The organism is Novosphingobium sp. HR1a (assembly GCF_015594425.1).
Taxonomy (GTDB): domain Bacteria; phylum Pseudomonadota; class Alphaproteobacteria; order Sphingomonadales; family Sphingomonadaceae; genus Novosphingobium; species Novosphingobium resinovorum_A.
The window spans coordinates 1-57,671 of the sequence record NZ_JABXWS010000023.1; the positions used below are offsets into that span (position 1 = coordinate 1).

The 57,671-nt window shown below is 67.5% G+C and carries 46 protein-coding genes (1 of these 46 running past the window's edge); 23 read left to right on the plus strand and 23 right to left on the minus strand.

Annotation, left to right across the window (positions count from 1 at the left end; all coding sequences use genetic code 11):
• Positions 1 to 754, minus strand: a 754-nt coding sequence (locus tag HWN72_RS03745) for an aldehyde dehydrogenase family protein (RefSeq protein ID WP_211149885.1), incomplete at its 3' end; no start/stop codon positions are given.
• A 965-nt stretch (positions 755 to 1,719) separates the two neighbouring features.
• Here HWN72_RS03745 and HWN72_RS03750 point away from each other — a divergent pair.
• Entirely contained in the window at positions 1,720 to 2,796 is a 1,077-nt protein-coding gene (locus HWN72_RS03750) for a LacI family DNA-binding transcriptional regulator (RefSeq protein WP_248005797.1), read from the plus strand.
• 4 nt (positions 2,797 to 2,800) lie between these two features.
• On the opposite strand, the gene HWN72_RS03755 is transcribed toward HWN72_RS03750, so the two are convergent.
• Positions 2,801 to 5,308 (minus strand): bifunctional diguanylate cyclase/phosphodiesterase, encoded by a 2,508-nt coding sequence (locus HWN72_RS03755; protein WP_211149886.1) that lies wholly within the window; start codon positions 5,306 to 5,308, stop codon positions 2,801 to 2,803.
• 167 nt (positions 5,309 to 5,475) lie between these two features.
• Here HWN72_RS03755 and HWN72_RS03760 point away from each other — a divergent pair, with 167 nt between their 5' ends.
• Complete coding sequence (locus HWN72_RS03760) at positions 5,476 to 6,840, plus strand: FAD/NAD(P)-binding protein (protein ID WP_008829001.1); 1,365 nt, start codon at positions 5,476 to 5,478, stop codon at positions 6,838 to 6,840.
• A 7-nt stretch (positions 6,841 to 6,847) separates the two neighbouring features.
• Here HWN72_RS03760 and HWN72_RS03765 read toward each other — a convergent pair whose 3' ends face one another.
• Together HWN72_RS03765 and HWN72_RS03770 are read right to left on the minus strand one after the other, a co-directional pair.
• The gene (locus HWN72_RS03765) at positions 6,848 to 7,513 is read right to left on the minus strand and encodes a peroxiredoxin-like family protein (protein WP_211149887.1); all 666 of its coding nucleotides are present in this window, start codon (positions 7,511 to 7,513) and stop codon (positions 6,848 to 6,850) included.
• Between the two features lie 104 nt (positions 7,514 to 7,617).
• Positions 7,618 to 8,457 (minus strand): LysR substrate-binding domain-containing protein, encoded by an 840-nt coding sequence (locus HWN72_RS03770; protein WP_037518375.1) that lies wholly within the window; start codon positions 8,455 to 8,457, stop codon positions 7,618 to 7,620.
• A gap of 291 nt (positions 8,458 to 8,748) precedes the next feature.
• Here HWN72_RS03770 and HWN72_RS03775 point away from each other — a divergent pair, with 291 nt between their 5' ends.
• From HWN72_RS03775 to HWN72_RS31780, 9 genes are all read left to right on the plus strand, one after another.
• The gene (locus tag HWN72_RS03775) at positions 8,749 to 9,531 is read left to right on the plus strand and encodes an ABC transporter permease (RefSeq protein WP_211149888.1); all 783 of its coding nucleotides are present in this window, start codon (positions 8,749 to 8,751) and stop codon (positions 9,529 to 9,531) included.
• A 38-nt stretch (positions 9,532 to 9,569) separates the two neighbouring features.
• Positions 9,570 to 10,364, plus strand: a complete 795-nt coding sequence (locus tag HWN72_RS03780; protein ID WP_008829005.1) for an ABC transporter ATP-binding protein — start codon at positions 9,570 to 9,572, stop codon at positions 10,362 to 10,364.
• Positions 10,361 to 10,993, plus strand: coding sequence for a cysteine dioxygenase (locus tag HWN72_RS03785; RefSeq protein ID WP_211149889.1), 633 nt, complete (start codon positions 10,361 to 10,363; stop codon positions 10,991 to 10,993). The genes HWN72_RS03780 and HWN72_RS03785 overlap by 4 nt, the downstream gene beginning before the upstream one ends.
• On the plus strand, positions 10,990 to 12,228 hold the full coding sequence (locus tag HWN72_RS03790) for a rhodanese-like domain-containing protein (protein ID WP_211149890.1): 1,239 nt from the start codon (positions 10,990 to 10,992) through the stop codon (positions 12,226 to 12,228). The genes HWN72_RS03785 and HWN72_RS03790 overlap by 4 nt, the downstream gene beginning before the upstream one ends.
• A gap of 23 nt (positions 12,229 to 12,251) precedes the next feature.
• A complete protein-coding gene (locus tag HWN72_RS03795; protein WP_211149891.1) occupies positions 12,252 to 13,340 on the plus strand; it encodes an LLM class flavin-dependent oxidoreductase in 1,089 nt (362 codons plus the stop codon).
• A 254-nt stretch (positions 13,341 to 13,594) separates the two neighbouring features.
• A complete protein-coding gene (locus tag HWN72_RS03800) occupies positions 13,595 to 14,929 on the plus strand; it encodes an LLM class flavin-dependent oxidoreductase (RefSeq protein WP_008829009.1) in 1,335 nt (444 codons plus the stop codon).
• Positions 14,930 to 14,953: 24 nt separating this feature from the next.
• The gene (locus HWN72_RS03805) at positions 14,954 to 15,814 is read left to right on the plus strand and encodes a TauD/TfdA family dioxygenase (protein WP_008829010.1); all 861 of its coding nucleotides are present in this window, start codon (positions 14,954 to 14,956) and stop codon (positions 15,812 to 15,814) included.
• A 3-nt stretch (positions 15,815 to 15,817) separates the two neighbouring features.
• Complete coding sequence (locus HWN72_RS03810) at positions 15,818 to 16,756, plus strand: ABC transporter substrate-binding protein (RefSeq protein WP_211149892.1); 939 nt, start codon at positions 15,818 to 15,820, stop codon at positions 16,754 to 16,756.
• A gap of 179 nt (positions 16,757 to 16,935) precedes the next feature.
• Entirely contained in the window at positions 16,936 to 19,485 is a 2,550-nt protein-coding gene (locus HWN72_RS31780) for a TonB-dependent siderophore receptor (protein ID WP_211149893.1), read from the plus strand.
• Between the two features lie 3 nt (positions 19,486 to 19,488).
• On the opposite strand, the gene HWN72_RS03820 is transcribed toward HWN72_RS31780, so the two are convergent.
• The gene (locus HWN72_RS03820) at positions 19,489 to 20,376 is read right to left on the minus strand and encodes a nucleotidyltransferase family protein (RefSeq protein WP_211149894.1); all 888 of its coding nucleotides are present in this window, start codon (positions 20,374 to 20,376) and stop codon (positions 19,489 to 19,491) included.
• A gap of 174 nt (positions 20,377 to 20,550) precedes the next feature.
• On the opposite strand from HWN72_RS03820, the gene HWN72_RS03825 reads away from it, so the two are divergent.
• The 3 genes from HWN72_RS03825 (at position 20,551) to HWN72_RS03835 (ending at position 24,903) form a co-directional block, all read left to right on the plus strand.
• Positions 20,551 to 22,509 carry an OPT family oligopeptide transporter gene (locus HWN72_RS03825; RefSeq protein WP_211149939.1) on the plus strand — a complete coding sequence of 653 codons (1,959 nt, stop codon included), beginning with the start codon at positions 20,551 to 20,553 and terminating at the stop codon, positions 22,507 to 22,509.
• Between the two features lie 178 nt (positions 22,510 to 22,687).
• A complete protein-coding gene (locus HWN72_RS03830) occupies positions 22,688 to 24,733 on the plus strand; it encodes a carbon starvation CstA family protein (protein WP_211149895.1) in 2,046 nt (681 codons plus the stop codon).
• 2 nt (positions 24,734 to 24,735) lie between these two features.
• Positions 24,736 to 24,903 (plus strand): YbdD/YjiX family protein, encoded by a 168-nt coding sequence (locus tag HWN72_RS03835; RefSeq protein ID WP_211149896.1) that lies wholly within the window; start codon positions 24,736 to 24,738, stop codon positions 24,901 to 24,903.
• 49 nt (positions 24,904 to 24,952) lie between these two features.
• On the opposite strand, the gene HWN72_RS03840 is transcribed toward HWN72_RS03835, so the two are convergent.
• Genes HWN72_RS03840 through HWN72_RS03860 form a run of 5 tightly spaced genes read right to left on the minus strand, consistent with a single transcriptional unit; the run spans position 24,953 to position 29,540 of the window.
• A complete protein-coding gene (locus tag HWN72_RS03840) occupies positions 24,953 to 25,738 on the minus strand; it encodes an SDR family oxidoreductase (RefSeq protein ID WP_211149897.1) in 786 nt (261 codons plus the stop codon).
• A gap of 11 nt (positions 25,739 to 25,749) precedes the next feature.
• A complete protein-coding gene (locus HWN72_RS03845) occupies positions 25,750 to 26,505 on the minus strand; it encodes an SDR family NAD(P)-dependent oxidoreductase (RefSeq protein ID WP_248005798.1) in 756 nt (251 codons plus the stop codon).
• Positions 26,502 to 27,302 (minus strand): NAD(P)-dependent oxidoreductase, encoded by an 801-nt coding sequence (locus HWN72_RS03850; RefSeq protein ID WP_211149898.1) that lies wholly within the window; start codon positions 27,300 to 27,302, stop codon positions 26,502 to 26,504. The genes HWN72_RS03845 and HWN72_RS03850 overlap by 4 nt, the downstream gene beginning before the upstream one ends.
• A complete protein-coding gene (locus HWN72_RS03855) occupies positions 27,295 to 28,077 on the minus strand; it encodes a carboxymuconolactone decarboxylase family protein (protein WP_211149899.1) in 783 nt (260 codons plus the stop codon). The genes HWN72_RS03850 and HWN72_RS03855 overlap by 8 nt, the downstream gene beginning before the upstream one ends.
• Positions 28,074 to 29,540 (minus strand): aldehyde dehydrogenase, encoded by a 1,467-nt coding sequence (locus tag HWN72_RS03860; protein WP_211149900.1) that lies wholly within the window; start codon positions 29,538 to 29,540, stop codon positions 28,074 to 28,076. Before HWN72_RS03860 ends, HWN72_RS03855 begins: the two co-directional genes overlap by 4 nt.
• 152 nt (positions 29,541 to 29,692) lie before the next feature.
• Between HWN72_RS03860 and HWN72_RS03865 the strand changes: the two genes are divergently transcribed.
• Entirely contained in the window at positions 29,693 to 30,397 is a 705-nt protein-coding gene (locus HWN72_RS03865; protein WP_211149901.1) for an Rrf2 family transcriptional regulator, read from the plus strand.
• On the opposite strand, the gene HWN72_RS03870 is transcribed toward HWN72_RS03865, so the two are convergent.
• The gene (locus HWN72_RS03870) at positions 30,381 to 31,829 is read right to left on the minus strand and encodes an alginate export family protein (RefSeq protein ID WP_211149902.1); all 1,449 of its coding nucleotides are present in this window, start codon (positions 31,827 to 31,829) and stop codon (positions 30,381 to 30,383) included. The genes HWN72_RS03865 and HWN72_RS03870 overlap by 17 nt on opposite strands.
• Before the next feature lie 40 nt (positions 31,830 to 31,869).
• Entirely contained in the window at positions 31,870 to 33,189 is a 1,320-nt protein-coding gene (locus tag HWN72_RS03875) for a dicarboxylate/amino acid:cation symporter (RefSeq protein ID WP_211149903.1), read from the minus strand.
• Between the two features lie 210 nt (positions 33,190 to 33,399).
• Between HWN72_RS03875 and HWN72_RS03880 the strand changes: the two genes are divergently transcribed.
• From HWN72_RS03880 to HWN72_RS03900, 5 genes are all read left to right on the plus strand, one after another.
• Positions 33,400 to 35,142, plus strand: a complete 1,743-nt coding sequence (locus HWN72_RS03880; RefSeq protein WP_036522379.1) for an ATP-binding protein — start codon at positions 33,400 to 33,402, stop codon at positions 35,140 to 35,142.
• Positions 35,139 to 36,458 carry a sigma-54 dependent transcriptional regulator gene (locus HWN72_RS03885; protein ID WP_069707384.1) on the plus strand — a complete coding sequence of 440 codons (1,320 nt, stop codon included), beginning with the start codon at positions 35,139 to 35,141 and terminating at the stop codon, positions 36,456 to 36,458. The genes HWN72_RS03880 and HWN72_RS03885 overlap by 4 nt, the downstream gene beginning before the upstream one ends.
• Positions 36,459 to 36,606: 148 nt before the next feature.
• On the plus strand, positions 36,607 to 37,839 hold the full coding sequence (locus HWN72_RS03890; protein WP_248005799.1) for a glycosyl transferase: 1,233 nt from the start codon (positions 36,607 to 36,609) through the stop codon (positions 37,837 to 37,839).
• Entirely contained in the window at positions 37,832 to 38,998 is a 1,167-nt protein-coding gene (locus tag HWN72_RS03895) for a glycosyltransferase family 4 protein (protein ID WP_211149905.1), read from the plus strand. The genes HWN72_RS03890 and HWN72_RS03895 overlap by 8 nt, the downstream gene beginning before the upstream one ends.
• 192 nt (positions 38,999 to 39,190) lie before the next feature.
• Positions 39,191 to 41,569 carry a hypothetical protein gene (locus HWN72_RS03900; RefSeq protein ID WP_248005800.1) on the plus strand — a complete coding sequence of 793 codons (2,379 nt, stop codon included), beginning with the start codon at positions 39,191 to 39,193 and terminating at the stop codon, positions 41,567 to 41,569.
• Between the two features lie 3 nt (positions 41,570 to 41,572).
• Here the strand turns inward: HWN72_RS03900 and HWN72_RS03905 are convergent, their stop codons facing one another.
• Genes HWN72_RS03905 through HWN72_RS03930 form a run of 6 tightly spaced genes read right to left on the minus strand, consistent with a single transcriptional unit; the run spans position 41,573 to position 46,624 of the window.
• A complete protein-coding gene (locus HWN72_RS03905; RefSeq protein ID WP_289357560.1) occupies positions 41,573 to 42,688 on the minus strand; it encodes an alpha-hydroxy acid oxidase in 1,116 nt (371 codons plus the stop codon).
• A complete protein-coding gene (locus HWN72_RS03910; protein WP_211149908.1) occupies positions 42,685 to 43,365 on the minus strand; it encodes a Fe2+-dependent dioxygenase in 681 nt (226 codons plus the stop codon). Before HWN72_RS03910 ends, HWN72_RS03905 begins: the two co-directional genes overlap by 4 nt.
• A gap of 45 nt (positions 43,366 to 43,410) precedes the next feature.
• Positions 43,411 to 44,397, minus strand: a complete 987-nt coding sequence (locus tag HWN72_RS03915) for an FAD:protein FMN transferase (RefSeq protein WP_211149909.1) — start codon at positions 44,395 to 44,397, stop codon at positions 43,411 to 43,413.
• Between the two features lie 22 nt (positions 44,398 to 44,419).
• The gene (locus HWN72_RS03920) at positions 44,420 to 45,340 is read right to left on the minus strand and encodes a DUF4198 domain-containing protein (RefSeq protein WP_211149910.1); all 921 of its coding nucleotides are present in this window, start codon (positions 45,338 to 45,340) and stop codon (positions 44,420 to 44,422) included.
• 37 nt (positions 45,341 to 45,377) lie between these two features.
• Entirely contained in the window at positions 45,378 to 45,869 is a 492-nt protein-coding gene (locus tag HWN72_RS03925) for a DUF2271 domain-containing protein (RefSeq protein ID WP_211149911.1), read from the minus strand.
• A gap of 14 nt (positions 45,870 to 45,883) precedes the next feature.
• The gene (locus HWN72_RS03930) at positions 45,884 to 46,624 is read right to left on the minus strand and encodes a PepSY-associated TM helix domain-containing protein (RefSeq protein WP_248005801.1); all 741 of its coding nucleotides are present in this window, start codon (positions 46,622 to 46,624) and stop codon (positions 45,884 to 45,886) included.
• Between the two features lie 163 nt (positions 46,625 to 46,787).
• Here HWN72_RS03930 and HWN72_RS03935 point away from each other — a divergent pair, with 163 nt between their 5' ends.
• Entirely contained in the window at positions 46,788 to 47,570 is a 783-nt protein-coding gene (locus HWN72_RS03935; RefSeq protein WP_211149912.1) for an energy transducer TonB, read from the plus strand.
• A 6-nt stretch (positions 47,571 to 47,576) separates the two neighbouring features.
• On the opposite strand, the gene HWN72_RS03940 is transcribed toward HWN72_RS03935, so the two are convergent.
• The 3 genes from HWN72_RS03940 to HWN72_RS03950 all read right to left on the minus strand — a co-directional run bounded on the left by HWN72_RS03940 (position 47,577) and on the right by HWN72_RS03950 (position 52,944).
• The gene (locus HWN72_RS03940; RefSeq protein WP_036522387.1) at positions 47,577 to 47,960 is read right to left on the minus strand and encodes a response regulator; all 384 of its coding nucleotides are present in this window, start codon (positions 47,958 to 47,960) and stop codon (positions 47,577 to 47,579) included.
• A gap of 85 nt (positions 47,961 to 48,045) precedes the next feature.
• Positions 48,046 to 51,690, minus strand: coding sequence for a PAS domain S-box protein (locus HWN72_RS03945; protein WP_211149913.1), 3,645 nt, complete (start codon positions 51,688 to 51,690; stop codon positions 48,046 to 48,048).
• A 99-nt stretch (positions 51,691 to 51,789) separates the two neighbouring features.
• Positions 51,790 to 52,944, minus strand: a complete 1,155-nt coding sequence (locus HWN72_RS03950; protein ID WP_248005802.1) for a diguanylate cyclase — start codon at positions 52,942 to 52,944, stop codon at positions 51,790 to 51,792.
• 270 nt (positions 52,945 to 53,214) lie between these two features.
• Here HWN72_RS03950 and HWN72_RS03955 point away from each other — a divergent pair, with 270 nt between their 5' ends.
• Positions 53,215 to 54,588, plus strand: a complete 1,374-nt coding sequence (locus tag HWN72_RS03955) for a RimK family alpha-L-glutamate ligase (protein WP_211149914.1) — start codon at positions 53,215 to 53,217, stop codon at positions 54,586 to 54,588.
• On the plus strand, positions 54,585 to 55,373 hold the full coding sequence (locus tag HWN72_RS03960) for a sulfite exporter TauE/SafE family protein (protein WP_036522392.1): 789 nt from the start codon (positions 54,585 to 54,587) through the stop codon (positions 55,371 to 55,373). Before HWN72_RS03955 ends, HWN72_RS03960 begins: the two co-directional genes overlap by 4 nt.
• Before the next feature lie 3 nt (positions 55,374 to 55,376).
• Here HWN72_RS03960 and HWN72_RS03965 read toward each other — a convergent pair whose 3' ends face one another.
• Complete coding sequence (locus HWN72_RS03965) at positions 55,377 to 56,438, minus strand: acyltransferase (RefSeq protein WP_211149915.1); 1,062 nt, start codon at positions 56,436 to 56,438, stop codon at positions 55,377 to 55,379.
• 175 nt (positions 56,439 to 56,613) lie between these two features.
• Positions 56,614 to 57,671: the 3' portion of an acyl-CoA dehydrogenase gene (locus tag HWN72_RS03970; protein ID WP_211149916.1), read on the minus strand. The gene runs 697 nt beyond the window's last position; only the last 1,058 of its 1,755 coding nucleotides appear in the window; its start codon lies beyond the right edge, outside the window — the gene reads right to left on this strand; its stop codon occupies positions 56,614 to 56,616.

Consider the following 57,671-nt stretch of genomic DNA (forward strand, 5'->3'; position numbering starts at 1 on the left):
CGGCGGCGGTGCGCATCAGCGCCATGCCGCCGGGGCGCGATCCGGTGAAGCCGACCGCCTTGACGCGGTGGTCGGCGACCAGCGCGGTGCCTGCCTCACGCGTGGCGGGGAGGTAGGAGAACACGCCCTCGGGCAGATGGCACAGCGCCGCCGCGCGCTGGATCGCGCGGGCGACCAGTTCGCCGGTGCCGGGATGGGCCGAGTGGCCCTTGACGATGACCGGGCAGCCTGCCGCGAAAGCCGAGGCGGTGTCTCCGCCCGCGACCGAGAAGGCGAGGGGGAAGTTGCTGGCGCCGAACACCACGACCGGGCCAAGCGCGACCTTGCGCACGCGCAGGTCCGGGCGCGGCAGCGGCGCGCGCTCGGGCAGGGCGGGATCGATGGTGAGTCCCGCCCAGCTGCCTTCACGCAGGACTTGCGCGAAAAGGCGCAGCTGGCCGGCGGTGCGGCCCCGCTCGCCCTCGATACGGGCGCGGGGAAGGCCCGTCTCGGCCATGGCGCGTTCGATCAGGATGTCGCCGATCGCCACGATCTCGTCTGCGATGGTTTCGAGGAACACCGCGCGGGTTTCCGGCTCGGCTTCGGCAAAGGGAATCGCGGCGGCGTCCGCCAGCGCGCAGGCACGCTCCACTTCGGCGAGGCCCGCGGCGGCGAAGTGCGGCTCCAGCGCCGCGCCGGTCGCGGGGTTGATGGCGGCATAACTTGCTTGCGTCTGCGCTTCTTCGCGGCCGATGAGGATGGCGCCGGTGATCATGTCGGTGTCCTTAGCTGAGCGTGGGAAATGGTGATGGCCGTCAAAGCGCAAGCCGGGCGCGGCGCCTAATGCGCATGGCGGATCGGATTTCGCCCGGATCGCAATGATCGCCTGTCGTAGTTCCAACATTCGTCGTCCCGCTGGCAGGTCTTGAGGCTATGGCGCGCGGCAAGGCGTTCTCGCGAGAGGTGGGCTGTTCACGGCCAGCGGTCCCGGCCTTCGCCGGGATGACGGGCGCAGCCCTTCGAGCTTGACATTTATAACCACATGGGTTATATGGCCCAGCATCCGGAGCGGTGCAGATCACGTCGCTCCGGTGTATCGGGTCGGCGTCGTGGGCCGGGATGCGGTTTCAGCCGTGGCCATGCAACCCACGCGTCCGTTCGAAGACCCGGACTGTCTCTGCGCTACCGGAAACGCCGTCCATACGTTCCTGCGACATACGGCAGGGCATGGGAGGGCCATCCCGGATAGCCTTCGGCCGATAACGACGCGAACCCTAACGACGGCCACATGGGACTTTCCGATGGAATACAGGTCGAGCCGGGCTGCACCGTGAGTTACCCGGCCGCTCGCCAGAGCTTCACGGAAAACAAAACCCCGCGTCCCTGCTTGGACGCTCCCGACGCCGACCCGATGTTACCTTCGGATGCGTTGATTTCCCCGGCGTAATGGCCCGCACTCGCCAGCGGGTATTTCCGCGTGCGCTAACTGCACGCACAACCTCGTCATCCCAGCGAAAGCTGGGACCGCTGGCCTGTTACGGCCAACTAGCGTCCGGACGCCCTGTCGAGGGTTGGGCCTTACTCGGCCAGCGGTCCCAGCCTTCGCTGGGATGACGGCCTGGCGACAGAGATGCCCGTCACAGGATGGTCCGTGCGCGCCCGGCGCCATCAATCGATCACATTGCAAGCGGCCCGCCGGCGCGTTAGCAGCGAGGGTGCAGGCAGGGAGTAGAGGCGCGCATGGCAGACGATATCGGCGGATCGCCCATGCGCCCGCGCTCCTCGCGCCGTTCGCGCGCAGGGAACACCATTGCCGACGTGGCGCGCGAGGCGGGCGTCTCGCTGATGACGGTGTCGCGCGTGATGAACGGCAAGGCCAACGTGCGCGAGGAAACGCGCGAGCGGGTCGAGGCTGCGATCAAGGCGCTGAACTATTCGCCGAGTGCCGCCGCCCGCAACCTCGCGGCGGCGAGCGAGATCCGCATCGGCCTGCTCTACAGCAATCCCAGCGCCGGCTATCTCAACGAATTCCTTGTCGGTAGCCTCGACCAGGCGAGCCGGGCCAACGTTCAGCTTGTGGTGCAGCTTTGCGACAACCCGGAAGAGCGCGCCGAAATCGTGCGGCGCCTGATCGACGGCGGGGTGGACGGGCTGATCCTGCCGCCGCCGCTCTGCGACGCCGACGACATGCACCAGTTGCTGCAGGAGGCCGGGCTTCCCGCCGTCGCGGTGGCTTCGGGGCGGCCTGCGGTGTTCCTCTCGTCCGTCAACATCGACGACCGCGCGGCGGCGGCGGCGATGACGCGGCACCTGCTTTCGCAGGGGCACGAACGGATCGGGTTCGTCTCCGGCAATCCCGACCAGACCGCATCGGCGCTGCGCCTTTACGGCTACCTCGATGCGCTGGGGGAGGCAGGGCTGGTGTCGGACCCGGCGCTGGTGGTCGAGGGGCAGTTCACCTACCGGTCGGGCCTCGACGCGGCGCAGAAGCTGCTGGCACTGGCCGGGCGGCCGACCGCGATCTTCGCCAGCAACGACGACATGGCGGCGGCAGCGGTCTCGGTGGCGCATCGCATGGGGCTGGACGTGCCGCGCGACCTCACCGTCGTCGGCTTCGACGATGCCCCGCAGGCGACTACGACCTGGCCGGAACTGACGACGATCCGCCAACCGATCGCCGACATGTCGCGCGCGGCGGTGCTGCAACTGGTCGAGGACATCCGTACCGTCCGCGAGGGACGCCGTCCGGCGCCGCGCCATTCACGGATGACCTTCGAACTGATCCGCCGCGAATCCGACGCCGCGCCTTCGCCCTGAAGCGTCAGGCCGCGCAGGCCGATGCACCGGCCGATGCGAAAGTCTCGATCGGGGCCGGGCGGGCGAAGAGGTAGCCCTGGCCGAGCCTGCAGCCCATCTCCGCCAGCTTGCGGCGTTGTTCTTCGGTCTCGACGCCCTCGGCCACGACCTGCTTGCCGAGGCCCTGCCCAAGCCCGATGATGGCGCGGATGATCGCCTCGCTCTGGCCGTCGTCGTCGAACAGGCCGAGGGTGAACGAGCGGTCGATCTTGAGCACGTCGAAGGGCAGGTGCTTGAGATGGATCAGCGAGGCATAGCCGGTGCCGAAGTCGTCGAGCGCCACCGTCACGCCTGCCTCGTGCAGCAGGTCGAGCGCCTTGGCGGTCTCGTCCACCGCGCGGCCGAGCACGAAGTCCTCGGTCACCTCGATGCACAGGCGTTCGGGCGCGATGCCATAGTCGCGTATCCGCGCCAGCAGGCGGGCGGCGGCGTGGGGGCTGTCGAGCTGTGCGGCGATCAGGTTGACCGAGAGCTTGGGGATCCGCTCCGGGTGGTCCCGCAAGGCGGCGAGGCCCATGTCCAGCACGTGCTGCTGCACCGCAAGGCCCAGTTTGCGCTCGTTCAGCATGTCGCCGAAGACGGCCGGTGTCATCAGCCCGTGGACCGGGTGCTGCCAGCGCAGGAGCGCTTCGTAGGATCCGATCGCGCCGGTATCGATATCGACGATGGGCTGGTAATGGAGCGAGAATTCGGCGCGTTCGATGCCCTGGCGCGCTTCCAGTCCGAACAGCTGCCGGCTGTCGAGCTGCTCGCGCAAGTGCGGGGCGTAGTCGAGCAGGCGTCGGCGGCCTTCCTGCTTGGCCTGATAGAGCGCGAGGTCGGCGTTCTTGGCGAGCACATCGGGTTCGGCGGCATCCTGCGGGAAGCAGGCAAGGCCGATGCTGAGCGACAAGGCCCAGCTGCGGCCGCCGTGCGTCAGCGTCGCACCCTGCAGTTCGTCCAGCGCGCGGCGGATGCGCAGTTCCGCCACGGGGTCCCACGGCAGCAGGATCGCGAACTCGTCACCGCCTATGCGCGAGACGTGCGCGGACGGACCACCTGCGGCCACGAGGCCCCGTCCGACCTTGCCGAGCAGCAGGTCGCCGCCGTCATGGCCGAGGCGGTCGTTGATGTGCTTGAGATGATCGACGTCGATCAGCAGCAGCATGAAGGGGGAGCGTGCGGCATCCTCGCACATCGTGCGCAGCGCGGACTGGAAGGCGGCGCGGTTGCCGAGGCCGGTCAGGTAGTCGGTCTGGGCGGCGCGGCGGAAGGTCTCGCTCTCGACCTGGGCGACCTTGCGGGCCTGCTCGGCGGTGTCGCGCTCCTTGCCGAGCAGGCGGAAGCGGTCGGCGATGGCGAGCGACAGGGCGATCGATTCGAACGCGAGCGCGGCGAAAGTGGCCATATCGACCACGTCGTCCTGCACCGTGATCCCGAAATTGCGGCTGACGCGCAGCGCGAAGACCGAGAGCACCGGGGTCCACCCGGCAAGGTAGAACCACACGACACGGCTGCGTGCCCGCAGGGCGATACCTATGCCGACGCCGACGCTGGCGGCGCTGAGGACGAAGACCACGTTGAGCCAGCGGTCCAGCACGACCGGCGCAGCGACGGGGACGAAGGCGGCGAGAACGCCGACCACCATGTTGAGGCAGGCGCAGATCTTCCCCCACCGCACCAGCCAGCGCGGCAGCACGCCTTCCTCGATGACGGCCAGGAAGAACATGTTCCCCGCCGCGATCAGTCCGGCGACGAGCAGATAGTCGGTCGTCACCGCGAACGGGCCGACATATTCGGGGAAGGCGAAGGCCAGCACGTTGGTCCAGGTCAGGCCATAGGCGAGGACCAGCAGCGACCACACGAGATACCAGCGCTGGAAGACCAGTCGCTGGCCGGTGTAGATCAGCAGGTTGTAAGCGAACGCGGAGAAGATGGCGCCCGCGAACACACCCATCAGCGCCAGCCAGATGCCTTCGAGCCGCAGCAGGCTCTGCGGGCTCATCGCCGAAAGTTTGCGCATCAGCGAAAGGTCGTCGAGGTTGCGGTAGCCGATGTAGACATCGCGGACGCGGGCGCCCGGCGGATCGACGGCGAAGCGTAACATGCCCCCCAGCGCCCAGTGGTCGCCGACGGCGCCGGGCGCGATCGTGGCGGTGCGGGTGCGGCCTTGGGTATCGACGACCAGCATGGTCATGCGCTCGAACCGGCTTTGGTCGGTCATCAGGAGCCAACCCGAAGGCAGGCCGGACAGCATGCGCGGATCGCGCAGCTTCAGCCATGCCCAGCCCTTGGCGTAGGCGGGATGGTCAGGCACGCGGGTGCAGTCGAAGTTCAGCCGCGCGACCGAGGCGGCAGTGGCCGGATAGTCCGCCGGCGCGGTGGCATAGCAGACGTCGGAGCGCATCCGGACGATCTCCGCCCGCGCGGAAGACGACCAGAACAGCGCCGCCAGAAGCAGCCAAACGAAGACGAGATGCGACCTAACCGGCATGCCCCAACCTTGATCAGGGCCATACGTATAAACCGAAGGTCACTAGAAATGGTTAACGGCAGCGACCGACCGAAGCGATTCGGCGCAATCTATGAGGACAAAAAATACCCCGCGGCGGGCATTTCCTGTTAGCCAGCCTCATCAGCTTGCCGGGAACCTATCTTTTCATGATCAGTCACAATGCCGCCCGCGACCTGCCCATCGCGATCGTGGGAGGAGGGTTCAGCGGGACGCTGCTGGCGATCAACCTGCTGCGCTACGGCGTCAAGGTCGCCCTGATCGAGCGTAATTCCGCCCAGCTTGCCAAGGGCGTGGCGTTCGGTACGCGGCGGCCGGAGCATCTGCTCAACGTGCGCGCCTCCAACATGAGCGCGTTCCCCGACGATGCGAAGCACTTCGCCCGCTGGATGGATTTCGCCGACGCCGACGAGGCGAACCGCTTCGTGCCGCGCCTGACTTACGGGACCTACTTGCGCGAACTGCTGGTCGAGGCGCTGGCGAAGGCCGGTCCCGACGCGCAGGTCATCGACGGCGAGGCATGCTCGGTCGATTTCGGCGATGGCGCGGCACATGTGCGGCTGGCCGACGGCGACGTCGTCGATTGCCGCGCGGTGGTGCTGGCCCTGGGCAACTTCCCGCCCGCGCCTCATGGCGTGCTGGAGGGGCTGCCGGGGCACCTCTACAGTCCCGATCCCTGGGATCGCTCGGCGATCGAGGGCCTCGCCGCGCTCGACCACGTCCTCGTGGTGGGCAGCGGGTTGACGGCGGCCGACGTGGTGCTGTCGCTGGAAAGCTCGGGGTTCGGCGGCAAGGTCACGGTGCTTTCGCGCCGGGGGCTCAAGCCGCTCGCCCACGCCGAGAGCGGGCCGGTGGTGGTTCCCATTTCCGACCCCGATCTGCGCGGCGCGGACCTCGTCCGCGCCGTGCGGCGCCGGGCGGAGGAGATCGGCTGGCGCGGCGCGGTGGATGCTCTGCGACCCCACACCCAGAACATCTGGCGCCGCCATTCGACCGCCGCGCAGGCCCGCTTCCTGCGGCATCTGCGGCCATATTGGGACATTCACCGCCACCGCCTCGCCCCCTCGGTCGCGCAGCGGCTGGAAGCGATGGAGAGCGCCGGGCGGCTGCAGTACGTGGCGGGCAAGCTGTGCGGAGCCGACGAAGCCGGCGGGCAGGCGGTGGTGCACTATCGCCCGCGTGGTCAGGACGGCATCGAGGCGATCGCGGTGGACCGCGTGTTCAACTGCGCCGGGCCGGACGGCGACTTGCGCCGGGTGGAGGCGCCGGTCCTGACGCATCTGCTCGAGGCGGGACATATTCGCGGCGACGCCCACGGCCTTGGGGTGGACGTCGACCATCTCGGCCGGGTGCGCGATGCCGCTGGCAATGCGCAGGACCGCCTGCTCGCGGTCGGGCCGATCACCAAGGGGGAGGCCTGGGAGATCGTCGCCGTGCCCGATATCCGGCGTCAGGTGTGGGGCCTTGCCCGCTTCCTCGCCGACGAGCACTGGGTCGGCGGCGAGGGACTTTGAAGCAAGGTCAGGCGCCGGTGGTGACGGTCTGGCGAGCGGGCAGGGCGGCGAGGATCGTCTCGCTCTCGGTGCGGCTCAGCCAGTCGGGGCTGGCCTCGAAGAACAGCACCGTCGCGTCGGGCGCGAGGGCAAGGATGGCGGGCTGGTCGATCTCGTAGCTGCCTGTTCCCAGTGTCGCGCCGATCCAGGGCTGGCCGTGTGGGACGGCGGGTTGCTCGTCAGGCAGGAAGGTAATGCCAAGTTGGCGGCCGAGCGCATAACCGGGGTCCGAAGCCACGGTGAAGCCCAGGCCATGGCGCGCGATCAGGTCCCGGTCGACCGGGATCTGCGCGCTGACCGCGATCAGGCGAATGCCGCGGGCGCGCAGTTCGGGCAGCAGCGTCTCGTTGTACCACGGCAGCGCGATGTTGCAGGCGGGGCACCCACCGAAGCGGAAGAACACGAGCACCGCAGGGCCATCCGCAAGGATCGTGTCGCGCGTCAGTTCGCGCCCGTCCTGATCGATCAGCGTAAAGGGTTCGACGGTGTCGCCAGCCTTCGGTTGCGCGGACGGATCGTGCCGCTCGACGAGCACCCGGCGCTGCGCTGCATTGCGTTCCAGCTGCTCGGCGCTCCAGGTGCGCTCGCGTTCGGCCTGCAGCGCGGCGAAGCGGTCGTTCAGGGTTTCGGTCATCGGTAAGCCTCATCGTTGATCGCATCCAAAGCTATGGAAAGCCCGGCACCGCGACCAACGAGAAGCCTTGAGAGCCGCTTGAGATTATCGAATAAGCAGCGCCATCAGTTGGGAAGCCCGGCGACCACCTCGCGCGCCAGTGTGGCAAGCTGGTGGGTGGGCCCGTCGAGCCCCGGCGCGGTATGCAGCACACAGGAGACATGCGGCAGCGAGGGCAGGCCGACGTCTCCCAGCGGCGCGTCGCGCAGGAACATCCCGGTGCGGCAGGTAAGGCCGAGCCCCGCATCCACCGCCGCGCGCAAGGTGGTGAGATTGGGCGTCTCCACGGTGATGCGGAACGGGCGCCCGGCATCCTCCAGCGCGCGGATCGCCGCTTCCCGGAAGCGGCAGGGCGTCTCCAGCACGGCTAGGGGGATCGTCTCGTGCGCGGCCAGTTCCTCCTTGCCGAACCACGACATGGGCGCGGTGGTCACCGCATGGCCGTCATTCGGCGCGGCAAATCCCAGCACGATGTCGAGTTGCCGCCGCTCCAGCAGGTCGAGGAGTTCCGCCGTGCCCGCAACCCGCGAGTAAAGTTCGGCCTCCGGGTGCAAATCCGCGAACTGGGCGAGGAGGCCGGTCAGGAGCAGTTCCGCGAAATCCTGTACCATGCCGATCCGCGCCGGCCCGGCGAAATGCCCGGCGGTGACCGCCGCGACCGCTTCGTCATGCAGGGCGAGCACCTTGCGTGCATAGTCGAGCATCAGGTCGCCGTGCGCCGTCAGCGCAAGGCGGCGTCCCTCACGGTGAAACAGCGACTGTTGCAGCAGCTCTTCGAGTCGCTTGATCTGGAGGCTGAGCGCCGACTGGCTTACGAAAACCCGCTCCGAAGCATGAAGCATCGAGCCGGTATCGACGATCGCAACGAAGCTGCGCAGAAGGTTTGTCGGGAGATTCACGGGCATCGGCGGGCTTTCAAGATTCGTGTGATGGCCAGGATTCGTATGATGGCCTGCATGCATCCATGCGTTATGACTTATTCTCAATCAAAATAGTAGAGATTTAGGTGAGGCAAGCAATTCTGTCCCCATGCCCTTTTTCTGCTTTCGGCCCGGTTTTCCGCACGTCCGGGCGTCGGATGAGCGTTTCGAGGCGCCATTATGAGCGTTGCTGATAGGTCGGCACAACATTCTCCATTGAATTGGTAGACATTCAGGTGCCAGTTTCGGGTCATGACCACACGAGGCACTTCGTCCATGTCCCCATTCACCCGATTGGCCCGCTCGCTGGGTTCTGCCCGCTGGCTCTCGCCGCTGTTGCTGCTGGCGGTGCTCGAGGCCGGTTCCCGGTCCGGCCTTATTCCCGAGCGGACCCTCGCGGCGCCTTCGCAGGTGCTGGCGACGCTCTGGGCGATGACGGTGTCGGGCGAACTGACCGACAATCTCGCCGTTTCCTTCCTGCGGATCATCGCGGGCCTGGCGATCGGCGTGACCACCGGGATTCTGCTGGCGCTCGTCGCCGGGCTGTCGCGGCAGGGCGAGGTCGCGGTCGATCCGCTCATGCAGATCAAGCGTACGATCCCGACGCTGGCGCTGACGCCGCTGTTCATCGTCTGGTTCGGTATCGGCGAGACGCCCAAGATTGCGCTGATCGCCTTCGCCTCGATCTTCCCGGTCTACCTCAACCTTTACGGCGGTATCCGCGGGATCGACGTGCGCCTGCTCGAAGGCGCGCGCAGCCTGGGCCTCAGCCGCGCGGCGCAGGTCTGGCATGTAATCCTGCCCGGCGCGCTGCCTGCGCTGCTGGTGGGCCTGCGTTATTCGCTCTCGGTCTCGGTGCTGGTGCTGGTCGTGGCGGAGCAGATCAACGCCACTGCGGGCCTCGGCTACCTCATCAACAACGCGCGTGACTTCATGCGCACGGACATCATCCTGGTGTGCCTGATGGTCTACGCCGTGCTGGGCCTTGCCGCCGACGGACTGGTCCGCGCGGTCGAGAGCCGCGCGCTCGTCTGGCGCCCCTCCATCGTTTCCCAATGAACCTGCTGCGTGAACCCGCTCCCCGAAAGGACCCTGCCGTGGATGCTCGCCTGAATCACTTTACCTCGCCCGCCGCGCCCGCCGTGACGTCCGAACCCGTCGTCAGTCTGCGCGATTTCACCCGCCGCTTTGGCGACAACACCATCATTTCGGGCCTGAACCTGCAGATCGCGGCGGGCGAGTTCGTCATCCTCCTCGGTCGTTCCGGCTCGGGCAAGACCACCCTGCTGCGCACGCTGGCCGGCCTCGATCCGGTAGAAGGGCAGGACGTGACCATCCCCGGTTCGCGCGCCGTGGTGTTCCAGGACGCCCGCCTGCTGCCGTGGAAGAAAGTCTGGCGCAACGTCGCCCTCGGCCTCAAGCGCGGCAATGCGCGCCAACTGGCGGAAGAGGCGCTGCAGGAAGTCGGCCTCGGCCACCGTCTGGAAGCCTGGCCGCTGACGCTTTCGGGCGGCGAAGCGCAGCGCGTGGCCCTTGCCCGTGCACTGGTGCGTGAGCCGCAATTGCTGCTGCTCGACGAACCCTTCGCCGCACTCGACGCCCTGACCCGCCTCAGGATGCACGAACTGGTGCTGTCGCTGTGGCGTCGTCATCGCCCGGCGGTGCTGATGGTGACGCATGACGTCGACGAAGCCATCGCGCTCGCTGACCGCATTGTCCTGCTCGACGGCGGGAAAATCGTTGCGCAGGAGCGGATCACTGCTTCGCGCGGCCCCGAGCGTGCGACCGTGGCGGCGCCGTTGCGCAAGCGCCTGCTCGATGCACTGGGCGGTCTGGTCGAGGAACGGCCTGCCGGGGAGATCGTCGCGCTGCATGCCGGAGCGCGCCCGTGAATGCGTTCGCCCCGATAGCGACCGCCACGGACCTGTCGCCGCTGCGCCGGTTCGTCACCGACTTCGCCGGCTTGCTTGACGATACGGACGATCTCGACCGGATTCTGCGCGATGGCGGGGGCCTGCTGGCGGATCTGGTCGCGCAAGACGACTGGCTGCCGGAGGAATACGCCCGGCCGCACCCCGAACGCTACCAGCAATACCTGCTCCACTGCGACAGCGCCGAGCGGTTTAGTGTGGTGTCCTTCGTCTGGGGGCCTGGGCAGGCGACGCCGATCCACGACCACCGTGTCTGGGGCCTCGTAGGCGTACTGAGCGGCACCGAGAGGGTGCAGAGCTTCCATCACCGCGATCATGACGGCGCCCTGGTGCAGTACGGGGCGACCCGCACGCTCCACCCCGGCGAGATCGAGGCGATCGACCCGCGCGAGGGGGATATCCACCGCGTCGAGAACGGGCAGTCCGATCGAACCTCCATTTCGATCCATGTCTACGGCGCCAACATCGGTGCCGTCGAACGCGCCACTTACCGCGCCAGCGGCGAGGAGCGGCCGTTCATCTCCGGCTACGCCAACACCACGTTGCCTAATCTTTGGGCCAACCTCTGGGATATTTCGAGGAAAGCATGACCGTCACCCCCTATCAGGTCCGCAGCGCGCTTCTGGCCCGCAGCGAAATCGCGCTGATCGACGTGCGCGACGAGCATCCCTTCGCCGCTGGCCACCCGCTGTTCGCCGCGCAGATCCCGCTGGCGCGCATCGCTGCCGAGGCCGAGTGGCGCCTGCCGCGCAAGGATGTGCAGGTCGTCGTCTACGATGACGGCGAAGGGCTTGCCCCCTTCGCGGTCGAGGAACTGCGCGGGCTGGGGTTCACCCGCGTCGATCTGCTGGACGGCGGCCTGCAGGGCTGGCGCGACGCGGGCTACGAGCTGTTCGAGGACGTCAATTCCTACTCCAAGGCCTTCGGCGAACTCGTCGAGCACCGGCGCGGCACGCCCTCGCTTCCGGCCGAGGACGTGCAGGCGCTGATCGACGAGAAGGCCGACATCGCCATCCTCGACGCGCGCCGCTTCGACGAATACGCGACGATGAGCATCCCCGGCGGCCGCAGCGTGCCGGGCGCCGAACTGGTGCTGCGCGCGCCGGTCGCCGCGCCCGACCCGGACACCACGATCATCGTCAACTGCGCGGGCCGCACCCGCAGCCTGATCGGCGCGCAGTCGCTCATCAATGCGGGGCTGCCCAATCGCGTCTTCGCGCTGCGCAACGGCACCATCGGCTGGACCCTCGCAGGGCAGCAGCTGGAGCACGGGCGGCAGGAGAGCGTCGAACTCGGCGGCGATGTCGACGAAGCCCGAGCCCGCGCCCGCGAAGTTGCCTACCGCGCCGGGGTGCGCCGCATCGACGCCGCGCAGCTTGCCGGCATCGAGGCCGAGACGCACCGCACCCTCTACCGCTTCGACGTGCGCCAGCCGGACGTCTACGCCGCCGGGCACCTTCCGGGCTTCCGCAATGCCCCCGGCGGCCAGCTGGTGCAGGAGACCGACCACTTCGCCCCCGTGCGCGGCGCGCGCATCGTCCTTGCCGACGACCTCGGCCCGCGTGCGGACATGACCGCGTCGTGGCTAGCGCAGCTGGGCTGGGAAGTGCTGGTGCTGGAAGCCGACTTCACCGCCCTTGAAACTGGCCCGCTCGAAACTGGCCCCGACGGCGCCCCCCCGCCGCGCGGACCCGAGGGCCGCTACAAGCGCCCTTACGAGGGCACCGACAATCCCAAGGCCGCCATGCAGGCCTACCTCGACTGGGAATACGGCCTTGTCGCGCAGCTTCAGCGCGACGGCACCCACGGCTTCTTCGTCATCTGAAATCATAACCGGAGTTTACCGCAATGACTGTCAAGTTCATCGGCTACATCGGCTTCAACGACACCTCGGAAATCCACAACGCCACCCGCTCGCGCGTGCTCGACCGGGAATATGTGGACGCCGCCGCGATCGAGCAGGAGCGGGGCGGCTTCGATCGCGTGCTGATCCCGTTCGGCTCGGCCTCGCCCGAAAGCCAGATCGTCGCGGCCCATGCGGCGGCGATCACCAGCAAGCTGGGCTTCCTTGTCGCGCACCGCCCGGGCTTCACGCAGCCGACGCTCGCGGCGCGCCAGCTGGCGACGCTCGATCAGCTTTCCGGCGGGCGCGTAGCGGTGCACATCATCACCGGCGGCGCCGACGAGGAAATGGCGCGCGACGGCGATGTCGGCACCACCAAGGCGGAACGCTACGCCCGCACCGACGAATACCTCGATATCCTGCAGCGCGAATGGAATTCGGCGCAGCCGTTCGACCATTCGGGCCGCTTCTATCAGGCGCGCGGCGCCTTCGCGGCGATCAAGCCGGACAACCTGCCGGTGTTCTTCGGCGGCTCCTCGCCCGAGGCGATCGAAGTCGCGGGCCGTCATGCCGATGTCTACGCGCTCTGGGGCGAGACGCTGGAACAGGTGGGCGAGGCGGTGCGCACCGTGCGCCACGCTGCCGCGCAGCATAACCGCTCGCCCGGTTTCTCGCTCTCGCTGCGCCCGGTGATCGCCGATACCGAGGAAGCCGCCTGGAAGAAGGCCGACGCCATCGTCGAGCAGGTCCGCGCCAACCGCGAGGCGGCGGGTCTGCCGACGTCTGGCCACCGTCCGCCCAATGCGGGTTCGCTGCGCCTGCTGGAAACCGCTGCTTCGGGGCGCCGCGACTCGCGCCTGTGGACCGGCGTTGCCGCGCTGACCGGCGCTGCGGGCAATTCCACCGGCCTCGTCGGCACGCCCGAGCAGGTCGCCGAGGCACTGCTGGAATACTACGACATCGGCATCGACCACTTCCTGATCCGCGGCTTCGAGCCGCTGGCAGACGCGATCGACTATGGCCGCGAACTGATCCCGCTGGTGCGCGAGAAGGTGGCAGAGCGCGATCAGCGCAAGGTCGCGCTGGCGGGGTGAACCGGCTGGCGTGAGTGTGGGCGATGGGGCTTCGACAAGCTCAGCCTGAGCGGGTTTGGAGGTAGCTATCGGCCCGCACAGCTCGCTTGGCGGCGGCGGTTTGCCCCCACCCCGCTCACCCTGAGCTTGTCGAAGGGTTCGACGCGACCCCGCCCCCGAACCCATTGGCACAACTCACTTTCACATCAGCCAATCGCGTTGGTCCGTCCCGCTCCCGCCGCATAGCCTGACCTCACGACATAGGAGGAATTGACATGGCAGACAGACAGCTCAAGCTCGGCTTCATCCTGCACGGCGTCGGCCCCGGTTGGGACGACTGGCGCCACCCCGATGCGCAAGTGGACGCCAGCACCAGCCTGCCGTTCTACGTGCGGCAGGCGCAGGCGGCGGAGCGCGGCAAGTTCGACTACCTGTTCGTGGCGGACAGCGTCTCGATCAACGCGCGCTCCTCGCCGCACTACCTCAACCGCTTCGAGCCGCTGACGATCCTCTCCGCCGTCGCGGCGGTGACTGACAGGATCGGCCTCGTCGCCACCTCCACCGTCAGCTACAACGAGCCGTTCAACCTCGCCCGCCAGTTCGCCTCGCTCGATCATCTGAGCGGCGGGCGTGCGGGGTGGAACGTGGTCACATCGTGGCTGGCCGGCAGCGCCGACAATTACGGCAAGGCCGAGCACCTCGGCCATGCCGAGCGCTACCGCCTTGCCGACGAATACCTCGACGTCGTCAAGGGCCTGTGGGACAGCTGGGAAGACGACGCGCTGGTGCGCGACAAGGCCAGCGGCCAGTTCCTCGACGCCGACAAGCTGCACGAACTGGGCCACAAGGGCGAGTTCCTGTCGGTGAAGGGACCGCTCAACATCTCACGCTCGCCGCAGGGGCAGCCGGTGATCTTCCAGGCGGGCTCGTCCGAGGACGGCCGCACGTTCGCCGCGCGCCATGCCGAGGCGATCTTCACCCATCAGGAGGATCTGGCCGAAGGTCAGGCGTTCTACGCGGACCTGAAGGCGCGGGCGCGCGGTTTCGGGCGCGATCCGGAGAAGCTGTTCATCCTGCCCGGCGCGCGGCCGGTGGTCGGCTCGACCGAGGAGGAGGCCGAGCGCCTGCACGGCGAACTGGCGGGCCTTGTCAGTCTGGAAAACGCGCTGCGGGCGCTTGGCCGCTCGTTCAACGACCACAACTTCAGCCAGTACGATCCCGATGGCGCCTTCCCGGCGCATGTCGCCGAGGAGGGTTTCAAGAGCAACCAGAGCGCCTCTGAGAAGGTGCTTGCCGCCGCCGCGCAGGGCCTGACGCTCGGCCAGATCGCGCTTCGGGTGGCGACGCCCAAGGGCGGCTTCGTGGGCACGCCCGAACAACTCGCCGACCGCTTCCAGCTGTGGCTGGAGAAGCGGGGTTCGGACGGCTTTAACTTGTTTGAATCGCTGCCGGGCCAGTTGGAGGTCTTCGTCGATCAGGTCGTGCCGATCCTGCAGCAGCGCGGGATCTACAAGCAGGATTACGCCGGCAAGACCTTCCGCGAAAACCTGGGCCTCGACGTGCCCGTCAACCGCAATACCGCCGCGCGCCTGACCCGCTCGGCGGCCTGAAACGAGAAGAGAGGAGACACGACAATGGCTACTTCCGCTTCCACGTTCGATACCGCCAACGCGGGCCTCGTCATCCGTCCCGTGCAGCCGACGATCGGCGCCGAGATCGAGGGCGTCGACTTGTCCAAACCCCTGACCGACGAACTACGCGCGGCGATCCGCGCTGCGGTGCTCAAATGGAAGGTCGTGTTCTTCCGCGACCAGTCCATCGATGACGCGCAGCAGGCGGCCTTCGCGGCGAACTTCGGCCCCCTCTACACGCACCCGACTACGCAGCACGACGCGGCGAACAAGGAAGTCCACGCGATCGCCGCCAAGCATGACCGCGAGTATGAGAAGAAGCTGGGCTACAAGGTCAAGCCGGGCGAGGCCTATCACTCCGACACCAGCTGGCGGCTGGTCCCGACCTGGGGCGCGGTGCTGCGCGACGTGAACCTGCCCGAAGTGGGCGGCGACACGATCTGGGTGGACGCCGCGCTTGCCTACGAAACGCTGCCCGAGGAGCTGAAGCAGCGCCTCGAAAGCAAGCACGTGACGCACAACTTCGTGCCCGCGCTGGAACTCTCTGGCCACGAATACCCCATTGTAGCGCACAAGATCGTGCGTACTCACCGCGAGACGGGGCAGAAGATCCTGTGGGTCAACTTCTCGCAGCAGCCGCAGATCCTGGGCATCGAACTGTCCGAGAGCCGCGAATTGCTGGAAGAAGTGCTGCGCCAGTACAAGCGGCCCGACGTGCAGGCGCGTTTCTCGTGGCGGCCGGGCACGGTGGCGTTCTGGGACAACCGTGCCAGCGTGCACTTCGCGGTGCGCAACTACGGCGATTTCCCGCGCGAACTGCACCGTATCCTGATCGCCGACGAACCCTTGTGGACGGATCTCTGATTGATGCTCGACAGACGTAACCTGCTTGCAGGACTGACCACCAGCCTCGCTCTGGCCGCATGCGGCCGGGGCGGGGCTTCCGACACTGGACTGCTGCGCGTGGGCAGCCAGAAGGGCGGCACCAAGGCGCTGATGCTGGCCTCCGGCGCGCTCGACGGGGCGCCGTACAAGGTCGAGTGGTCGGAGTTTCCCGCCGCGCAGAACCTGCTCGAAGCGCTGGGCAGCGGGGCGGTGGACGTGGGGCTGGTGGGCGATGCGCCGTTCCAGTTCGCCTATCAGGCGGGCAGTCCGATCAAGGCGATCGGCGCGCAGACCACGCAGGAACGCACCGAGGGCGCGCTGGCGCTGATCGTGCCCAAGGCGTCCGCCATCCACGGCCCCAAGGACCTCAAGGGCAAGCGCATCGCCACCGGGCGCGGCAGCGTCGGGCACTATCTGGTGCTGCGGGCGATGGCGGCGGCGGGCCTTGGCGCGAAGGACGTGACGATCACCTTCCTCTCCCCAAGCGATGCGCGCGCCGCACTGCAGACCGGCGCTGTGGACGGCTGGTCGACGTGGCAGCCCTACGTCGCGGCGGCTCTCGCGGAGGGCAACCGCATCGCCATCGACGGACGCGGATTCTCGCAAGGGTACGGCTTCGACATCGCCCCCGAAAGCGCGATCAAGGCCAAGCGCGCGCTGCTCGACGACTTCCTCAAGCGCGAGGGCAAGGCGCTGCAGTGGGCCAGCACTCACGTCGACGAATTCGCCAAGGTCCTCGCCGCCGAGACGGGCCTGCCCCTGCCGATCGCGAAGGAATTCGCGGGGCGCGGCGCCCGTCTGCCGGTTCCGATCGATCAGGGCGTGATCGACAAGCAGCAGGTGGTGCTCGATACCTTCCGTCAGTTCGGAGAGGTCAAGGGCGACCGCCCGCTGGCGGCTGCTTTCGCGCCGGCGGGGTAAGCATTGGCTTATCTGCAGTGAACCCGCCTCGGCTCCAGCTGCGGCGGGTTCACTGCATTCGGCCTGATCGACGCTGTATCAAGAAAAACTTGAGAACGGATAAGAGATCGCAATTTCTACTAAATCAGTAGACATGTCATGAAGCTCCGGACAGACCACAAGTTCAGGGGCCATTCCAGGTGAAAATTTTCAAGTCCGCCGCGCTTGCCGCCAGCGTATCGTTCGTTCCATTCGGCGTGGCGCATGCTGACGAGGCGCCCTCCGTGGCGATCCCGGTGGCGACTGCGGATGCCGCCGCGGAAGCTGCCGACGCCGCCGAGGGCAGTGCCATCATCGTTACCGGCGCGCGCGGGCACAGTCAGCGCTCGGTCGCCGACAGCCCGGTTCCCGTCGATGTCATCGGCCCGGCGGAGTTGAAGTCCACCGGCCGCACCGGCCTCAAGGAAATCCTCGGCAATATCATCCCCTCGCTGACGATGCCGGCGCTCGGTGGTGGCGGCACGTCCGCGAGCGTCCGTCCGATCGCGATCCGGGGGCTCTCGGGCGACTATGTGCTCGTCCTCGTCAACGGCAAGCGGCGTCACACGACTTCGCTGATCAACAACCTTTCGCGCGTTTCGGGCGGCTCCACGCCGGTGGACATCGACCTCATCCCGACCAGCGCCGTCGGCCGTATCGAGGTCCTGCGTGACGGCGCTGCGGCGCAGTACGGCTCGGACGCGATTTCCGGCGTCATCAACATCATTCTAGACAATACGAAGCAGGGCGGCGACATCTCGCTCACCGGCGGGCAGCAGTACGAGGGCGGCGGCGATCTCTACCAGGTCGCGGGTTCCTACGGCGCAGGTATCGGCGACGGCGGCTTCGTGCGGATCGCGGCGGAGGCCAAGTACCACGACCGTGCCAAGTCCGTCGCCGAGGCAATCCCATACGTCTACCCGCTCGTGAACGGCCAGCCCGACCCGCGCGAGGCCGATGCCGATCACGTCATCGCTGGCGGTTACGGGCGTTCGAACCGGGACAAGATCGTCAACACCAGCTACAACGCCGAACTGCCGCTGGGTGATGACACGACGCTCTATTCGTTCTCGACGCTGAGCTATCGCAACATCAAGGACGCGCGCGGCGCATACGTGGCGTCGCCGACGGGCTACGGCGGGCAGGCGAATGCGCAGGGCTCGTCAGTGCTGCCGGACCTCTATCCAGCGGGCTTCCAGGCCTATCGGCGCATCTGGGAGTGGGACTGGCAGGCGGCTCTTGGCCTGCGCACGCAGCTGGCGGGCTGGGCGGTCGACCTGTCCACCAGCTACGGCCGTGATGCGGTGAAGCTGGGGGCGGAGAACACGCTTAACCCCTCGCTCGGGCCGGACAGCAAGGCCGACTTCTTCATGGGCCGCCAGAAGCAGGACCTGTGGGTCAACAACATCGACGTCAGCCGCGAGTTCGAGGTCGGTTTCGCCAAGCCGCTCAACGTCGCCTTCGGTGTCGAGCACCGCTGGGAGCGCTTCCAGAACGTCGCGGGCGAGCCCGACAGCTACCGCGACGGCGGCTACGTGATCCCCGACGATGGCTCCGCGTTCGGAGACCTCTATGCGGGCCGCTCGCCGTCGCCGGGCCTCGTCTCGTTTACCGGAACCTCGCCCGCTGACGCGACGAGCCTTTCGCGCAACAATCTCGCCGCCTATCTCGATCTTGCGACCGACGTGACGCCGGGCTGGTTCGTGGGTCTCGCCGGGCGGTTCGAGCACTATTCGGACAGCGCCGGGAACACCTTCAGCGCCAAGGCCAGCACCCGCATCGAACTGGCGCCGGGGCTGGCGGTGCGCGGCGGCGTCAACACCGGCTTCCGCGCGCCGTCGCTGGCGCAGACCGGGTTCTCGACCACGCAGAACACCGTCACCGTCATCGGCGACGAGCGTGTCTCGACCACCTCCAAGTTCCTTCCGGTCAACTCCGTCGCGGCACAGGCGCTGGGTGCCAAGCCGCTCAAGCCTGAGAAGTCACTGAACTTCACCGCAGGCCTGACTTACGAGAACGGCCCGCTGCGCCTGACGGTGGACGCCTACCAGATCCGCATCGACGACCGCATCGTGAAGACCGAGTTCCTCGGCACGGCCTCCAACGGCGGCTCGGCGGTGAAGGCGATCTTGGAGGCGAACGGCGTGGACGATGTCGACAGCGCGCAGTTCTTTACTAATGCGATCGATACGCGTACGCGCGGCATCGACGTGGTGGGCGAGTATACGCTGGACACGGCCTCGCTCGGCACGTTTCGCCTGAGTGCCGCCTACAGCTACAACCGCACGAAGATCCTGCACGTGATCGACAATCCGGCTGAGCTGAGCAGCCTCAACGTCACGCTGTTCGGGCGGCAGGCACAGCGCGACCTTGTCGTGGCACTGCCGCGCAGTAAAGTGGTGCTGACGAGCAACTGGTCGTCCGGCCCGGTCAAGGCGCTGCTGCGCGCGACGCGCTTCGGGCAGTACACCGAGTCCAGCAACGTCGCCGCATCGGACCGGACGTTCGGGGCGAAGTGGGTGACCGATGCGGAGGTGGGCTACCAGTTCACCGAGGCGCTCGACCTGGCGGTAGGCGCGAACAACCTGTTCAACGTGCGCCCCGACAAGAACGGCGCGATCGCCTGGGATGGTTCGGGGCAATACGGCGGCTTTGCGCCCTTTGGCCTCAACGGTGGGTTCTGGTATGCGCGGATCGGCCTGAAATTCTGACTATCAACCCAACGCACGATGCAGCCGGTCCGGACCCGAAGAGGTGCGGGCCGGCTCGCCGCGCAGGGTGAGCAGGGCCTCGGCTGCGGCGTGGGTGTGATCGTCATCCACGTCGAGCGCCTGCGAGCCGTCGAGCATCACCACCGGCTTCAGGCGCTGCCCGATGCGGCGCGAAACGCGCTCGGTCGCATCGCTCAGGCTGCTGGCGCGCAGGCGCAGCATGATCAGGTTGACGAAGCCGAACGCCCGCAGCACGCCGAGCGCATTGCCCGCGAAACGCCCGCCGCCGCGGAACACTTCCACCGCGCGCAACGCCTCGGGATCGGCGGCGGCGTAGAGGTTGCAGCTGGCATAGGCGCCGTCCGCGAACTCGAGGAACGGGTGCGCATGCTGCGGATGGGCGGCGAGAACCGCGTCACGCGACGCCATGGCGAAGGCGGCGTCGGAAGAATCGAGCGCGGCGATCATCGCATCGATGGAAGCAGGCGTCAGAAGAGCATGGTCGGCCGTCGTCACCAGCAGCGGACCGTCCCAGCCCTGCGCCGCCGCCAGCACGCTGTCGACGAGGTTCTCCCGCGCCTCGACCAGCTTGGCGATGCCCCGGCCGGGTAGCTGGGAGAGAACGTCGAACAGTCCCTCGAACGCCTCTCGCTCGACGGATATGGCTAGGCTTTCGACCGCCGGGTGGATGGCGGCAGTCTGCAGTACGTGCGCGACCAGAGGGCGACCATCCAGCGGCACGAGGCACTTGTGGCTCATCCCGAAGCGACGGGCCAGAGCGTCCGTCTCGCGCGGGTGTCGACCGGCGAGCACGATCATGCGCACCGGCGGTCCGGCGTATTTCTGCCCTGCCACATGAGCGGCGGACGCGGCGTGCGTCAGAGTATCCATGGCCGGCCCTTATCCGCGAGCGATGTGACGTCTCGGTGAACTTCGCCGTTGAAAGCCCGTGAATTTGCCGCGGGATTTCGCCGGCATGATTTGCACTGTCTTCCATTTGACCACCGTGCCAAGAAGCGTGGCTTGAAAATGCAGGCAGACAGGGACGCGATGGCGAACGACACGATGGAGGTGCAACAGACGGCGGCGAGGGCTTCGGCAAAGGAGCTGACGCTGCGCGGCATCCTGCTGGGCGGGGCGATCACGCTGCTGTTCACGGCCGCGAACGTCTACCTCGGCCTGAAGGTCGGGCTGACCTTCGCCACCTCGATCCCGGCGGCGGTCATTTCCATGGCAATCCTGCGCGGGTTCAAGGACTCGACGATCTGGGAGAACAACATCGTCCAGACCGTGGCGAGCGCGGCGGGCACGCTGGCAGCGATCATCTTCGTGCTGCCCGGCCTCGTCATGATCGGCTGGTGGCAGGGCTTCCCGTACTGGACGACGGCCGCGATCACCGGCACGGGCGGTATCCTCGGCGTGCTGTTCTCGGTTCCGTTGCGCCGTGCGCTTGTGGTCGATACCCCGCTGCCTTATCCCGAAGGTCATGCCGCCGCCGAAGTGCTGCGCGTGGGTTCGGGCTCTCGTGAAGGTGCGGAGGAAAGCGCGAAGGGCCTTTCCGTGCTGGTCTGGAACGCGCTCGCGTCCGTGGGTTTTGCGGTGCTGACGCAAACCCGGCTGATCGTCGGGGAGGCCGCCGTGTGGTTTCGCACCGGCTCTGGCGCGACGGGGATTTCCGGCGGCCTGTCGTTCGCGTTGCTTGGCGTGGGGCACCTTGTCGGTCTGTCGGTCGGCATGGCGATGTTCCTGGGCCTCGTCATCGGCTGGTGGGTGCTGCTGCCGATCCTGACGGCGCAGAGCCCAATGGCGGGCGATGTAGGCGCCTGGGCGGGAGCGATCTTCTCGCGCGATGTGCGCTTCTTCGGTGCGGGCGTGATCGGCGTGGCGGCGGTGTGGACGCTGCTGCGGATCGCCGGGCCGGTGATCGGCGGCGTGCGCTCGGCCATGGCCGCAAGCCGTGCGCGCCATGCCGGCGAGGCGCTGGCGATCGAGGAGCAGGATCTGCCCATTACCGCCGTGGCGCTCGGCGCGCTGGCGATGATGGTGCCGATCGCGGTGCTGCTGTGGAGCGTCATCGCCGGTGGTCCGCTGGCCGGGAGCGAACTGGTGCTGATCGCGGGCGCGGTCGTCTTCGTCGTCGTCTTCGGCCTGCTGATCGCGGCGGTCTGCGGCTACATGGCGGGCCTGATCGGTGCGTCGAACTCGCCGGTGTCGGGTATCGGTATTCTCTCCGTCGTTGCTGCATCGCTGATGCTGGTCGGCTTGTTCGGGCGCGATTCCGGCGCAGAGACGTCGTCGGCGCTGGTCGCCTATGCGCTGATCGTGACCGGCATCGTCTTCGGCGTCGCGACCATCTCCAACGACAACCTGCAGGACCTCAAGACCGGCCAGCTCGTCGGCGCGACGCCGTGGAAGCAGCAGGTCGCGCTGGTGATCGGCGTGGTGTTCGGATCGCTGGTGATCCCGCCGGTGCTCGATCTGCTCAACACCGCGTTCGGGTTCGCCGGGATGCCGGGCGCGGGGGCGAACGCTTTGCCCGCACCGCAGGCGGCGCTGATCTCGGCGCTGGCCAAGGGCGTGCTGGGCGGCAACCTCAACTGGACGATGATCGGCTGGGGCGCCGCTGCGGGCGTGGCGTTCATCGTGCTCGACGAAGTGCTCGGCAAGGCCGGACGCCTGCGCTTGCCGCCGCTTGCGGTGGGCATCGGCATCTACCTGCCGATGAGCGCCATCCTGCCCGTCGTGATCGGCTCGGTCATCGGCAAGGTCTACGACGGCTGGGCGGAGAAGCGCGCCGATCCCGAATTCGCGCTGCGCATGGGTGTGCTGACCGCCACGGGCATGATCGTGGGCGAGAGCCTGTGGGGCGTCGCCTTCGCTGGCATCGTCGCCGCATCGGGCAGCGATGCGCCGCTGGCGCTTGTCGGCGACGGCTTCGAGGTTCCCGCTTTGGTTGGCGGCACCGCGCTGTTCTTCGCGCTGGTGGCGTTCCTCTACGGCCGCACGCGCAAGCTGGTGGGGTGATCGTCGTCCCGGGCTTGACCCGGGACCGCTGGGTGTCTTTAGCTATGCGCTATGGCGCAGGGGGCTTCGACAAGCTCAGCCTGAGCGGGATCGAGAGCAGGGCTTCAAATCCCGCTCAGGCTGAGCTTGTCGAAGCCCCATCGGTTCAAACCGCCAGCGGTCGAACGGAGAGGCAGACTTGAAGCACATCCCCTGGATCATCCTCGCGATTGTCGGCGCGATCTGCCTTGCGGTGCTGGCCGTGTCGCGCGGGGAGGCGGTCAATGCGCTGTGGATCGTGGTCGCGGCGGTGAGCTGTTTCCTCGTCGCCTATCGCTACTATGCGCTGTATATTGCGCAGCATGTGATGCGGCTGGACCCCGCCCGCGCGACCCCGGCGCTCACCCGCGCCGACGGGCTGGACTACGTCGCCACCGACCGGCGCGTGCTGTTCGGACACCACTTCGCGGCGATCGCGGGGGCGGGGCCGCTGGTGGGGCCGGTGCTTGCGGCGCAGATGGGCTATCTGCCGGGCACCTTGTGGATCATCTTCGGCGTCGTGCTGGCAGGCGCCGTGCAGGACTTCATGGTCCTGTTCATCTCGATGCGGCGGGACGGCAAGTCGCTGGGCGAACTCGTGCGCATGGAGATGGGCGCGGTTGCGGGGACCATCGCGCTGGCAGGCGCCTTCCTCATCATGGTCATCATCCTGGCGGTGCTCGCGCTGATCGTCGTGCGCGCGCTGGCCGAGAGCCCCTGGGGCATGTTCACCGTCGCCGCGACGATCCCTCTGGCGCTGGCGATGGGCATCTACACCCGCTGGATCAGGCCGGGGCGCATCGGCGAAGTCTCCGTGCTGGGCTTCGTCGGCCTGATCGCGGCGATCGTGTTCGGCCAGAACGTGGCGGCCTCTGAGATCTGGGGGCCGCTGTTCACCTTCACCCCGCAGACCTTGTGCTGGATTCTGATCGGCTACGGCGCGCTTGCTTCGCTGCTGCCGGTGTGGCTGCTGTTGGCGCCGCGCGACTACCTCTCCACTTTCCTCAAGATCGGGGCGATAACCGCGCTGGCCGTGGGCATCGTCGTCATGGCGCCGCCGCTGCGCATGCCCGCGCTGACGCAGTTCGTCGGTGGCGGCGGTCCGGCGTGGTCGGGCGCGCTGTTCCCGTTCTTGTTCATCACCATCGCCTGCGGAGCGGTGTCCGGCTTCCACGCGCTGATCGCCAGCGGCACCACGCCCAAGTTGATTGGCAGCGAGACCGACGCGCCCTTCATCGGCTACGGCGCGATGCTGATGGAGGCTTTCGTGGCGATCATGGCCCTCGTCGGCGCCTCGATCCTCGATCCGGGCATCTACTTCGCGATGAACAGCCCCGCCGCCGTGCTGGGCACCGACCCCGCCAGCGCCGCCCATGCGGTGACCGCGATGGGCTTCCCGGTGAGCGCCGACCTTCTGGTCCAGACCGCGCGCGACGTGGGCGAGCACACCATCGTATCACGCACCGGCGGCGCGCCGACGCTGGCGGTGGCGATGGCGGAGATCTTCAGCCATGTCGCGGGCGGCACGGCGATGAAGGCGTTCTGGTATCACTTCGCGATCCTGTTCGAGGCGCTGTTCATCCTCACCGCCGTCGACGCGGGCACACGCGCCGGGCGCTTCATGCTGCAGGACCTGATCGGCCTTGCGGTGCCCTCGTTCCGCGCGGGAACTTCGTGGCTTCCGGGCGTGGTGGCGACGGCGCTGTGCGTGCTGAGCTGGGGCTTCTTCCTCTATCAGGGTGTCACTGACCCGCTGGGCGGGGTGAACACGCTGTGGCCGGTGTTCGGCATCTCCAACCAGATGCTCGCCGCCGTGGCGCTGATGCTGGCGACGACCGTGCTGTTCCGCATGAAGCAGCAGCGCTATGCCTGGGTGACGGTGATCCCGACCGTGTGGCTGTTGATCTGCACGCTCAGCGCCGGTTCGCTCAAGTTGCTGTCGAGTGATCCGACCGTGGGCTTCCTCGCCCATGCCGCGAAGTTCGGCGCAGCGATCGAGGCGGGGGCCGTGCTGGCCCCGGCCAAGTCGATGGAGCAGATGCAGGCGATCGTCTTCAACGACCGCGTCGATGCGGTGCTCTGCGCAGTGTTCCTGGCGGTGGTCGTTTCGCTGCTGTTCTTCACCGTACGGACGTGCATGGCGGCCCTGCGTGAGGATCGGCCGACGGTGAACGAGAGCCCCGTGCAGATGGTCCCAGCGGAATGAGAATGCTGCGAAACATGCTACGCCTGATGGTGGGGCAGCCGCCTTACGAGGTCTACCTCGCTCACATGGCACAACGCCATCCGGATGCCGTGCCGATGACGCGCGTGGAGTTCTTCCGCAACCGTGAGCAGGCACGCTTCGGCGGGGCGGGCGGAGGCAAGTGCTGCTGAGGCTATAATGTTCGTCGTCCCGGACTTGCTCCGGGACGACGAAAGCCTGCTAAGGCCGCATCACCCAGCCGCCGTCGACGTGGATTGTCTGCCCGGTGATCCACCGCCCGGCCTCCGAGCACAGCAGCAGCGCGGTGCCCACTAGTTCGTCCGGCTCCCCGCGCGAACGCAGCGCGCAGGTCATGTCGAGGAACTGGATGAACGGGGAATCGTCCGGCACCAGCAGCTTGCCCGCGTCCGACTTGACGTTGCCCGGCGCGATGGCGTTGCAGGTGATGCTGTCCTTGCCCAGTTGCTTGGCCAGCGTCGTCGTCAGCCCCACCAGCGCCAGCTTGGAAATGCCGTAGAGCCCGATCGCCGGGAACGCCCCGCCGCTGGTCTGGTTGACGATCCGCCCGCCGCCGCGCGCCCGCATCGAGGGGATCACCGCCCGCGCGCAGAGCAACGCGCCGTTGAGGTTCACCGCGAAGGCGCGGTTCCACGCCTCCAGGCTGACCGTCTCGCAATTGTCGTAGCTGATATCGACCATCAGCGCGGCATTGTTGACGAGGATGTCGATCCCGCCGAACGCCGCGCTCGCCGCCGCGCCCATCGCCAGTGTGGAGGCTTCGTCCGCCACGTCCACGCGCACGCCGATCGCCCGGCCGCCCGCCGCGACGATCTCCTGCGCGACGGCTTCGGCACCTTCGCCGTTAAGGTCGGCCACGACCACTGCCGCACCCGCTTCGGCCAGCCCGAGCGCATAGGCGCGTCCGATGGAATTGCCGCGTCCGCCCGCGCCGGTGACCACCGCCACTTTGCTGTCCAGGCGGAACTGATCGAGGGAAAATGTCATCGTATGGTCCTTCAGCCTGCAGTGATGCCCGCGTCGATGGAGAGGCACGCGCCATGGAAACCGCGCCCGGCGTCCGAAGCGAGGAGGACGATCATGTCCGCCACGTCCTCCACTTCGACGAGCCCGCGCATCCCCGAGAAGCGCTTGAGCAGTTCGAAGTCGCAGCCTTCCGGCGGCACGTAGTTCGCCGCGATGCCCGTCATCATGCCGCCGGGGGCGACGGCGTTGATGCGGATCGGCTGCTTCTGGAACTCCATCGCCAGCGCCTTGGTCATGCCGACGAGACCCCACTTGCTGGCGCAATAAGCCGCGGCATAGGCCTCGCCGATGTAGGAGGCGCAGGAGGCGACGTTGACGATCGCACCCTGCGTTTCCAGCAAGTGCGGGATCGCCGCCTGCGAGAGGAAAAACGGCGCGTTGAGGTTGACGTCGATGGTGCGTTCGTACCGCTCGCGCGGCATTTCGGGCGTGTTGGCGAGGTAGATCAGCCCGGCGACGTTGCACAGCGCATCGAGACGTCCGAAGGCCGCGACCGCGTTCGCGATGGCGGCGTGGCAGGCGGCGGGGTCGGAAAGATCGGCAACCTCGCTGCGCGCCTCGGCCCCGCACGATGCGGCCGTTTCGGCGAGGCCCACAGCATCGACGTCGACCAGCCACAGTTTCGCGCCTTCCGCGCTCAGTTTCAGCGCCGCCGCGCGGCCGAGGCCGGACGCGGCGCCGGTCACCAGCGCGACTTTGCCGGTGAGATTGAGGTTCTCGAAAATCATGGTGTCTCTCCGGTGACGCCCGCAGCGTCGAGGAACGGCATCGCCGCCAGCGCGAGCGGGTTGCCCGGATGCGCGATGGCGCCGAGCAGGCTTACGTCCTTGAACAGCAGGTTCCCCCCGTGCGCGAAGGCGGGCGGGGCGGGCAGGCGGGCGTAGACCTCGAAGCCGAAGCTGCGCCCGCTCGACGCCTGGATGAGGTCGGCGAGCGCCGCGCGGTCCACGCCCAGCCCCTCGGCGATGGCGAGCGCGCTATGGGCGAGGCCCATGTTGGCAGCGAGCAGGGCGTTGTTGACGATCTTGGCCCGCTGCCCGGCGCCGGCCGGGCCGAGCAGCACGATCTTCGCGCCGAACGTCCGCAACAAGGGGAGCGCCCTGGCGAAAGCCTCTTCGCTGCCGCCGCACATCACGGTGAGGGTGCCCGCCTCGGCCGCCGGGCTGCCGCCGCTGACGGGGGCGTCGAGCAGCAAGATACCGCGCTTTGTCGCCTGCGCAGCGAGCGCCTCGCAAGTCTGCGGCAGGATCGTCGAGTGGATCGTCAGCACGCTGCCGGGGCGCATGGCGGGCAGCAGCAGGTCGCAGACTTGCACCACGTCCGCGTCGTTGACCACGCAGACGCCGACATGATCGCAGGCCGCGCCGAGGTCCTCCACCGATGCCGCAGCCTTCGCGCCCTTCGCGGCGAACGGGGCGAGCGCCTCGGGTCGCCGGGCCCAGACGGTCAGCGCATTGCTCGTCATCATCCGCATGGCGATCGGCGCGCCTTGCGAGCCGAGGCCGATGAAACCCACTTCAGCCATTCCAGGGAAGTCCTTTCTCCACTTTGGCGATCATCTCGATCACGACGGCGTTGATGCGCGAGGCCTTGGGCCAGCCCGCATGGGTGCCGTACTGGAGGACGAATTCCAGCATTTCCTCCGGCTGGCAGTTCCCGCTCGCCATTGCGGCGTGGATGTGGCTGCGGATCGGGATGTCGGCGCCGGATTCGCAGACGCCGACAAGCGTGATCCATCGCCGCGAGGCTTCGTCGAGGCCGCGCCGCCGCCACATCTCGCCGAAGACGAAGTTGTTGATGCCGACCAGATAGGGCGAGTTCGGCGGGCCGGGCGGGAAGGTCATGACCTTCGCGAATTCGGCATGGCCCTGGTCGTTGCGCTCCTGCGCGTCCCAGGGTTCGGCGCGGATCGGCGGCACTTCGGCGGGCGGCAGACCCAGCGCTTCGGCCACGCGGGTGACGGCCCGGTCGAGCCTGCCGCCGTTGCCCCAGCCCGAATAGACCGCGAGGTGGAGCGCCGCCTCGCGCAGTTCGGCGAGGGTCAGCGCGCCGGTGGCGAGCGCACCGCGCACGAAATCCTCGACCTGCCCGTCGGCCAGCCCGCAAGTCGCGGCCGAGGTCATGGCGACGAGGAAGCGGGCGCGGCGGGGCAGGCCGGGCCGGGTCCAGACCTCGGCGAAGAAGAAGTCGCGCCAAGATTCCTCCAGCAGCGTGGTCGGGGCGGGGGCTTCGCGTCCGGTGACTTCGGCCTGGGCGGCGAGGCCGGCGGTGCTGCGCGCGGCGGGATCGAGCAGGGTCACTGGAGGTTGATCCACACGTTGCGCACCTGCTGGAATTCGCGCAGGCCCTCGATCCCGCCGAGGCGGCCGTGGCCGGAATGCTTCATGCCGCCGAACGGCACGCAGGGCGTCATCGCCTCGCCCGAGCCGTTGACCTGCACCTGTCCGGCCATCATCTGCCCGGCGACACGGTGCGCGCGGGCGAGGTCGGTGGTGTGGACATAGGCGCCGAGGCCGTAGTCGGTGTCGTTGGCCAGCGCGATCGCCTCCTCCTCGCTGTCGAACGGCGTGACGACGATGACCGGGCCGAACACTTCTGTGCGGGCGATCTCGCTGCCGTGTGCCACGTCGGCAAGCACGGTGACCGGGTAGAATGCGCCGCCCGCGTGATCACCGCCCATGCGCGCACCGCCGCAGACCACGCGTGCGCCCTCGGCGGTGCCGCGCGTGACCATGCCATGAATACGGTCCAGCGCGGCCTCGGAGATCACCGGGCCCATAATCGTGTCCATGGTGAAGGGATCTCCGACTTTCACATGGGCCGCCATGGCCTTGAGCATCTCGACGTAGGGTTCGTAGATCGAGCGCTCGACCAGCAGGCGGGTGCCGTTGACGCAGCCCTGTCCATTGGCGCTGACGGCGCCGGAAAGTCCGCGCTTGGCGGCGGCTTGCAGGTTCGTGTCGGCGAAGACCAGCACCGCCGACTTGCCGCCCAGTTCCAGCCCGACCGGCTTGAGCGATTGCGCGGCGCTTGCGAGGATTGTCTTCGCTGTCGCGCCGCTGCCGATGAACTCGATCTTGTCGATGCCGGGGTGCTCGACCATCGCCGCGCCGACGTCCGCGCCGCCGGTCACGAGGTTGACGACGCCCGGCGGAAAGCCCGCCAGCCGGATCAGTTCAACCAGCTTCATGATCGACCACGGCGCGGTTTCGGGCGCCTTCAGCACAATGCAGTTCCCGGCGGCCAGCGCCGGGGCCATCACCATCGTCGCCGCGAACAGAGGGCCGTTCCAGGGGACGATCACGCCGATGGTGCCGTAAGGTTCATAGGCTACGTAGTCATGCGCCGGGCCGCCCCATGTCGGCACGGTGCGGCCTTCCAGCTTGTCCGCCCAGCCGCCGAAGTAGCGGAACTTCTGCGCCGCATCCGCGCTCATGTGCGGGCCTGCGAGGAGGATCGAGCCGTTTTCCGCGCTCAGCAGTGGGGACATTTCCGCCGTGCGTTCCTCGATCACCGAAGCGAGGCGCAGCATCAGGTCGCGGCGCTTGTCGCCCGGCATCGCGCGCCATGCGGGCTGCGCGGCGCGGGCGGCGGCGACGGCGCGGTCGACGTCGTCGCCGCTCGCCAGGCGGATCTCGCTTGTGACTTCGCCGCTGGCGGGATAGACGTGGGCGAACGTCTCGCCGGTGCCGGCGGCCTCGGCGCTGTCGCCGATCAGGTGCGCGAATTCGGGCAGGGATACGTCAGGCAGGCGGAAGCCCATGGCTTTGCTCTCCTCTCCATCGGCGACTACGCACCGTTTGATGGAGAGGAGGCTATCGGGGTAAAAATAAGCGGTCAATTGACTTGAATTGTGCGATTATCCCAAGATAAGCAGCGTGAATTCCATATTATATGCCTATTATCTAGAAGGCCATGTCGGGGAAGAAAGCCAGCCTGATCGTCCGTACCACCGCGATCCTGCGGGAGAAGATCTACGCCGTGCCCGAGGGGGAGCGGATCGGTTCGCTGCATGAACTGGCGCGCTCGCTGGAGGTGGGGATCGTCACCCTGCAGCAGGTCGCGCGGGTGCTGGAGCATGAAGGGCTGCTCGAAGTTCGGCGCGGTCCGGGCGGCGGCTATTACGGCGCGCGGCCCGATGCGGCGGCGCTGGAGCGGGGGCTGCATGCTTACATGCGGATGAACCCGGCGTCCTACGAGGAGGCGCTGGACATGACCTCGCTGCTGTTCAACGAGCTGGCGACTGCCGCCGCGCGCTGCACCGACGCGGGCTTGCGGGCCCGGCTGGCGACGCTGGCGGAGACGCTTCCCGGCTGCACGACGATGGCGGACAGCGGGCGCTTCGAGATGGAGTTCCAGGAACTGCTGTTTCGCATGGTCCGCCGCCCGCTGTTCGAGATGCTGACGCGGGTGACGCTGCATTATTCCACCGCGCATACGGCCCCGGACCTCAAGGTCTTCGACGACGACGGCGCGGCATGGCGCGAGGGGCGCGGGCGGATCATCGCCGCGATCCTCGCCAACGATGCGGACCTCACGCGGTTCGAGGCCAACCGGCAGAACCGCGCGGTGGTGCGGGCCTATCTGGAGGCGAAGCCGCCGGTCAGAACCGGAAGCTGAGCCAGCCCGCGAGGAAATCCGAACTCTTGTACCCCGCGTCGGTCAGTGCCGCGCCGGCCTTCAGGTGCTCGTAGCGGCCGGTGAACGACAGGCGCGGCGTGATCGTCCACACCGCCTGCAGCCGCGCCAGTTCCGCGATCTTGCGCGCGGTGCCGTTCTGGGTGCCCGCGAAGGGCTGGCCGTTGGCGCGGTACACCGCGTCGTGGACATTGTCGCGCCAGGCGAACTCGTACTCCGCCAGCACGCGCACGTCCTTGACCGGCGAGAAGCTGACGTTCGGCGTCACCGCGCGCAAGTTCGAGGGCGTCAGGTAGAGCTGGTAGCTGTAGTAGATGTTGTTGCCGAAGGGCGAATAGGCGTTGCGCAGCTTGCCGTTCCCATATCCGCCGCCGCCGCTGGCATAGTCGAAGTGGACGCCGACGCGCGGTGCCGTCTTGCTCTTGCCCAGCCTGTAGGTCTGCGCGATGAACGCCTGCCAGGCGGAGATGTCCTGCGTCATGTAGTATCCCCACTGGCGGTTCACCGACCAGTCGAGGTTCACGCGGCCCACGTCTCCGCGCAACCACCCGCCCAGATACCAGCGCGTCGCCGGGCCGATCCGCCCGCCCCAGGCGCCGACGTCGTTGTGGCGCCGCCACAGGAAGGTGTCGAAGGCGAGGTTCGAATTGCCGAGGAACGTCCTGGGCAGCATCACCCCGACGGTGGCGCCGGAGAAGCGGCGCGCCGGATCGTCGACGTCGTCGCCGGTGCCGAGGTCGCCATAGGCCGTCGGGCGGAAGTCGAAGGCGCCGAAGCGCAGCTTCGATCCGCGCGCGTAGAAGCGCCAGCCGTTCATGGTGTAGCGGATCGTGTTGTTGTCACGCTGCGAGGCGAGCAGGTTGGGGCCGTCGGTGAATTCCTGGCGGCCGTAGCGCACGCCGACGTCGAATTCGCCGATGTCGGTGCGGGCTTCGACGAAGGACTGCTGGATCACCACGTCGTTGCGCAGCGTCGCGGCGGGCACGCCGAGGTTGCGGCCGGAGATGCCGCCGTGGGCGATCTCGCCGTAGAAGCGCAAGTGGGTGCCGATGTGGAGGTCGGCGCCGCCGACCACCCGGTTGATGTCCTGGCGCTGGGCCTCGGCCTCGCGCAAGTTGGGGTTGGTGGTCTGGTTGACGCGAAGGCGCAGTTCGCCGGACAGGGTCAGGTAGATATCGCCGTCGTCGTCGAGCGGGATGTACTTGAGCCGGTCGAGCGGGTCGTCGCGCTTGGCGGGATCGGCCTTTTCGGTCCAGTCCTCGGCCCAGCGGGAGAGGGCGTAGCCATTGGTGACCGCGCCGTCGCCGTTGTGGGCCTGGGGATATGCGGCATCCTGCGCATGCGCGATTCCAGCAGGCGTTATCAGGGCGAGCGAAAGGGTGGCGGCGCGCAGCCGCGAAGCAACAGTGCCCATGGGGCGACCTCTCCGTAGTTCTTGTTTTTAGCGTGCTTGCTTATTCGGCTGGGACGAGTGCCGGTTCGGGCAGGGCATGCCCGGAGAGCGCGGCGTCGAGGCGGGCGTGATCCAGCTTGCCCTCCCAGCGCGAGACGACGACGGTGGCGACAGCATTGCCGATGAAGTTGGTCAGGCTGCGGCATTCCGACATGAAGCGATCGACGCCCAGGATCAGCGCCATGCCCGCGACCGGCACGTCCGGCACGATCGAAAGCGTGGCCGCCAGCGTGATGAAGCCCGCGCCGGTGACGCCCGCCGCGCCCTTGGACGAGAGCATGGCGACGCCCAGCAGCAGCAGTTGCTGGCCCAGCGTCAGATCGACGTTGCAGGCCTGCGCGATGAACAGCGCCGCCAGCGTCATGTAGATGTTGGTGCCGTCGAGGTTGAACGAATAGCCAGTGGGAACGACGAGTCCGACGACGGCCTTGGGGCAGCCGGCGCGCTCCATCTTCTCGATAAGGGCGGGCAGGGCGCTTTCCGAGGATGAGGTGCCAAGGACCAGAAGCAGTTCGGCCTTGAGGTAGGCGATCAGCTTGAGGATCGAGAACCCGCACAGCTTCGCCACCGCGCCGAGCACGACGACCACGAACAGGATCGAGGTGAGGTAGAACGTCGCCACCAGCTGCGCGAGGTTGGCAAGACTGCCGACGCCGTACTTGCCGATGGTGAACGCCATGGCACCGAACGCACCGATCGGGGCGAGCTTCATCACGATGGCGACGAGCTTGAACACCACCATCGAGATGTCGTCGAGTAGCGAAAGCACCTTGTCGCCACGTTCCCCGATGGCGGCCAGCGAGCAGCCGAACAGGATCGCGACGACGAGCACCTGCAGGATGTTCTCCTGCGCCAGTGCAGAGACCAGCGTGTCCGGGATCATCGCATTGAGAAAGCCGAGCAGCGAGGTCTCGTGCGCCTTTTCGGCGTACTGGGCGACCTTGCCGGCATCGAGCGTGGCGGGATCGATGTTGAAGCCCGCGCCCGGCCGCACGACGTTGGCGACGGTCATGCCGACGATCAGCGCCAACGTGGAAAAGAACAGGAAGTAGGCGAAGGCTTTCGCCGCCACGCGCCCGACCGAGCCGAGATCGCGCATCCCGGCAATGCCGGTGACGATGGTGAGGAAGATGACCGGGGCGATCACCATCTTCACCAGCTTGATGAACATGTCGCCCACCGGCTTCAGCGATTCGCCGACCGCCGGGTAGAAATGGCCCAGCAGTACGCCCGCAGTGATCGCGGCAAGAACCTGGACATAAAGGTGCGTGTACCAGCGCTTCGCAGCGACGGGCTGAATGTGCGACGGATCATACTGCATATGTCAAAAGCCTTCGTCATCCTCGGGACGCCGACGACACCCCGGGGGTGACGCTCGTGCCTAGGGTCAAAATGCCGCCCGTTTCATTGCGCGCAAAGACAAATTGCATTATTGTAAATATCTTTAATATCAATGATATGAGGGTGACGTCGTTCACACCATGTCTGGAAATCTGCCCTCCTCATAACTGGATAGTGCAGAAACTTGCACATGAGGCCCTGTTGGCTTAGGCGGATTCGTGTGGTTCGATCGCGTTATCTCTGGTGGCTGGCGGCGGCGCTGGCTTGCGCTGCTGCGGTGGCATTCCTGACCGGACTTGCGGTGAGGCAGGCCGCGACCGCCCGTTTCGCGGCGCAGGCAGCCATCGACGCCCGGCTGCGGCAGGCACTGCTGGCGAGCGAAATCGCCCGGTTCCGGCTTCTTCCGCTTGCGCTGGCAGACGACCGCGATCTTGTCGCACTCGTCGCGGGCAGGCCGGGCGCCGAAGCGGTGATGAACGCCAAGCTGGAGAGACTGTCGCGCGATCTTGGCTCGCCCATCATCTACATCATTCGCAAGGACGGCCTGACCCTGGCCGCGAGCAACTGGCGCGATCCGCGCAGTTTCCTGGGCAAGGACTACAGTTTTCGTCCGTATTTCCGGGCGGCATTGCGCAGCGGGCTCGGTGAGCAGTTCGCGCTCGGTACGGTCAGTCATCGGCCCGGTCTGTTCTTTGCACGGCGGGCGGCGGGGGGCAGCGTCGTCGTGATGAAGATGGAGTTCGACCGCGTCGAGGCACAATGGCGCGAGGCGAACGGGGTTACTTTCGTCACCGATCCCAATGGAGTGATTTTGGTCACCAGTCGTCGTAACTGGCGTTACGCCGCGACGCGGCCGCTCCCGTCCGAACGCAGCCTGCGCGAACGCAAGCTCATCGGCGTCGGGAACCTTGGCCCAGTGCCTTTTCGCGAACATGACGGTGGACGCATTACCCTTCTGAGGGAGAAGGGCGACCATCTGCTCACTACCACGGCGGCGGATGCGCTGGGTTGGCGTGTCAATCTGGCGTTGCCGCTGCAAGGCGCGGTGGATGCCGTCGTGCGCGCCGCGCAGATCGGCGCGGCGCTGCTGACGTTGGCATTGTTCGCCTTCGCGGCCTTTGTGCGGGAGCGAAGCCGTCGCCGACGCGAGCACACCGCCCAGCTCGAAGCTGCAGTCGCCGAGCGCACCATCGACCTGCGCCGGGAGATCGAGGATCGCGCCGCCGCCGAGGCTCACGCGGCGCAACTGCGCGAAGGGTTGCGGCAGGCCAACCGCCTTGCCACGCTCGGGCAGGTGACGGCGAGCGTCGCGCACGAGACGGCGCAACCCGTCGCCGCGATCCGCAACTATGCGTCCACCTCGCGGCAATTGCTGGACATGGGTGCCGAGGATGCCGTCCGCGATAATCTCTCGGCAATCGACCGTCTGGCCGAGCGTATCGGAGCAGTCACTGCCGAACTGCGCGGCTTTGCGCGCAAAGGTAGCCGTGCTGGAGGCCCGATCCCGCTGGCTGAGGTGGTCGAAGGCGCCTGCCTGCTCCTCAAGGAGCGTCTGTCGCGCGTCGTTTTCGTGGTTCCCGAGGTGCCGCCCGGCCTGTTCGTGTTCGGCGGGCACGTCCGGCTGGAGCAAGTGCTCGTCAACATCCTGCAGAACGCGCTCGAGGCGCTGGAAGGACGCGCCGACGCCCGGATCGAGCTTGCACTGGATGCAGGAGCGGAAAAGGTGCGGATGACCATACGCGACAACGGCCCGGGCATCGCAGCGGAGGTCGCCGACCGCCTGTTCACGCCCTTCGCCACCAGTCGGCCGACCGGATTGGGGCTTGGCCTCGTCATCTCGAAGGACATCGTCGAGGACTTCGGCGGCACCCTGCAACTGGAGCCCTCCGACTACGGGGCATGTTTCGCGATCGTGCTCAGGCGCGCGCCATGAACGACCGCGCACCGGGACAGGCGAGGCGCGTGGCGCTTGTCGAGGACGATGCGGATCTGCGCATCTCGACGGCGCAGGTGCTGTCGCTTGCGGGCTTCGTCGTCGAGAGCTTTGCCGCTGCGCCACCCGCGCTGGAGGCCATCGACGCCGATTGGCCGGGGATCGTCGTGTCGGACGTCCGTATGCCCCATATGTCGGGGACCGAACTGTTTCGAGCGCTGCACGAGCGTGATCCGGACCTGCCGGTCATCCTCGTCACCGGGCATGGCGACGTGGCGATGGCGGTGGATGCGCTCAAGGCGGGGGCATGGGACTTCCTGACCAAGCCTTTCGATCCGCAGGCGCTGGTCGCGGCGGCCGACCGGGCGGCGACTGCGCGGGGATTGGCGCTTGATAACCGGCGATTGCGCGCGGCGGCGCAGGGGGATGCTGCTTCGGGGCTGATCGGCGAGTCCGCTGCCATACGCCGCCTGCGCGAAATGATCCCGACCCTCGCCAATGCCGATATCGACCTGTTCATCGAGGGGGAGACGGGAACCGGCAAGGAACTGCTGGCGCGCCTCATCCACCGCGCAGGCAAGCGTTCGCGCCAGCGCTTCATGGCTGTCGCCTGCGGCGCGCTGCCCGAGGCGCTGGAGGATGAACTCTTCGCGCCGATGGGGGAGGCAAGCATCGCCTCGGTCGTGCGTGGCACGCTGTTCCTCGACGATATCGACCAGGCTTCGCGGCGCCTGCAGGCGCGGCTGACCCCGCTCGTCGAGGAGCGGGTGCTGCGCAGTCCCGGCGCGCGCGAGCCGCTGCCGCTGGACTTGCGGGTGATCGCGACGGGCGGGACGGACGAAGGCGACTTGTCCGAGAAGATCACGCCGGGCCTGTTCTATCGCCTTGCAGCGTTGCGCCTGCGGATGCCGCCCTTGCGTGAGAGGCGGGAGGACGTACCGGCGCTTTTCGCCCACCTCGCAGGAGCCGCCGCGACCCGGCTGCGGCTGCCCTTGCCGATGATGACCGGCGCCGTGCGGCACCATCTTTCCAGCCACGACTGGCCCGGCAACGTCCGGGAACTGGCCCATTTCGCCGAGCGCTTCGTGCTGGGGCTGGAGGATGCCGCAGCCGAGCCTGCAAGCGTCCCTGCCGGTGACACGCTGCCGCAGCGCCTCGACGCGTTCGAGCGCGATACCATTGTCGCGGCCGTGCTGGGTACGAAGGGAGAGATCGGCGCGGCGATCAAGCGGCTCGGCATCCCGCGCAAGACCTTCTACTACAAGGTTCACAAGCACGGGATCGACCTGGCGACGCTGCGCAAGGGCGGGCGCTGACGGGTTCGTCCGGACCGGCAGGCCGGTTCACGGGGCACTCCACCGCGCAATTGTTGCAGGGTGAAAGGGACGCTGCGACCTTCTGAAATGCGTCGGCAAACCGATGGGGCCAAGGATCGGGTAGCCGAAGCCTGCAATGGAGGACGCCATGCTCCAAGGAGCGATCGAGCGGCTTGCCGACCCCGCGGTGCCGCAAAAACTTTGCTTTTTCTTCAACGCGCAGTTGCACCACGTCCTGCACGCGATGCCGCTTGCTATAGAACTTGCCCGCGATCCGCGCTTTGCGGTGGACGTCGTTGCGATGACGCACGATCATATCGCGATGGCGCGCGACATAGCGCGGCGGCATGGGGCTTCGACGATCCGTTTCGTGCAGGTCGAAGGGCCGATGCTCTCTGCCTTCACGCGACTGGCGGGTTCCGCCACGCCGCCCAAGCTGGTCGCGCTTGCCGCCGCGCGGGGGCGGCTTGCCGAATATGATGCGATCGTGGTGCCTGAGCGCACTTCGCTGCTGCTGCGGCATGCCGGATTGAAGCGCACCTGCTTTATCCACACCTGCCACGGCGCCGGTGACAGGGCGGTCGGCTACGACCGCCGCATCCGCCAGTTCGACTTCGTTCTTCTGGCCGGTGACAAGCAGCGTCGCCGCATGCTTGACAAGGGCCTCATTCGAGAGGGCCACTATGCCGTCGTCGGCTATGGCAAGTTCGACCTGACCCGGGATCGCGCGCCCGCGCGGCTGTTTCCGCAGGATCGGCCGGTGGTGTTGTACAACCCGCATTTTTCCCCGAAGCTGTCGTCATGGCCGGGCATGGGTCTCGACGTCGTGCGCCAGTTCGCCGAGGACGGGCGCTTCAACCTGATCGTGGCGCCGCATATCCGGATGTATGACGGTCGCCGTCGCCGCGAACGGATGGAACGCCGGTTGGCGGAATTCTCCCGTCTGCCGCACGTCCATATCGATCTCGGCAGTGCGGCGAGCGTCGATATGAGCTATACCCGGATGGCCGCGGTTTATCTGGGTGACGTCAGCAGCCAGATCTACGAATTCGTCGTGCGGCCGCGTCCCTGTCTGTTTCTCAACGCGCATGGTGCCAATTGGCAGGGCAATCCGAGCTATCGGCACTGGCATTACGGCCCCGTTCACGAAGACGCGGATCATATCGTTGAAAAAGTCGCCCATGCCATCGCCTCGCACGGCGCTTATGCCGCAGTCCAGCAGAAGGGGATCGAGGATACTTTCGACCGCGAGGGGCGCAGTGCATCGGAGCGGGCGGGACGGGCGGTCGCGGATTACCTGACCTCACGCCTCAGACACGGGACCATGCCGCGGACGACGTCGTTCGGCTTTGGTCGCGGGAGTGCGCTCGCCCATGAATGATGCTGCTGCCATATGGCTCGTCGCGCGGGTTCACGCGCCGGACGAAGGCGGGGTGCAGACGTACGTTGCACAGGTTGCGCGCGCCTATGCGCGCGGTGGGCGACGGGTCACCGTTTTCGCAAAGTCTTCGGCAGGGCCGCGCCGGATAACGGAGGATGACATCACTCTTGTCGATGTCGGCCCGGGTGCGCAAATGATGGTCTATCTACGGCTCGCAATAGCCATGATACGCGCATGGATGGCCGGGGCGCGCCCTTGTGTGATCCATGCCTGCACATGGCGCGCGGCGATACCGGCCCTCCTGTTTCCGCGCCCGCTTATCGTCACCGTGCACGGGCGAGAAGTCGGCCGCCCCTCGAAAGGAGCATTCCGGTTGATGCGTGCGGTGCTGGCGCGCACGACGCGGATCATTGCGGTCAGCGACGCCACGCGCCGCCTGTTGCTTGCTCGTGCGCCGGACCTTGCCGCTCGATGCGCTATTGCCTGGAATGGCGTGGTCCTGCCGGTAGAGGAGAGGCAGGAGCCCGCCAATGCCCGGCCGCGCGTCATGACGGTGTGCCGTCTGGTCTCTCGCAAGAATGTGCCCGCCGCCGTGCATGCGGTTGCCAACTGCCGGAACGAAGGCGTGGCGCTCGATTACGCGGTGATCGGTCGCGGTCCTGACGAGGATGCCATTCGCGCGGCGTTGGAAGCCGCTGGGGCCGCAGCCGGGAGCGAACTGGGCATTACGGTGATGACCGGATATGTCGAGGATGCGGAACTGGCGGAGCATCACCGGACCGCCGACATATTCCTTCATCCACAGATCGCGCTGGAGGACGGCGCGGAGATGGAAGGCTTCGGTATCAGTGTCGCCGATGCGATGGCGCATGGCATCGCCTGCATCGTCGGCCAGGACGGAGGGCCGGGCGAACTCGTGCGTGACGGCGTGACCGGGCTGGTCGTCGATGGTCGCGATCCCGGAGCGGTCCGCGCCGCACTGGGGCTGCTCGCGCGCGATGCCGTCTATCGGCGCCGCCTTGCCGAAAACGGTCGCCTGTTTGCGCGCGAGAATTTCAGTTGGGATCGCCACTGCCGCCTCGCTCTCGAAGGTCTGGTCGCCGATGGGGTCGAAGAGGATGGTCGTCAGCAGGAACAACTCACGCCTTCGTTGAATTAGCATCGACGGGCGCGATTGCGGCTCGTTTCGGACCGGGCGGGGTTGAACCGCTCCATCCGAACCGGCTAAGGCCAGCCACGGGGGCGCTTTGGTCTGAAACAACGACAGGATTCCGGCTTTTTGCGCAAGAGATCGCCAACGCGCCGCATTTCGCGCATTTCCCGCAGCATCGGGCTGTTCGTTTCACCATTCATGCTGGCTGCCCCTGCGCTGGGTGATCCTGCGCCGTTCGAACTGTCCGGACCGGACCTGAGTATCGAGATCACACGCGGCGGGCAAACCTTGCCGATTTCGCGCGTGCCCAGCCTTGCAGTGGGTGACAAGGTGGTGGTCCATGGCGCCCTCCCGGAAAGCCAGGGCGCCAATTTCGTGCTCATGTCGGCCTTCCTGCGCGGTGCGACGAACCCTCCGCCCAAGGACTGGATCGACCTTGCCCGCACCTGGAAGGAGAAGGAAAAGGACAAGGCTCTGACGCTCACCGTCCCGCGCGATGCGCGGCAGATGGTGCTGCTCATGGTGCCCGAGACGGGCGGAGCCGAAGGCGTCCTGATGGATGCTGTTCGCGGCAAGCCGGGCGAATTCGTGCGCGCCAGCCAGGACCTGAACCAGGCCTCGCTCGACCATTCGCGCCTCAATGCCTTCATGGCCGCGATCCGCGCGCAGGACGATAGCGGGCCGGAGTATCTGCGCACCGTCGCGCCGGTTCTTGCCAGCAGCCTGTCGATCAAGTTGCAGGAGGATTGCCTGAACAAGGTGATCCAGTCCCAGGCTTCCTGCCTCGTGGAGAACCGCGATTCTCTGGTGCTCACCGACGTACACACTAGTTCGCTGGCGGAAACGATCACCGGTACGCCGACCGACCTCGCGCTCCAGCTTGCCAACACGCGTGAGGGCGGGGCGGGGTATTACAGCGCCTACATTGCGGTCGCGCGCGATGTGGCGAAGATCTTCGGCGCGTTCAACAATCCGCAGTTCAACTATCTGCCGACACTGACGGTGCGCAATGCGGATCGCATGTCGCTTCTGCTCAACGCGGCGCCTTCGTTCAAGAAGCCAAAGTCGGTGATGATCGCGGCCATGCCTGCGGTCGAGGCGGATATCCCTCCGCAGCTGCGCAGCACGGCGAAAGGGCCGATCTGCATGGCGCAAGGCGCTGTACTGCCGGTGGAGGGGGCCCCGCTGGTGTTCTCGACCGACTTTGCCCACGACATGAAAGTGCGCTTGACGTCTGCCTCGGGGCAGGTGCTCGAAGTGCCTGTCAAGGCACGCGCGGACAAGGGCGGCTACGTCCTCGCCGCCGATACGCTGCCGGCCGCTTTCGCCGGAGACGTGCGCGGCCATCTCCACGGCATCTGGGGGTTCGCACCTTTCGACGGGCCTGATTTCCTGCTCCAGCGCGCGGGAGGAGAGGCGTGGAAGGCGGCGGGCGATGCCGACGGCCTGATCGTGGGGCGCGACAACGACGTTGCGCTGGAAGGATCGGCTCCGGGCTGCGTCGAGGAAGTGACGCTGCGGCAGGGTAACGGTGCGGGAAGACCGCTTAAGTTCAAGGCGCAGGACTGGCGGCGCCTGAACGTTACCGTCCCGCTGACCGATGCTGCGGCCGGTGACGTGCGGCTGGAAATCCGCGAGCGCGGGATGGCGGATGGGCAGACGGTCACCTTGCGTGCCCGCGTGCAGGCCAGTCGGCTTGAAGCGCTCGAACTGCATGCAGGCGACGTGCAGGGCTTCCTGACCGGGCAGCGGCTGGATCAGGTGCGTTCGGTCATGCTTGGCACGGTTGAATTCCGCCCTGCAGAACTGACGCGCGAAGGCGGCAGTGACCGCTTGCACCTGATCGCGCAAGGGGCAGGTAAGGTTCCCGGCACGGCGCCTGGGGACACGGCGCCCGACAAGGCTACCGTACGGCTGGAGGACGGGCGCAACCTGACGCTGCCGGTGCGTATCGCAGCGCCGCGCCCTCAGGTGGCGCTGCTGCAGCGCACGGTCTACCCCGGCCCGGCGGTGCAGGGGACGAAAACGCTGGATATCGGATCGGGCGATCTGCTGCCGGACAACGGCGAGATGGTTTTCTCGCTCAAAGCCGCCGGCGCGGCGCGTTTCGGTGCAGGTTCCGCCATCGAGATCGCCCCAGCTCAAGGCGAGGCCATTGCCCGGCTCGAAATCGGCAAGGGTCTCAGTCTGGAGAGCCCGGAAGTCGTGGTGGCGACGCTCAGGGCAGCCGACCTGCCCCCCGCGACGTTCGGTGCGATCCGCCTGCGCTTCGTGAGCAAGGCGGCTGACGGCCGCGAGGAACGCGGAGACTGGATGCCGCTCACCACCGTCGTGCGCTTGCCGCGTATCGAGAGCGTCACGTGCGAGGGGCAGGATGGACCATGCACGGTTGCCGGCCGCAACTTGTTCCTGATCGATGCCGTGGCTGTCGAGGACGGCTTTGCCAAGCCCGCGACCGTGCAACCCGGCTATACGGGGCGGACGCTCCAGGTCAGCGGTCGTCCCGCTGACGGCGCGCTGCGCCTGCGCCTGCGCGATGCTCCCGCCAGTGTGGTAAAGCTCGCGCTCGACAAGTAGGGCTCAGCGTCCGAGCGCGACCAGCCGGTCGGGGCCGAGCAGGGCGCGGTTCGGACAGCCGAGTTGCGCCATCGCCGCTTCCAGCTCCGTGCGCAGCAGGTGGATCATGTGCGCGATGCCGGGCATCCCGGCCACCGCGAGAGCATGCATCTGCGGCCTGCCGATGAGCACGGCGCTCGCACCCAGAGCCAGTGCCTTGACCACGTCGGTCCCCATGCGCACGCCGCCGTCGAGCAGCAGCGGCACGCGGCCTTGCGTGGCTTCGGCGACGGTCTGGATAAGATCGACAGGGCTCGGCAGGCCGTCGAGAACACGGCCGCCGTGGTTGGAGACGATGAGGGCGTCGGCGCCTTCGTCGACGGCGCGGGCGGCATTCTCGCCCAGCAGCAGGCCCTTGACGAGGATCGGCAGACGGGTCGCTTCGCGCAACCACGCAAGGTCGTCCCACCCCGGCGCCGCATCGGTGAGCGGGGTACCGAGCAGGATCCGGCCGCCGGGCACGGAAGTCTGGGTCGGGCGCGGCATTCCGGCCAGATTGACCGCATCGACGCCCGGCGGAAGCCTGATCCCGGCGGGCTTCAGCGCCGCATCGACGGTCAGGACGATGGCCTCGTAGCCGGCCGCCTCCGCCCGGCGGACGAGTTGCAGGCTGTGCTCGCGCTCGGGCTGGAGGTAGAGTTGGAACCACAGTGGAGCGGGCGCCTTGCCGAGATCGCGGGCGATGGCATGGGCGGCCGCGGCGATGTCCTCCAGCGGCACGCTCGACAGCGTGCTGACGACCATGCCGGTATCGAGCGCGGTGGCGGCGCGGACGCAGGCAAGTTCACCCTCGGAGTGGGCAAGGCACTGGTAGGCCAGCGGGGCCAGCAGGATCGGCGCGGCGTGGCGGCGGCCGAGCAGGTCGATCTCGGTGCTGCCGTCGAGGGTCGCCATGGCGCGGGGGAGCAGGCCGATGCGGTCGAAGGCGGCGCGGTTCTCGGACAGCGTAATCTCGCGGCCCGCGCCTTCCTGGATGTGCCGCCAGACCTCGGGCGGCAGGTGGGCTTCGGCGCGTCGCTCGTAATCGGCAAGGGTGCGCAACTCCGCGGGAATGGCGGAAAGCGGTGGCTGCGGGCTCACGTCGCCGACCACTGGCGCAGCAGGTTGTGGTAGACTTGGGTGAGGGTATCGATCGAGGCATGCTCGGGATGGTCCGTCGCGACAGACTGGATCGCGCCGTCCAGTTCGAACATCAGCCGCCGCTTCTCGGGCGAGGCGACGAAGCTCTGGGTCCAGAAGAACGAGACGAAGCGGACGCCGCGCGTCACCGGCGTGACCCGGTGCAGGCTGGAGCCGGGGTACACGATCAGGCTTCCGGCGGGCAGTTTGGCCGTGTGCGTACCGAACATGTCCTCGATAATGAGTTCGCCGCCGTCGTATTCCTCGGGGTCGGAGAGGAACAGGGTGCTCGAAACGTCGGAGCGCAGGTGCTCGCCGGTTCCGGGGATCGGGAAGATCGCGTTGTCGACGTGATTGCCGTAGTGGCCGCGCCCGTCGTAGCGGCTGAAACGGGGCTGCAGGACGCGGGCGGGCAGGGCGGCGGCGATGAACAGCGGGGTCTGCGCCAGCCGGACGAGGACGCGGTCGGCCAGTTGCTTGGCGAGGGGATGGTCGAGCGGTAACTGCTCGTTTTCCTTGACTTTTGCGGCGCGGTGACCGGCGGTGGCGCGGCCGTCCGCCCAGTCGGCGGCTTCCAGTGCACTGCGGATTTCGCGCACTTCGGCAGCGTCGAACAGATCGGGTATTTCGATGACCATGGTGTCTCTATTCGCGCAGTCCGGTGATGCTGACAATGACCTGCATCAAGCCGGAACTTCGTCCTCGGCCTCGATCATGGCGGCAAGGGCGGGACTGATCCACTCGGTCAGAGCGGTGCCACAACGGTACACAACGCGCACACAAAGGCACTCACGGGCACCCAAAGCGCTCACAGCGGCAGGCGAAAGCACGCTGAACGCGGTTGCCCAGGCATCGGCGAGCATGGCCGAGGAGTGGATCACGCTGACCGCCATGGCATGCTCGACGGGCATCCCGCTGCGCGGGTCGATACTGTGGAAACCGCGTACGTAATCGCCCGAGGTCGCCACCGCCAACTGGTGCAGCGCAACCCGGAGCGGAGCTACGTCCTGTGTCGGCGTTTCGAGGTCCACCCACCACGGATCGCCATCGGGACGCAGGCCGCGTCCGACCAGTTCGCCGCCGATCTCGACGAGCGCATGGTGACAGTCCATCCCGGCGAGCAACGCGGTCAGCGCATCGACGGCGTAGCCCTTGGCGATGCCCGACAAGTCGAGCCTGAGCCCGCCGGGCTGGCGAAGCCGCCGCGTATCCGGTTCGTAGGCGAGGCGCATGAAGCCGGAGACCGCGCGGGCCTGCTCGATCTCTTCGGTGGTGGGCGCGCGGTCGATCGTTACCGGACCATGACCCCACGCATCGACGAGCGCGCCGATCGCGGGATCGAAGGCACCGGCTGACTGCTCGGCGACGGTAAGGGCGGTTTCGATCACCGTGGCGAAATCCGCAGGTAGGGCGCACCATTCGCCCGCACCTGCCCGGTTGAACCGGCCGAGGACGGAATCCGCGCGCCAGTGGCTCATCTGCGCGAGGATGTCCTCGAGCCTAGCCTCGATCGCCCGGCTCGCCGCGTCCCGGTCAAAGCCGGGGGGCGGGGCGAGCCGGATGCGCCATGTCGTGCCCATGGTCTCGCCGCCCAGTTCGATTACCGGCACGCCCTGCCGCCATGTGGCGAGCGAGGCTGCGTCGATTTCAAGCGGAACGGCGAGGCGCATGGGTGGCAGGCTCAGGATGTCGTCAGGGCGCGACGACTTCGAGCGTGGTGGTGAAGGACATGCGGCGGGCGCTGGCTTTCTTGTCGGCGGGCTTGGTGTCCTCGACGCTGGCGTTCAGCCAGTACCAGCCCGCGACCGGCCACTTGACCTTGACGACGCCGTCGGGGCCGGTGGTCAGTTCCTGCGCATCTTCGGCCGCGCGGTACTTCTTGCCGCCGGGGACGACTTCGACCTTGATGCCGGCGGCGGGCTTGCCATCGATCAGGAAGCGGAAGCTGCCTTCCTCGTCCGAGACGAGTTCGTCAGGGTGCGTGACCGGATCGAATTCCAGTCCCCTGCCGGTGAGGGCGACCTTGCTCGGCTCGCCCGCAGTGACGTAGACGAAGTTGCGCGAGGTCACTTCGGTCAGCTTGATGTCGGTGGCGTTGGCGGGGATGTCGGCTACGGTCGGCACCATGCGCGGCGGCTGGCCACCCGGACCTCCCGGGCCGCCGGGACCACCGGCCGGAGGGGCTCCGGCAGGTGCGCCAGCGCCCGGACCACCCGGACCGCCCGGTGCGCCCTGCGGACGGCCACGACCGCCCACGCGCCATTCCTCGGTACCGACCTTGAAGGTGCCCATCACCGAGGCGCGCTCCATGCCGATCTTCCAGGTGCCCGCTTTGTTCAGCGCGACGTCGAACGTACCGCGATGACGGCCCTTCGATGCGTTCTCGACTTTGCCGTCGGTGCCGTCGGGCGCCCAGACCGAGACCTGAGCCGGGTCCATGGCGACGTGGTCGGGGTAGAACAGGTCGTTCGACACGGCGGCATCGACGGTGACGTATTCGTTGGTGCTGGCGAGCGTGCTGGTCGAGGGCAGCAGCCACATGCGGTGGGCAAGCGCAGGCGTCGCCAGCATGGAGGATGCCGCAGCGGCGATCAGGATGGAGCGGAAGCGCATTCGTATTCCCCTGTTATATAAAGCGAAAGTGATTGGATCAGCGGACGGTGACGGTGCCCAGCTCGGTCTTGCCCGAGACGGAACCACCCTTGCCGCCGACGGTGAAGGGCACGGACACCAGTTCGCGCCCGCCGGTTTCGCGCGCGGCCTCGACCTTCAGGACGTAGTCGCCCTTGGGCAGGTTCGCGGGAATGGCGACGGTGTAGCTGCCGGGCGCGCGGGTCGCGCCGCTGATGCCGTCGGCGGGCAGCTTCAGCGAGCGGCCGCCCTTGCGCCACCAGGTGCGCAAGTCCGCCAGCCACTTGGTGCCCGGTTCCGCGCCGCGCTTCTTGCCGTCGAACCACACGAAGAGGGTGCGGGCATCGCCGCCGGCGACGGGCTCGACCCAGCCTGCGACGTAGGGGCGGTGGTATTCGGCCACCTTGATCTGCGGGACGGTGACGGTGACCGACGCGGCGAGCGCGGGCGTGGCGGCAAGAGCGGTTGCAGTGCCGGCGGCCAGCGCGGGCAGGATCTTGGATCGGGTCATCACGGGCTTTCTCGTCAGTGGATGAAAAGGAGGGCCAGCAGCAGCGGGATCAGCAGGCTCAGGCCCACCATCGGCCAGGTCATCGGCCGGTGCTTCGCGTGAAGCTGGAGCAGGAACAGGCCGGTGATCGTGAACACGAGACAGGCCACGGCGAACAGGTCGATGAACAGGGACCACGCCGCGCCGCTGTTGCGGCCCTTGTGCAGGTCGTTGAGGTAGGAGATCCAGCCCCGGTCGGTGACTTCGGCCTGCACCTCGCCTGACGCGCGATCGATGCTGACCCAGGCGTCGCGGCCGGGGCCGGGCATGGCGACGTAGACTTCGTCCTCGGCGGTCCAGTCCGCCGCGCGGCCCGAAGGATCGAGCGGAACCGCCGCCGCGATCGCCTTCGCCACTTCGGCGGGCAGGGGATCGGTGCGGTCTCCGGGGGCAGGCAGTTTCGCCAGCAGCGCCGTCGGCAGTTTGCCCTGGCTTTGCGTCACCGAAGGCTCGGCGCCGATCGAGGCGGCATGGTTGAGCGTGATGCCGGTCGCCGCGAACAGCAGCATGCCCACCAGCGAAATCGCCGCGCTCACCCAGTGCCAGGTGTGCAGCTGCTTGAGCCAGAAGGCGCGGGCCTTCTTATTCTTCTTCTTTTTCACCGCGGGTTTCGGTTTCGCGAGATGCGAAGACGCCGTGGTCGCGCGATTGGCGGTATTCGACGCTGCGTCACGCATATCGTCGGCGTGGCGGTCTCGGGCGTCGGCAACTTCCAAAATGTCGCATCCTTACAAATGTCGGATTTCAAATATCGGTAAAGGGCGCTCTTCGGCGGAAACGTGCCGCCACACGTTGCTGTGATATCGAGTGCCCTCTGGACGACGAGCTGCTTAGTGTATATGCAAATCACTCGCAATAGTGGTTGGCAGGAGATTACAATTGGCGACAGTTGCCGCGATCGCACCGGACGAACTCGCGTTCGCACCGGTTTCGGCCGTTGCGCATGAGCCGTTGCCCCATTCGGCTTCGACTGGCGAATCACTTTCCGCGACTGGCGCGGACCGCTCGGTCTATCGTCCGGCAAGGGCGAACCCGGTCGCTCTGCTGGCGTCGGCGGGAATGATCCTGGGCATGGCTGCGTGTCTGGCGACGCTCAATATGGTGGCGTCGCACAAGGAAAGGGCGCATCTCACCACCGTCGACGTGCAGGAACTGGACGTCACGCCTCCACCGCCGTCCGAGCCGACGAAGCTGGAGACGCCGCAGGCCGCCGTCACCCAGACGGTCGTACCCAAGCCGATGATCGAACTGCCGAGCCCCGGGCCGCAGCAGGTCATGGTGGACGCGCCGCCGCCGCCCGCTCCGCCCAGCATGACCAGCGAAGGCGTCAAGGTAAGCGCGCCGCCCTCGGTGGCGCCGCCAGCCGCGACGACGCTGGAAGGCGGCGACCTTTCGAGCAAGGTGCTGTTCGCCAAGCCGCCGACTTACCCGGTCGATGCGCGGCGCGCGCATGAGCAGGGCACGGTGAAGCTACTGCTGCTGGTCGGCAGCGACGGGACCGTGAAGGATATCCAGGTCGTATCGAGCAGCGGCAGTTCCCGGCTCGACGGAGCGGCGCTGCGCGCAGTGAAGCACTGGCGCTGGTCGCCGATGATGAGCAACGGTGCGGCGACTGCGGTGCGGGGCTACGTCACGATCCCGTTCGTGCTCACCAACGTCTGAGAGGCGTCAGTCGCTTCCCTGCAGCGCGGCGTGCAGGGTCGCCATCGCCTGCTCCAGCTGGGTAGCGCTGTAGGGTTTGTCCAGCCGCACCGTGGGGCGATGCTCAAGGTCGGGCTCGAAACCGCCGCTGGCGATGGCGACCGGCACCTCGCGGGATGCGAGTTCGGCGATGATCGGGTCTGCTTTCTCGCCCGCAAGATTGAGGTCTATCACGGCAACATCGTATTCGCCGGCGCAGGCGGTTTCGAGCGCGGCGGAGAGGGTCGCGAAAGGTCCGACGACCTCGCAGCCGAGGTCCGTCAGCATTTCCTCGAGCAGCATCGATACGAGAAACTCGTCCTCGGCAACCAAAACCCGCATTCCGTCGAATCGAGGCGTCTCGTCAGGCATGGTGCCACTCTGGAAATTGCGTTCGCGACAACGCCTTGCGCGGCAAAGCTATTGCCAGCCGATTGCGGCGTGATCAAGCGGCCATTCAGCTCTCGATGATTTCGCGTATCCGTCCGGCGAGCATGTCCATCGCGAACGGCTTGGTAATCATCGCCATGCCTGGTTCGAGGAATCCCGAAGCCAGTGCCGCGTTCTCCGCATAGCCGGTCATGAACAGCACTTTCAGACCCGGCCGACAGGCGCGCCCCGCGTCGGCGACCTGACGGCCGTTGAGCCCCGGCAGGCCGATGTCGGTGACGAGCAGGTCGAGGCGCTCGTCCGACTCCAGGATGGCAAGTCCGGCGGGACCGTCGGCAGCCTCGATCGCCCGGTAGCCGAGGCCGTCGAGCACTTCGAGGATCAGTGCGCGTACGACCGGTTCGTCCTCCACCACCAGCACCACTTCGCCATCGCGTGCGGTAGGCAGCGCCAGCGGTTCGCGGGCGTCCGTGGCCGCGGCGTCGGTGCCGAGATGGCGGGGGAGGAATAGCTTGATGGTGGTGCCGACGCCTTCCTCGGAATAGATCCGCGCATAGCCTTCGGACTGGCGCGCGAAGCCGTAGATCATCGACAGGCCAAGGCCGGTGCCCTGGCCCATAGGCTTGGTGGTGAAGAACGGCTCGAAGGCGCGCGCGGCGGTGTCGCGGCTCATGCCGACGCCGGTGTCGCTGATGGCGATGCACACGTATACGCCTGGCTCCACGTCGCGCTCGCGCGCGGCGTAGCGGTCGTCGAGGTGGGCGTTGCAGGTCTCGATGGTCAGTTTGCCGCCCTGCGGCATGGCATCGCGCGCGTTGATGACGAGGTTGAGAATGGCGCTTTCCAGCTGGTTGGGATCGCAGCGCGTCAGCCATAGCCCGCCCGCCAGCACGAAGCCGAGCTCGATATGCTCGCCGAGCGTACGGCGCAGCATGTCCTCCATCGAGGCGATCAGCGGATTGCTGCGCACCGGGCGCGGGTCGAGCGGCTGGCGGCGGGAGAAGGCGAGCAGGCGATGGGTCAGTGCCGCCGCCCGCTCCGCCGAGGTCCGTGCACCGCCCAGCCAGCGCTCGAGGTCCTGCGTACGGCCCTGCGCGAGCCGGGCGTGCATCATGTCGAGGCTGCCGGTGATGCCCTGCAGCAGGTTGTTGAAGTCGTGCGCGATGCCGCCGGTCAGCTGGCCGACGGCCTCCATCTTCTGGCTCTGGCGAAGGGCCTCCTCGATGGCGCGCTGCTCGGTGATGTCGCGCCCGATCGCGTGGATGCGGCGGTCGTCGGGCACCGCGGTCCAGGCGATCAGGCGGAAGTCGCCGTCCCTGGTGCGATAGCGGTTCTCGAACGCGATCGTGCGGCGTCCGCTGGCGAGCTTGGCGACTTCGGCGGCGGTCGCCTCGAGGTCGTCGGGGTGGACGAAGGAGGCGATGCGCTGCCCGAGCATTTCCCCTTCATGCCAGCCCAGCAGCCGCTCGCCGGAGGGGTTCACCGCGGTGATCACGCCCTCGAAGTCGCAGACCAGCATGAGGTCGCGGCTGATCGTCCAGAGGCGGTCGCGGTCCTGCGCGAAGGCGGCCTCGGCCTGCTTCTGCGCCTCGATCTCGGTATTAGTGCCGATCCACGCCGAGATCGCGCCATGCGCGTCTTTGAGCGGCATGGCGCGCGAGAGGTGCCAGCGATAGAGCCCTTCGCAGTCGCGCAGGCGCAGTTCGGTGTCGTAGACCTGGCCCGTCGCGACGGCCTGCGCCCAGCGCGCTATGGCGGTCTCGCGGTCTTCCGGGTGCACCAGCCGAGTCCAGCCATCGCCGTCGAGGCTGCCCCGGGGCTCCCCGGAATAGGCGTAGGCGCGTTCGTTGAACCATTCCATCTTACCGTCGGCCCGCGCGGTCCAGACTTGCGTGGGCAGGTTCTGGGCGAGGGCGCTGAACTGAGCTTCGCTCTTTTCCAGCGCCAGCTGGGTGCGCTTGCGCTCGGTCACGTCGCGCACGGCGCCGATCATCCGCACCGGCTTACCGGCGGTGTCGAATTCGAACTCGGACTTGCGCGCGATCACGCGCTCTTCGCCGGTATCGGGGCGACGGATGCGATATTCGACGTCGAGCGCCGCATCCGCCGAATTGCGCCGGGCATGGTTGGACGAAAGGTGGCGGTCCTCGGGAATGATGATGCTTTCGAGCACCCCGGCGCTTACCGCACCGGTCTGCGGTGCCCCGAACAGGCGGTAGAACTCGTCGGTCCCGGTTATCGTGTTGGCGACGATGTCGACGGAGAACAGGCCTACACCGCCTGCGACCTGTGCGCGGCTCAACTGCTCGGCGCTGAGGCGCAGGGCTTCCTGCGCATCGTGCTCGAAGGTGCGGTCCCGCATGAGCTTGACGAAGCCTGTCGGCCGACCATCGCCGTCGCGCAGCGGGGTCATCTCGCTCAGCCCCCAGAAACGCCCGCCGGTCTTGCGCAGATGCCAGCGGGCATCGTGAGCGCGGCCGGTGTCGAGCGCTTCCCGGCGCTTGGCGGCAGGTCGCCCGGTCGCCCGGTCCTCGGGGGTGAAGAACATGTCGATCGGCTGGCCGAGCATTTCCGCCTCGCTCCAGCCGAGCATCGCCGCCGCGCCGGCGTTCCAGAGCGTGATGCGTCCGTCGAGATCGGTGGCGACGATGCCATAGTCGATCGCGCCGTCGAGAATCTGGCGATTGTAGGCCTCGCGCTCGCGCAATTGCCCTTCCGCACCGACGCGCTGGACATGCGCCCAGGACCGCTCCGTTACCTCGCGGATGATGCCCAGTTCGTAAGGGGTCCAGTGGTGGGGCCGGCTGTCGTGGATGGCCATCAGCGCGGTGAGGCGACCTTCCTTGATCAGCGGCATGCAGATGGTCGCCGCGATACCGATGCCCTGGAAGGTCCTGGCCTCCTCGGGCGCGATTTCCCTGGCGTTGTCGTTGATGATCAGCGGCCGCCCGGCATGCAGCTCGCGCACGGCGAGCGCGCCGAAATCCGCCAGTCGATAATGCCCGACGATCGAGCGCGCACCGTCGGCATGCCAGTTGCCGCGAATGGTGAAGCCGTCCTCGTCGGCGTCCATGTCGGCATAGGCGCAGTTGGCCAGGCCGAGATGCTGCGCCGTCATGCGGGTGGTGATCGCCAGGATTTCGCCTGCCCCGCGGCAATCCGTGATCGCCTGCGCAAGATCGTCGAGGAAGCGCAGCTTGGTCTCGCTTTCCTCCAGAGCTTCGCGGGCATGGTGCGCTTCGGTGATCTCAAATACGACGGCCATGACGCCTGCGGGCGTGCCGTCGTCGCCGGGGACCGGTGAATAATCCAGATTCAGCCAGATCTGCTCGGGCTTGCCGTGGCGATGCAGCGTCAGCATGTGGTCGCGGTAACTCAGCGTCCCGCCCGCCAGGCCGATTTTCATGACGTTGGCGTTGAATTCGGCGACTTCCTCCCAACCGTCCAGGACGTTGGACCCGAGCAGGCGGCTATCGCGCCCGCCCGCGAACTCCGCATAGGCGTCGTTGTAGAGCATGACGCCCTTGGGGCCCCACAGCAGCACCAGCGGCACGCGCGATGGCAGCATCATCGCGACGGTATGGCGCAGGCTTACCGGCCAGCTTTCGATCGGCCCGATCGGGGTGGAGGACCAGTCGTGCGCGGCGATGCGGCGCGCGAGATCGCCTTCGAGTCCCATGAACCCGTCGCCGTTCGCTTCGCTACGCGTCATGCCCCTAACCGATCCCTTCGCGCCGGGCCGACCACCCCTTCCGTGCGCACGACAACACATCGCGCGCAGGACGGTTCCCGGTCAATGGAAGGCGAGCACTTATCCTGAAGCGGCGATGGGATAAGGGAGAATCCCGGCCCGTGCCTCCGAACCGGAGAAACGGGGGGCGAGGCAGGCGCGGTTGCGCCCCTTGCTTTTCGCTTCGTAAAGGCCCCGGTCGGCCTGCCGCATCGCCGGAGACAAGTCCTGCACGCCCGGAAGGACAGGCGCGCAGCCTATGCTCAGGGTGCCGCAGTTGTCCGCCCCCTGCCGAATTGCGAATCCGGTGCAGAGATCCTCGGCCAGCCTCAGGCTGCGCCCTTCGTCGATGCGGGGCAGCAGCACCACGAATTCGTCACCGCCGAGGCGTGCGGTCACCGCCGATGCGGGCAGGCGCACCGCCAGGAAAGCCGAGAGATCGACGAGCAGGCGATCGCCGTCCTGATGGCCGAAGCAGTCGTTGATCGTCTTGAAATTGTCGATGTCGATAAGCAGCAGCGAGCCGCCCTGCTGCTGCACGTCGCGGGTGCGGGCCTCGAAGCCGCGGCGATTGAGCAGGCCGGTGAGGGGGTCGCTTTCGGCAAGGCGTGTGGCGCGTTCCTCGCGGCGGCGGCGCAGCGCGCCTGCGATCGACATCGCGAGGGCGACTTCGACGAGGATCCCCTCGAACAGCGAGATCGGAATCAGCACGCCGGAGTAGGAGGACAAATCGACGAAGGCGCCGGGCACGAACGCGCAGCCCGCCTTCACCGCGTAGAAGGAGCCGTGGACAACGAAGGTTGCAACCAAAGTACGGGTTTCCGAACCCGTAGTGCGGCGCGCCTCCAGCAGCACGCCGGCGGCTCTGAGGCAGAACACCGCCACGAATGCGGCGTTGAACAGCGACATGACCTGATCGCGGTCGCCGAGCCCGGGGATGGCCATCAGTGCCGAGCAGAGCAGCGGGGCGGCGAACCAGGCAGGGCTCAGCCTGCGCTGGGCGAAAGATGCAGCGCCGAGCAGGAACATGAAGTGGGCCAGCGGGACCATCGAGTTCGACAGCCAGACGCCGAGGAGGAAATCCCCGCTCTGGCGCAGGGGCGCAAGGGTGCAGCCCACGACGATGCAGAGGAACCCGAGCGCGAAGCTCAGGAGGAACCGCTCGCGCAGGGACCGCCATTCGATAAGAAGAAACGTCGCGGCCACGAACGCGATCGCGTTCGAAAGCAGCAACATGGTTTGCGCATCGACCGACATGAAGAACCCGGAACCCCCTTGCGCGAGGAAGTTACGCCAATCTCCTAAACAAAAGGTGGATGGGCCGTAAACCATGCTTGCCGCTGCTGCTTTTTCGGCAAGGTCGGGTGAGGATCGAGGCGCGGCGCTGCCATGGATTTGCAACCAAGACGGCCCAATGCCATTCTGTGACCTGACACCCGGCCGAACGCACGCGCGAAGGCCATCTGCAACTTTCGCATTACCGCCAAAACCGGGGAGCATATCGCATTGCGCGGCTGGATTCTCTTTCAGCATCAACTCGACCCGTCGATTCCCGAGGTGCCAGAAGTCTTCCGTTTCCAGGAGGCTGCAGGCGCGCTCGGCATCGAACTGCACGTCCTCCAGCCCCACAGCTTCGAACTGGTCGTCGGCACCGTCGGCGACTGGGCGATCAAGTATCAGGGGCGCGAGATCGAGAAGCCCGACTTCGTCATCTGCCGCACCGGCGCGGAGACGGATTACTTCACGTTGGCCCTGCTGCGCCACTTCGAGCGGCGCGGGGTGCGGCTGGTCAACGGCCCGGCGACGATCGAGACGGTGTCCGACAAGCTGCACACCCTGCAGACGCTGAACCGTGCAGGGTTGCCGATCCCGCGCACGATGCTGGGCACGTTCCCCATCGACGTCGATCTCGTCGAGCGGGAACTGGGCTTTCCAGTCATCGTCAAGACGCTCAAGGGTACGCGCGGCGCGGGGGTCCTCAAGTGCGAAGATCGCAGCCAGTTCGAGGATCTGGCGGGCCTGCTCGAAAGCGCCGAGGCCAAGGCGGACTTCATCCTGCAGCACTACGTGCGCGCCAGCCACGGGCGCGACGTGCGCGTGCTGGTGGTCGGCGGGCGGGTGATCGCGGCGATGGAGCGCCGCTCGCTGACCGGCGGGTTCAAGTCCAACGTCTCGCTCGGCGGGGTGGGCGTCGCCTACAACCCGCCGCAGGAGATGGCGGAACTGGCAGTGCAGGCGGCCGACGTTCTGGAACTCGACATCACCGGCATCGACATCCTGTTCGACGAGGACGGCTACCGCATCTGCGAGGCCAACTCCGCCCCCGGCTTTCAGGGGCTGGAGCGAGCGACGGGGCTCGACGTGCCGACGGCGATCCTCGAATGGGTGATCTCCACGCAGGCCGCCGTGCAGGAAAGCAAGCCTGCCCCGGCCGAGAGCACTGCGCTGGCCGACATGATCTTCGGCGGCCGCACCGGCCTGCGCGCGCTCAGCGACCGCAACGCCGAGTTCCGGCCTTTCGCCAGCGCGGTGGGCCTGCGCATGGTGGCGGCGGGGATCGGCTGCCTCGTCCATGGCTCGTTCCCGCAGCCGCTGGTGGATCGCCGCAGTCCGACCGGGATCGGCCTTCGCTCCCTCTTCGAAGGGCGCGCCAAGGTGGACCTGACGGGACTCAATGACCGGGCGCACGAACGCACGCTGATGGTGGTGCTCGCGGTCGCGATCTGGGCGGCGGTCATGCCGTGGCTCGCCGGGGCCGAAGCGGTGGTGAGCGGGGTGCTCTCCGTCCTCGCGCTCATCTTCCCGGTGCTGTTCCTGCTGACTTCCCCGGCCGGACGGTTCGGAGCCGGTTCCGCGCGCCGACGCAGGAACAACGGATGATCGACTTTTCCGCGATTCCCTGGGCGGCGCTGGCGCCGTTCATCGTCGCCGGGTTCCTGGCGCAGCTGGTGGACAGCGCGGTCGGCATGGGCTTCGGGGTGATCGGCAACTCGCTGCTGATCCTGCTCGGCCTGCCACCCGCCGCCGCGTCATCGGTGACGCATGCGGTCGAGAGCTTCACCAGCGGCGTCTCCGGCGCGGCCCATGCTCTGCAGCGCAACGTCGACTGGATGCTTTTTGCGCGCCTCGTCATTCCGGGCATCGCCGGGGGGCTGACAGGCGTGTGGGCGCTCTCGCACCTCAGCCTCTCGATCCTGCGGCCGGTCCTGCTCGTCTATCTGGCGGCGGTCGGCATCTACCTGATCTGGCGCGGAGCGCGGCGGGCGCAGGCCTATCGCCGGATGCGCGCGGTGGGGCCGCTGGGCTTCGTCGCCGGGTTCCTCGATTCCTTCGGCGGAGCTTGGGGGCCGGTCACGACGGGCAGCCTGATCGCGCAGGGGATGACCCCGCGCGTGGCGGTGGGCACCGTCAACGCCGCCGAGTTCTTCGTGACGGTGACGGTGCTGTCGGCCTTCATCGGCACGCTGGGCCTGCAGTCGTTCTCGATCGCGGCGTCGGGCCTGCTGATCGGCGGGATCGTCGCTGCGCCGATCGGGGCGCTGGTGACGCGGCGTGCATCCTCGCGCGATCTGACGCAGTGGATCGGCGGGGTGATGATCGCGCTGAGCCTGTGGGGTCTGATCTCGCTCGTCTTCGCGCCGATCCCGCTGTTCTCGCGGATGTGAGGGTCAGGCGCGCTTCAGTCGTCCCCCGCTGAGCGTCTCCGCCAGACCCGGCGCGACCATGAGCAGTCCCTTGGCGATGGCCACCACCGCGCCGAGGATCAGGAACGGCTGGCCGATCAGGTAGACCGGATAGAGCGGCGAGCCGAGCTTTCCGGTCAGCTTGCCGACGACCGGCCCCAGCAGCCAGATCAGGATCAGGTGCGCGCAGAAATAGAAGAACATGTACGGTTCGATCCGGCGCAGTAGCGGCGCGGCGCGAGTGGCGACGAGGCGCCATGCCAACCACCACACCGCCAGCGATGCGGCAACGCGCGCGGCAAGGTCCACCGCCGCCGTCGAGGAATCGTCGAACGGCCGGGCATCGCCGATCGAGACGTAGAGATGCAGCGGCATCAGCACCACGAAGGGTGCTAGCGCGACGATGGCGGGCCATGCGGCCACGCGCTCGGCGAGGTTGGCACGGCGGGCGATGATGCCGATGGTGAAGAACATCAGGATCGAGGCGCGCAGGATCACCGGCGGGCCGATGCCCAGTACGTGGCAGGTTCCCGCCGCCAGCGCGAGCAGAGCCAGCGCCTTCGACGGCAACCGCACCAGCAGCGGGGCCAGCACCATGCACAGGAACAGGTCGCGCAGGAACGGCATCTGCACGTTGATGTCGGGCGGGCGGGTGACGATGAACAGTTCCTCGACCAGCCAGCGCACCGATTGCGGCATAGGCGCGGCGAGCCCGAACTGCCATGCCGCGCCCGATACCAGCAGCACCGCCAGAGCGTTCCACAGCACCATCGGCAGCAGGATCGTGCGCGCCTTGCGGGCGACGTGCGGTCCCCAGTGACGGGTGCGCGAGGAGCCCGCGACCAGCCAGCCGGAGATCAGTCCCAGCAGCGGCACCGCGCTGCGGCCGAACCCTTCCATCAGGACCCAGCGCAAGGTCTCCTGCGGCGTCCCGCGCGCCAGATCGAGTTCGTAGCCGGAGAGTCCCGTCCAGGCGTGGACGTAGACGATGCCCGCGATGCAGATGACGCGCGCGACGCGGATCGCATCGGAGCGCCGGCTTTGCATGTCGCTATTCGGTTCAGCCAAGCCGTGTCCCGCCCATTATCATCCATGCTCCGTATGTGCTTTTGTCATCATAAAGCCTGCGAGGCGCAGTGGTTGCCTCGCGCAGACGATGCCAAGCCTATGCGTCACGCCGGGCGGGCGGCGGGACGAGCGGAGAGGGGCAGGGAAAAGGCTTTCAGAACAGCGCTTCGTCAGGCGCCATGACCGTGGCGGGACCGGCGGCGATGCGGGCCGCGTGCAGACCTGCGCGGGGCAGCACGTAGCTCGCGTAGTAGGCGGCGAGGGCGGCGTAGGTGTCGCGGCTGCGCGCATCCTCCAGCGCCGGGGCGGCGGCGAGGATGCGGACCCACATCCAGCCCAGCGACACCAGCGCGAAGAGGTTGAGGTACTCCGTAGCCGCCGCGCCGAGGGCATCGGCATCACCCGATGCGGCCGCGATGGTGGCGCTGGCTTCCTCCAGCATGGCGAGGGCGGCGCGCATCTGCACGGCGAGGTCGCTCGCGTCGCTTTTGTCGATGTCGGCCGCGATTCCGTCGAGGTAGGCGCGCAAGGGGGCGCCGCCGTTCAGCGTGACCTTGCGCGAGACGAGGTCCATGGCCTGTACGCCGTTGGTGCCCTCGTAGATCTGGGTGATGCGTGCGTCGCGGACGAACTGCTCCATCCCGGCTTCGTGGATGTAGCCGTGGCCGCCGAACACCTGCTGCGCCAGCACCGTCGTCTCGAAGCCGAAGTCGGTGAAGGCGGCCTTCACCACCGGCGTCAGAAGGGCGACGTCGGCGGAGGCCGCATCGCGCGTCGCGGCGTCCGGGTGGCGGTCGGCGATGTCCATGCGGATCGCGGTCCATGCGGCGAGGACACGCGCGGGCTCCACGAAGGCGCGGCAGGCGAGCAGCATCTTGCGCACGTCGGCATGGGCGATGATCGGCACGGGGCCGGGGCGGCCGTCAGCGGCGCGGCCCTGCAGGCGCTCGCGGGCATAGGCGACCGCGTTTTGCGTCGCCGCATCGGCAAGGCCGAGCCCCTGGATGCCGACGAACAGGCGCTCGGCATTCATCATCGTGAACATCGCGTTGAGCCCGCGTCCGGCCTCGCCGACCAGCCAGCCGGTCGCGCCGTCGTAGTTCATGACGCAAGTGGGCTGGGCGTGGATGCCCATCTTGTGTTCGAGCGCGCCGACCGACATCGCATTGCGCTCGTCGAAGGCGCCGCTGGCTCCGGGCAGGAACTTGGGGA

Coding starts and splice junctions, on each gene's coding strand:
- HWN72_RS03760 (WP_008829001.1), top strand. CDS start 5,476: ATGATCAGTCACAATGCCGCCCGCGACCTGCCCATCGCGATCGTGGGA.
- HWN72_RS03825 (WP_211149939.1), top strand. CDS start 20,551: ATGGAGGTGCAACAGACGGCGGCGAGGGCTTCGGCAAAGGAGCTGACG.
- HWN72_RS03750 (WP_248005797.1), top strand. CDS start 1,720: ATGGCAGACGATATCGGCGGATCGCCCATGCGCCCGCGCTCCTCGCGC.
- HWN72_RS03795 (WP_211149891.1), top strand. CDS start 12,252: ATGACTGTCAAGTTCATCGGCTACATCGGCTTCAACGACACCTCGGAA.
- HWN72_RS03925 (WP_211149911.1), bottom strand. CDS start 45,869: ATGACCCGATCCAAGATCCTGCCCGCGCTGGCCGCCGGCACTGCAACC.
- HWN72_RS03945 (WP_211149913.1), bottom strand. CDS start 51,690: ATGACGCGTAGCGAAGCGAACGGCGACGGGTTCATGGGACTCGAAGGC.
- HWN72_RS03890 (WP_248005799.1), top strand. CDS start 36,607: ATGCTCCAAGGAGCGATCGAGCGGCTTGCCGACCCCGCGGTGCCGCAA.
- HWN72_RS03875 (WP_211149903.1), bottom strand. CDS start 33,189: ATGCAGTATGATCCGTCGCACATTCAGCCCGTCGCTGCGAAGCGCTGG.
- HWN72_RS03775 (WP_211149888.1), top strand. CDS start 8,749: ATGTCCCCATTCACCCGATTGGCCCGCTCGCTGGGTTCTGCCCGCTGG.
- HWN72_RS03840 (WP_211149897.1), bottom strand. CDS start 25,738: ATGACATTTTCCCTCGATCAGTTCCGCCTGGACAGCAAAGTGGCGGTG.
- HWN72_RS03870 (WP_211149902.1), bottom strand. CDS start 31,829: ATGGGCACTGTTGCTTCGCGGCTGCGCGCCGCCACCCTTTCGCTCGCC.
- HWN72_RS03805 (WP_008829010.1), top strand. CDS start 14,954: ATGGCTACTTCCGCTTCCACGTTCGATACCGCCAACGCGGGCCTCGTC.
- HWN72_RS03790 (WP_211149890.1), top strand. CDS start 10,990: ATGACCGTCACCCCCTATCAGGTCCGCAGCGCGCTTCTGGCCCGCAGC.
- HWN72_RS03885 (WP_069707384.1), top strand. CDS start 35,139: ATGAACGACCGCGCACCGGGACAGGCGAGGCGCGTGGCGCTTGTCGAG.
- HWN72_RS03910 (WP_211149908.1), bottom strand. CDS start 43,365: ATGGTCATCGAAATACCCGATCTGTTCGACGCTGCCGAAGTGCGCGAA.
- HWN72_RS03810 (WP_211149892.1), top strand. CDS start 15,818: ATGCTCGACAGACGTAACCTGCTTGCAGGACTGACCACCAGCCTCGCT.
- HWN72_RS03950 (WP_248005802.1), bottom strand. CDS start 52,944: ATGTTGCTGCTTTCGAACGCGATCGCGTTCGTGGCCGCGACGTTTCTT.
- HWN72_RS03860 (WP_211149900.1), bottom strand. CDS start 29,540: ATGGGCTTCCGCCTGCCTGACGTATCCCTGCCCGAATTCGCGCACCTG.
- HWN72_RS03880 (WP_036522379.1), top strand. CDS start 33,400: ATGAGGCCCTGTTGGCTTAGGCGGATTCGTGTGGTTCGATCGCGTTAT.
- HWN72_RS03965 (WP_211149915.1), bottom strand. CDS start 56,438: ATGCAAAGCCGGCGCTCCGATGCGATCCGCGTCGCGCGCGTCATCTGC.
- HWN72_RS03865 (WP_211149901.1), top strand. CDS start 29,693: ATGTCGGGGAAGAAAGCCAGCCTGATCGTCCGTACCACCGCGATCCTG.
- HWN72_RS03765 (WP_211149887.1), bottom strand. CDS start 7,513: ATGACCGAAACCCTGAACGACCGCTTCGCCGCGCTGCAGGCCGAACGC.
- HWN72_RS03850 (WP_211149898.1), bottom strand. CDS start 27,302: ATGGCTGAAGTGGGTTTCATCGGCCTCGGCTCGCAAGGCGCGCCGATC.
- HWN72_RS03920 (WP_211149910.1), bottom strand. CDS start 45,340: ATGCGCTTCCGCTCCATCCTGATCGCCGCTGCGGCATCCTCCATGCTG.
- HWN72_RS03755 (WP_211149886.1), bottom strand. CDS start 5,308: ATGCCGGTTAGGTCGCATCTCGTCTTCGTTTGGCTGCTTCTGGCGGCG.
- HWN72_RS03820 (WP_211149894.1), bottom strand. CDS start 20,376: ATGGATACTCTGACGCACGCCGCGTCCGCCGCTCATGTGGCAGGGCAG.
- HWN72_RS03900 (WP_248005800.1), top strand. CDS start 39,191: ATGCTGGCTGCCCCTGCGCTGGGTGATCCTGCGCCGTTCGAACTGTCC.
- HWN72_RS03835 (WP_211149896.1), top strand. CDS start 24,736: ATGCTGCGAAACATGCTACGCCTGATGGTGGGGCAGCCGCCTTACGAG.
- HWN72_RS03895 (WP_211149905.1), top strand. CDS start 37,832: ATGAATGATGCTGCTGCCATATGGCTCGTCGCGCGGGTTCACGCGCCG.
- HWN72_RS03915 (WP_211149909.1), bottom strand. CDS start 44,397: ATGCGCCTCGCCGTTCCGCTTGAAATCGACGCAGCCTCGCTCGCCACA.
- HWN72_RS03770 (WP_037518375.1), bottom strand. CDS start 8,457: ATGCCCGTGAATCTCCCGACAAACCTTCTGCGCAGCTTCGTTGCGATC.
- HWN72_RS03940 (WP_036522387.1), bottom strand. CDS start 47,960: ATGCCTGACGAGACGCCTCGATTCGACGGAATGCGGGTTTTGGTTGCC.
- HWN72_RS03845 (WP_248005798.1), bottom strand. CDS start 26,505: ATGATTTTCGAGAACCTCAATCTCACCGGCAAAGTCGCGCTGGTGACC.
- HWN72_RS03960 (WP_036522392.1), top strand. CDS start 54,585: ATGATCGACTTTTCCGCGATTCCCTGGGCGGCGCTGGCGCCGTTCATC.
- HWN72_RS03800 (WP_008829009.1), top strand. CDS start 13,595: ATGGCAGACAGACAGCTCAAGCTCGGCTTCATCCTGCACGGCGTCGGC.